This is a genomic window from Duganella sp. P38 (assembly GCF_050859475.1).
Classification (GTDB): domain Bacteria; phylum Pseudomonadota; class Gammaproteobacteria; order Burkholderiales; family Burkholderiaceae_D; genus Rugamonas.
Map to the genome: position 1 here is coordinate 230687 of NZ_CP193936.1, position 55586 is coordinate 286272.

Genomic DNA, 55586 nt, shown 5'->3' on the forward strand with positions numbered 1-55586 from the left:
GACGAGGGCAAGGTCATCGACCTGCGCACGCTGCTGGAGATGATGGAAAAGAGCCACGGCCGCTTCGTCGAACTGGGCGAAAACCGCTACATGGCGCTGACCGAGGAACTGTATCGCCGCCTGCAGGAAGTGACTGCGTATGGCGAAATCACCGCCGACGGCGTGCGCCTGCATCCGCTGGCGTCGTTCGCGCTGGAGGAACTGGCCGACGATGTCGGCGGCCTCAAATCCGACAAGCTGTGGAAAGAGCATCTGGCGCGCATGCAGGAGCAGACCGTGTTCGAGCCGCAGCTGCCAAGCACGCTGCAGGCGGAGCTGCGCGACTACCAGCTGGAAGGCTATAACTGGCTGGCGCGCCTCGCGCACTGGGGCGTGGGCGCCTGCCTGGCCGACGACATGGGCCTGGGCAAGACCCTGCAGGCACTGGCGCTGATGCTGTCGCGCGCACCCAAAGGCCCGACGCTGGTGATCGCGCCAACCTCGGTGTGCATGAACTGGATGAGCGAAGCGGCGCGTTTCGCGCCGACGCTGAACATGCAGCTGTTCGGCCCCGGCGACCGCGCGCAGCAACTGAGCAATCTGCACGGCTATGACGTGGTGGTGACCAGCTACGGCCTGCTGCAACTGGAGGCCGCGCTGTTCGCCAAAGTCCACTGGAACACCATCGTGCTGGACGAGGCGCAGGCGATCAAGAACGCCGCCACCAAGCGCTCGGCGGCGGTGATGGCGCTGAAGGGCGACTTCCGCATGGCGGTCACCGGCACGCCGCTGGAGAATCACCTCGGCGAGCTGTGGAACCTGTTCCGCTTCATCAATCCGGGCCTGCTGGGCAGCATCGAGCAGTTCAACCTGCGCTTCGCCGCGCCGATCGAGAAACCGCAGGACCACCGCGCGGAACTGGGCGCGCGCAAGCGATTGCGCCGCCTGATCCAGCCCTTCATCCTGCGCCGCACCAAGTCGCAGGTGCTGACCGAACTGCCGTCGCGCACCGAGATCACGCTGGAAGTCGACCTGTCGGCCGACGAAACGGCGCTGTACGAGTCGCTGCGCCGCGCCGCGCTGGAAAACCTGGAGAAGGTCGAAGGGCCGGCCGAGAAGAAGTCGATCCAGATCCTGGCCGAGATCATGAAGCTGCGCCGCGCCTGCTGCAATCCGAACCTGATCGCGCCGGAGTTGCAACTGGCCAGCAGCAAGCTGGCGGCCTTCGCGCACCTGCTGGAAGGCCTGCTGGAGAACAAGCACAAGGTGCTGGTGTTCAGCCAGTTCGTCGACCACCTGGCGCTGATCCGCGCGCACCTCGACGAGCAGGGCGTCAGCTACCAGTACCTCGACGGCTCGACCGCGATGGCCGACCGCAAGAAGCGCGTCGACGCCTTCCAGGCCGGCGACGGCGATGTGTTCCTGATCTCGCTGAAGGCGGGCGGCGTCGGCATCAACCTGACCGCGGCCGATTACGTGATCCACATGGACCCGTGGTGGAACCCGGCGGTGGAGGACCAGGCCTCGGACCGCGCGCACCGCATGGGCCAGTTGCGCCCGGTGACCATCTACCGCCTGGTGGCGCGCCACACCATCGAGGAAGGCATCGTCGACCTGCACCAGCACAAGCGCGACCTGGCCGACAGCCTGCTCGAAGGCAGCGACGTCAGCGGCCGCATGTCGGCCGCGGAGATGTTGTCCATGCTGCAGGAGGGCCTGAAGAAGTAGGCGGAACTTCGGCTGGTGTGTACGGTCTTAACCAGAGGCGCCAGCCGGCGCCGTTCAACCGGGAGGACCCATATGAAGACCATTGCCGATGTAATGAGCCGCGACGTCACCAGCGTATCGCCTGACGATCCGATCCGCCGCGCCGCCGAATTGATGGATGACCTCGACGTCGGCGCGCTGCCGGTCACCGAGGGCCAGCGCCTGGTCGGCATGATCACCGACCGCGACATCACGATCCGCGCCACCGCCGCCGGCCTCGGCCCGGAAGACACGCAGGTGGCCGATGTGATGACCGAGGACATCTGCCACTGCTACGAGGACCAGAGCACCGACGACGTCATGCAGGACATGCGCGACATCCAGATCCGCCGCGTGCCGGTGGTCAGCCGCGACCAGCACACGCTGATCGGCATCGTCGCCCTGGCCGATATTGCCGAGACTGAAATGGACGACAGCAAGACCGCGCAGACGCTGCTGGAAATCTCCTCGCAGGTGCCGGTGGGACAGGCGCCGACCACGTTGTAAAGGCATTATCAGGAAACTAAGTTTCTTTTTACTCCATGTTTTGTCTTGTATCGGGCGCTCTCAAGCGGCCGGATTAGTGATAATCTTGCCCGCTTCAGACACAAGGCTGCACATGATGATCAAGACGAAATTCGCATTGGCTGCGCTGATGGCGGCGCTGGCCGCCGCGCCGGCAGATGCCGCCACTACCCACAACAAGGCCGCGCCGACCAAGAAGAGCAGCGGCAAGGCCGGCGCCAGCAAGGCCAAGAACACCAAGTCGGGCAAATCCGCCAAATCGACCAGGAACAAAGGCAAGGCGCCGGCCAAGGCCGCCGGCAAGGGCCGCGCCGCCGCCGCCGCGACAGTGCCGGCGCTGAAGGTGGCATCGGAACGCTGGCAGGACCGCCAGTTCGACAACCTCAGCAATCAATTCCTCAACGCGCTGTGGCGCATCGATTCGGAAAGCGCGATCTACGCCGGCAAGTACGATACCGCCGCCACGCTGACCGTGCCCAACCGCGAGGAGCAGGTCAAGGAGCTGGCTTTCATCAACGAGTGGCTGGAGCGCTTTGGCGCCATCAAGGCCGGCGGCTCGGCGTCGCGGCAGCGCACCGACCTCGGCCTGCTGATCAACAAGCTGGAGGCCGACCGCTTCCGCCTGACCACGCTGCGCGAATGGGAGTGGAATCCGGCCAGCTACAACGTGGCCGGCCCGATCGACCTGATCCTGCATACCGAATACGCGGCGCAGCCGCAGCGCCTGCGCACGCTGCTCAAGCGCATCAGCAGCATTCCGGCCTACTACGCGGCGGCGCGCGCCAACATCGTCAACCCGACGCGCGAACATACGCGCCTGGCGATCAGGCAGGCGCCGGGCGTGCAGAACCTGCTGATCGAGGTCGACAAGGCGGCCCAGGCGTCGATCCTGACGCCGGTGGAGAAGCAGCTGTACACCAGGCGCATCAACGAGGCGCTGACGGCGGTGGACAGCTATGTTGCCTTCCTGACCGAGATGGACAAGCAGATGGACACGCGCGGTCGCCGCAGCTTCCGCCTGGGCAAAGAGCTGTACGAGCAAAAGTTTGCGTATGACATCCAGTCGGCCAGCACCGCCGAGCAGACCTATCAGAAGGCGCTGGCGGCACGCGAGGAACTGCTGGCGAATATGGACAAGCTGTCCGATGAGCTGTGGGACAAGACCATGGGCGCCACCGCCAGGCCGGCCGACCGTTTCGCCAAGATCGGCATGGTGATCGACAAGCTGTCCGAGCGCCATGTGGCGCGCGAGGATTTCGTCAACGAGATCAAGCGCCAGATTCCGGTGCTGCAAGATTGGGTGATCAGCAAGAACCTGCTGACCCTGGACCCGAACAAGCCGCTGGAAGTGCGTGCGACACCGGCCTATGCGGCCGGTGTGGCGGGTGCGAGCATCGATGCGCCGGGACCGTACCGTCCGCAGGACCGCACCTACTACAACGTGACGCCGCTCGATGGCGCCACGCCTGAAGCGGCCGAGAGCAGCTTGCGCGAATACAACCACTGGATCTTGCAGATCCTGAATATCCACGAGGCGATTCCGGGCCACTACGCGCAGCTGGTATATGCCAACCGCTCGCCGTCGATCGTCAAGTCGATCTTCGGCAATGGCGCGATGGTGGAGGGCTGGGCCGTGTATGGCGAGCGCATGATGCTGGAGTCGGGCTATGGCGATAACGCGCCGGAGATGTGGCTGATGTATTCCAAGTGGAATCTGCGCAGCGTGACCAACACGATACTGGATTACAGCGTGCATGTGCTGGGCATGACCGAGGAGCAGGCGATCGATTTGCTGACGCGCCAGGCATTCCAGACGCGCAGCGAGGCGGTGGAGAAGTGGCATCGGGTGCAGGTGTCGTCGGTGCAGCTGACCAGCTACTTCAGCGGCTACAGCGAGATCATGGAATTGCGCGAGCAGCGCAAGCAGCAGTTGGGTGCGCGCTTCAACCTGAAGGAATTCCACGAGCAATTCCTCAGCTATGGCAGCGCGCCGGTGCGCGTGATCAAGGGCTTGATGGCGCAGTAGTCCTGCGCTCGCTCAAACCGATGGGCAGGTGATTCGATACGATGGAGAACGGCTGTGGCTTGGCCGTTTTCTGCTACGATCAAATCGGGGAGGTATCATGAATATGCCCATCAAATTCGACACCCTTGAGTACACCAGAAGCCTGATTGAAGCCGGCATCCCGGCGCAACAGGCTGAGGCACAGGCGCTGGCGCTGACGCAAGCGTTGGCCGAGGCCACCGTCGCGCCCAGCGAGGTGGTACTACTGCGCACCGACATGACCGCGCGCATCGAAATGCTGCGCGCCGACATCTACGCCAGACTTGAAGCGCTTGAGAAGGATTTCAATGCCAAGCTGGAAGCCCTCGAAGAACGCGTCAATGCCAAGCTGGAAGCACTCGAAGAGCGCCTCAATGCCAAGCTGGAAGCACTCGAAGAGCGCCTCAATGCCAAGCTGGAGGCACTCGAAGAGCGCTTCCATGGCAAGCTGACTACCGTATATTGGATGGTGGGAATCTCATTGACGCTGCATGCGGTGACGATCGGCATGCTGCTGAAGATACTGGAACGCCTGCCCTAGCTTAAGCTTTTTCTTCGGGGGCGGTTGAGATGCGGACGAACAGCGGCGCCACCAGCAGGCCCAGCTCAAACAGCAGGCACATCGGAATCGCCAGCGAGAACATCGACACCGCATCCGGCGGCGTCACGATCGCCGCGATCACAAACGCGCCAACGATGGCGTAAGGACGAATCTCCTTCAGCTTGGCCACACTCACCAGGCCCATGCGCACCAGGATCACCACCACCACCGGCACCTCGAACGCCGCGCCAAACGCCAGGCACATCGACATCACGAAGTCCAGGTAGTTCTCGATATCCGGCGTCACCGCGATCGACTGCGGCGAAAACTCGGCGATGAAATGAAACACCCGGCCGAACACCAGGAAATAACAGAACGCCACGCCGGCAATAAACAGACCCGACGAGGAAATCACCAGCGGCGCGATCAAGCGCTTCTCGTGCGCGTACAGGCCCGGCGCCACGAACGCCCACAGCTGGTACAGCACCCACGGCAAGGCCAGGATGATGGCGATCACCAGCGTCACCTTCATCGGCACCAGGAACGGCGACACCACGCCGGTGGCGATCATCTTCGAGCCGGCCGGCAGCGAGGCGATCATCGGCTCGGCGATGATGTCGTAGATGCGCGAAGGCCCCGGCCACAACATCAGGCCGATGCACATCACCGCAATCCCGATCGTTGCCTTGACCAGGCGGTCACGCAATTCGATCAGGTGAGAGATAAAGGTCTCTTCGCCCTGGTTAGGTGTACTCATTTAGTAGAAAGAACTGTTGGTCGGGCCGCGCGGGCGGAAACGCGCCACGCGCGCCGCGCCGGACGTCACGTGCAACTTGCCGCCGTTGCGCTGCTTGTACCAATTGGGAATGGCGGAGTTGCGCACCAGCTTCTTGCGGCGGAACTCGCGCGCCTTGCGCGCCAGGTCGTCGGTGGTGACGTGGCTGTACGACGCATACCCGGCCGAGGCCGCGCTATCGGTCGTGGACGCGCTGTCGCTCCAGCTGTTCTCCACGTCCGCCACGTTCTGCGAGATCGAGTTTTCCACCTCGGACTTGACGTTCTCGGCGGCTTCCCGCACTTCCTTCTGCAGGTTGCGCAATTCTTCCATCTCGATTTCGCGTGTGACCTCGGACTTCACGTCGTTGAGGTAACGCTGGGCGCGGCCGTACAGCGTCCCGGCCATGCGCGCCACTTTGGGCAGCTTTTCAGGACCGATGACGATCAGCGCAACCACGCCGATGACAGCCAGTTTGGTGAGACCGAGATCGATCATAAGCGCCGGAGATTACTTCTTCTCTTTGGTGTCGACGTCGATCGTGCCCGGAGCGGCCGGCGCGGCTGGCTTGTCTTCCTCGCCACCTTTCACGCCATCCTTGAAGCCTTTCACGGCCTTGCCGATGTCCGAACCCATATTGCCCAGTTTTTTGGTGCCGAAGATCAAGATCACGACGACCAGCAAAATTGCCCAGTGTACCCAGCTAGTAGAGCCCATCATATTCCCCTTACGAGACGCATTGCGCCTGGATTAAATTCGTTGATTCCTAGAACCGCAGCAATAGTATACGCGAAGCGCAGTTACTCGGCGCAGTTACTCAGCTAAATAAGGCCGTTCGGCGTCCGTTCAACGCTTGCCGCGCCATGGTTGCGGGCCGCCGACCACGTGCAGGTGTAGATGGTACACCTCCTGCCCGCCGTCCGGCCCACTGTTAATCAGCGCCTTGTAGCCGCGCGTCGGATTGCCGTCCGCATCATAGCTGACCGAGCAGCCAAATTCTTCTGCCAGACGGGGTGCCAGCGCCAGCATCTTGCCCAGCAATTCAGGCGCGACCGCCGCATCCTGCAGCGTAGAATAGTGTTTTTTGGAATCACCAGCAGGTGCACCGGCGCGTGCGGGTTGATATCCTTGAACGCCAGCAGCTCGTCGTCCTCGTACACAGTGGTCGAAGGGATTTTCTTTTCGGCTATTTTGCAAAAGATGCAGTTTTCCACTGGGGACTCCGTTTATTCTTTGCGGGACGCTTTTTCCTCGATGCCCGACACGCCCTCGCGGCGCGCCAGTTCATCGAGCACCTGCTGCGGCTTCAGGTCGAACTGGGCCAGCAGCACCAGCGTATGGAACCACAAGTCGGCCACTTCGTACAGCACCTTGCCGCTGTCGCCACCGGCGCGCGCATCCTTGGCGGCCATCACGGTCTCGGTGGCCTCCTCGCCGATTTTCTTGAGGATGGCGTCGTCGCCCTTGGTGAACAGCTTGGCGGTGTAGGAGGTGGCGGCATCGCCGCCGTTGGCCGGCTTGCGCGATTCGATCACGTCCGCCAGCCGGTCGAGTATGGTGCTCATTTTCCAGCCTTGTAAATATCGCTTGGGTCTTTCAGGACCGGTTCGGTGTTCTGCCAGTCGCCTTCCTGCGCGTCGCCCTCGAACTTCTGGAAGAAGCACGAATGGCGGCCGGTATGGCAGGCGATGCCGCCGGCCTGCTCGATCTTCAGCAGCACCACATCCTCGTCGCAATCGAGGCGCACTTCCAGCACCTTCTGCACGTGGCCGGACTCCTCGCCCTTGTGCCACAGCTTCTTGCGCGAGCGGCTCCAGTAGACGGCCTCGCCCAGCTCGACCGTTTTGGCCAGCGCCTCGCGGTTCATCCAGGCGAACATCAGCACGTCGTTGGTGCCGGCTTCCTGGGCGATCACCGGCACCAGGCCGTGCTCGTCCCACTTCACTTTTTTCAGCCAGGCGGCTTTCGGTTGGACCGGTGCGTTCATGCCGCCACTCCATCCAGGCGCATCGGAATGCCCTGCTGCGCCATGAAGCGCTTGGCTTCCTGCACCGAATACTGGCCGAAGTGGAAGATGCTGGCGGCCAGCACCGCGTCGGCCTTGCCCAGCTTGACGCCGTCGGCCAGGTCCTGCAGGCCGCCGACGCCGCCGGAGGCGATCACCGGAATGCTGACGGCGTCGGACACGCCGCGCGTCAGGCCGAGGTCGAAGCCGGACCGGGTGCCGTCCTTGTCCATGCTGGTCAGCAGGATTTCGCCGGCGCCCAGCTGTTCCATTTTCTTCGCCCACTCGATGGCGTCGATGCCGGTGGCCTTGCGGCCGCCGTGGGTAAACTACTTCCCACTTGCCGGGCGCGGTCTGCTTGGCGTCGATCGCCACCACGATGCACTGCGAACCGTGCTTCTGCGACGCTTCGTACACCAGCTGCGGATTCGACACCGCCGACGAGTTCATGCTGACCTTGTCGGCGCCGGCGTTCAGCAGGCGGCGCACATCGGCCACCTCGCGCACGCCGCCGCCGACGGTCAGCGGAATGAAGACCTGCGACGCCACCGCCTCGATGATGTCGAGGATCAGGCCGCGGTTGTCGCTGGTGGCGGTGATGTCGAGGAAGGTCAGCTCATCGGCGCCCTGCTCGTCGTAGCGGCGGGCGATTTCCACCGGGTCGCCGGCGTCGCGCAGCTCGGTGAAGTTGACGCCTTTGACGACGCGGCCATCGGTCACGTCGAGGCAGGGGATGATGCGTTTGGCCAGCATATTATTCGTCTTCTTCCTCAATGAGGTCGCCGCTGAGCTCATCGGCGCGTTCCTGCGCCGAGGCCAGGTCGATGGTGCCCTCGTAGATCGAACGGCCGCAGATCACGCCCTCGATGCCTTCGTCCTGCACCGCGCACAGCGCTTCCACGTCCGCCAGGTTATGCAGGCCGCCCGAGGCGATCACCGGAATCTTCACCGCCTGCGCCAGCTTGACGGTGGCCTCGATGTTGACGCCGCCCATCATGCCGTCGCGGCCGATGTCGGTGTAGATGATCGATTCCACGCCATAGGCTTCGAATTTCTTGGCCAGGTCGATGACTTCGTGGCCGGACATCTTGCTCCAGCCGTCGGTGGCGACCTTGCCGTCCTTGGCGTCCAGGCCGACGATGATGTGGCCGGGGAAGGCGCCGCAGGCGTCGTGCAGGAAGCCCGGCTCTTTCACGGCGGCGGTGCCGATGATGACGTAGGTGATGCCGGCGTCCAGGTAGCGCTCGATGGTGTCGAGGTCGCGGATGCCGCCGCCCAGCTGCACCGGAATTTCATCCAGGTCGTTTTCTTCCGCATACTCCTGCACCACTTTCAGGATGGCCTTGACCGCGCCTTCGTTCTTCGGCTTGCCGGCGAAAGCGCCGTTCAGGTCGACCAGGTGCAGGCGGCGCGCGCCTTGCTTGAGCCAATGCAGGGCCATCTCGGCCGGATCTTCGGAGAATACGGTGGCGAGTTCCATATCGCCTTGTTTCAAGCGAACGCAGTGACCGTCTTTGAGGTCGATGGCAGGAATGAGCAGCATGATGGTGTCAGTATGTTAGGAGATAAGAAATCAAGGGTTCCAGTGAACAAAATTCTTGTACAGCTGCAGTCCGGCCGCGGCGCTTTTCTCCGGGTGGAACTGGGTCGCAAAAATATTATCACGCGCGACGGCGCAACTGAACGGCGCACCGTAGACAGTTTGGCCGACGGTGTGCGCGGCCTGCTCCGGCTGGGCAAAATAGCTGTGCACGAAGTAGAAGTACGCGTTGTCGGAAATATCCTGCCACATCGGATGAGACGCCGTTTGCCGCACTTGGTTCCAGCCCATTTGCGGCACCTTGAAGCGCGAGCCGTCGTCCTGCAGCTGGCCGTCGAGCTGGAAGCGCACCACCTTGCCGGGCAACAGGCCCAGGCCGGCGGCGTTGCCTTCCTCGCTGACATCAAACAGCATTTGCTCGCCGATGCACACTCCCATAAGAGGTTTGTTGCGGGAGGCCGCCAGCAGGGCCTCCTGCACGCCGGACTCGCGCAGGCTGCGCATGCAGTCCGGCATGGCGCCCTGGCCGGGCAGCACGATGCGGTCGGCCGATTCGATATCGGCCACTGCACCCGAGATCAGCACATTGGCGTCCGGCGCCACAGCACGCAGCGCCTGCGCGACCGAGCGCAGATTACCCATGCCGTAATCAACTACTACGATTTTTTCATGGTGTTTTTACAGGGTGCCTTTGGTCGACGGGATGGTGCCGGCGGCGCGCGGATCGAGCTCCGACGCCATGCGCAGCGCGCGGCCGAAGGCCTTGAACACGGTTTCGCACTGGTGGTGGGCGTTGGTGCCGCGCAGGTTATCGATGTGCAGCGTCACCAGCGCGTGGTTGACGAAGCCGCGGAAAAATTCCAGCGTCAGGTCGACGTCGAAGGTGCCGATCAGCGCGCGGGTGAACGGGATGTGGTACTCGATGCCGGGACGGCCCGAGAAGTCCAGCACCACGCGCGACAGCGCCTCGTCCAGCGGCACATAGGAATGGCCGTAGCGGACGATGCCCTTGCGGTCGCCGATGGCCTTGGCCACCGCCATGCCCAGCGTGATGCCGACGTCTTCCACCGTGTGGTGGTTGTCGATGTGGATGTCGCCGGTGGCTTCGACTTCGAGGTCGAACAGGCCGTGGCGGGCGATCTGGTCCAGCATATGGTCGAGGAAGGGGACGCCGGTGTTCAGCTTCTGCTTGCCGGTGCCGTCCAGGTTGATGGAAACGCGGACTTGCGTCTCGTTGGTGTTACGGATGATTTCTGCGGTGCGGTTCATGAAAAGCTCGCGATGGTCTCAGGCTGCCAGCGATGCGGTGAACGCATCGAGGAAGGCGGAATTTTCTTCCGGAGTACTGACAGTAATGCGCAGGCAATTGGCCAGCACACTGTGCATTTTACTCACATTTTTAATTAAAACCTTGTGGGCTAGCAGTTTCGCGTGGGCATCGTCGGAATTCGGCACGCGAATCAAGATAAAATTCGCCGCTGACGGAAAAACTTCCACGCCCGGGATACGGGCCAATGCAGCCGTCAGATCGGCGCGTGCGGCGCGCAAAGCGGCCGCCTGTTGGTTCAGCACCTCCAAGTGGTCGAGCGCGAATTCGGCCGCCACCTGCGTCAGTACGTTGATGTTGTAAGGAGGCCGCACTTTGTCGAATTCCGCCAGCAATTGCGGCGCCGCCGACATATAGCCGAGGCGGATGCCGGCCAGGCCGAGCTTGGACACGGTGCGCATCACCACCAGATTGGTAAATTCCGGCAGGCGGTGCATAAAGGTCTGCTGCGCGAACGGCTCGTAGGCCTCGTCAACCACGGCCAGGCCGAAACCGTCCAGCGCGCGGATGATGGCGACGATGTCGTCTGCGGCGAACAGGTTGCCGGTCGGGTTGTTCGGGTAGGACAGGAACACCAGCGCCGGCTTGTGTTGCTTAATTGCCGCCAGCATCGCCGGCAGGTCCAGCGTCATATCGGCCTTCAGCGGCACGCCAACGTAATCCATGCCGGCGAATTGCGCCGAGCGCTGGTACATGACGAAGGACGGCGTCGGCGCCACCACCACGGCGCGGCGGTCCTGCATGGCGCAGGCCATGCACAGGATGGAAATCAGTTCATCCGAGCCGTTGCCGAGAATGACGTCGTAGCCAGCCGGCACGCCCAGCCTGTCGTTGATGCGCTGCTTGATGCTGGCGTAGGAAGCCACCGGGTAGCGGTTCAGCGCGACGTCGGCCAGCCGCTGGGCGAGATCCTCGCGCAGATGATGCGGCAGGTGGTAAGGGTTCTCCATCGCATCCAGTTTAATGAAACCACTCGCGTCGGCGACGTGGTAGCTGGCTACAGCTCTGACGTCGGGACGGATGGTGCTGTTGACCAGCGTGTCGATGGGGGACATCTTACTTGGGCTCCTATGAGTTGACTGAACTTCGGGGTTTCTTGGGTTTCTTCGGCGGCGGCGCCGGCACTTCAGGCATCGCCAGTCGTTCGTTGATGATCGCGCAGTATTCCGGATTCAGCTCGAAGCCGACGTAGTTGCGGCCATTGCGCCTGGCCGCGATGGCGGTGGTGCCGCTGCCCATGAACAGGTCCAGCACCACGCCGTCCGGCGGGCAGGAGGCCTTGACCATGCGCTCGATGATCTCCAGCGGCTTCTGCGTCGGATGGTCGGCGCGTTCGGGATGCTCCCGGTGCAGGCGCGACACGCTCCACAAATCTTTCGGGTTGTAGCCCACTTCCAGCCATTTCGCGCCGATGAAGATGGAGCGCGAGCGGGCCTTCTTGGTTTCGGCGTCGTACGGAATGCGCACCGCGTCGAGGTCGAAATAGTAGTCCTTGCGGCGCACGAAAAAGCCGATCGTGTCGTGCACCGACGAGAAGCTGCGCACGCTGCCGCCCATCGACGGCACGCGGCGGTCCCAGATAATCTCGTTCATCATCGTCATGCGCTTTTTCAGCATGACGAAAATCTCCGGCGAAAACCGCCAGGTCAGGAAAATGTACAAGCTGCCGTTGGGCTTGAGCTTCGGCAGGGCCGCGTCTATCCATTGCTCGGTCCACAGCAGGTAGTCGTCTACCGTTTGCTGGTCCGAGGCGTTGCCGTAGTCCTTGCCGAGGTTATACGGCGGGTCGGTCAGAATCAGATCGATGGAACCGTCGGGGATGCGCGCCAGGCCGGCCAGCGCATCCTCGCAGAAGACCTGATTGAGCCACTTTTTGGTCATTTCAGGCGCAGCTCCGCGCTGCGGGCGTGCGCCTGCAGACCTTCGCCGTAGGCCAGTTCGGCCGCGACCTTGCCCAGCGTTTGCGCGCCGGCTTCGCTGACGTGTATGACCGACGAGCGTTTCTGGAAATCGTAGACGCCCAGCGGCGACGAGAAGCGCGCGGTGCGCGACGTCGGCAACACGTGGTTCGGGCCGCAGCAGTAGTCGCCCAGCGATTCGGACGAGAAGCGGCCGAGGAACATGGCGCCGGCGTGGCGGATCTTGTCGGCCCATTGCTGCGGCTCGACGGCGGAAATTTCCAGGTGCTCGGCGGCGATGCTGTTGGCGATGGCGCAGGCTTCGTCCATGTCGCGCACTTTCACCAGCGCGCCGCGGTCGCCCAGCGAGGTCTTGATGACTTCCGCGCGCGGCATCGTCGGCAGCAGCCTGGCGATGCTGGCTTCGACCTTGGCGATGTAATCGGCGTCAGGGCACAGCAGGATCGCTTGCGCCAGCTCGTCGTGTTCCGCCTGCGAGAACAGGTCCATGGCGATCCAGTCCGGATCTGTGGTGCCGTCGGCAACGATCAGGATTTCCGACGGGCCGGCGATCATGTCGATGCCGACCGTGCCGAACACGCGGCGCTTGGCCGACGCCACGTAGGCGTTGCCCGGGCCGACGATCTTGTCGACTGCCTGTATCGTTTCGGTGCCGTAGGCCAGCGCGCCCACCGCCTGCGCGCCGCCGATGGTGATGACGCGGGTGACGCCGGCAATCGCGGCGGCGGCCAGCACCATCTGGTTCTTCACGCCGTCCGGCGTTGGCACCACCATGATGATTTCTTCCACGCCGGCGACGTGCGCCGGAATCGCGTTCATCAGCACCGACGACGGATAGGCGGCTTTGCCGCCAGGGACGTAGATGCCGACGCGGTCCAGCGGCGTGACGCGCTGACCCAGCACCGTGCCATCCGGCTCGGTGTAGGTGAAGCCGTTCAGTTCCTGCTTCTGGCGCTCGTGGAACACGCGCACGCGGTGCGCAGCCACTTCCAGCGCCTTGCGCTGCGCTTCAGGAATCGCCGCCAGCGCGGCTTGCAGCTCTTCCTGCGAGACGTCCAGCGCCGCCATACTGGTGGCGCCGCCGTTCGGCAGGCGGTCGAACTTGTTGGTGTATTCGAGGACGGCTGCATCGCCGCGCGCCTTGACGTCGGCGAGGATCTTGCCGACGGCGGATTCGATGGCGTCATCGGTACTGGCTTCAAAGGCCAGCAGGGTGTCCAGGCGCTGCTTGAAATCGGCCTGGCTGGAATCGAGCTTGGTAATCATTTTTTGGATGCGCGTTCAAATGCTTCGATAATCGGTTGCAGGCGCTCGCGTTTCATCTTCAGCGCGGCCTGATTGACGATCAGGCGCGAGGAAATATCCATGATGGCCTCCACCTCTTTCAGGTCGTTGGCGCGCAGCGTGTTGCCGGTGCTGACCACGTCGACGATGGCGTCCGACAGGCCGACCAGCGGCGCCAGCTCCATCGAGCCATACAGCTTGATCAGGTCGACGTGCACGCCCTTCTTGGCAAAGTGGGTGCGCGCTGTCTCGACGAACTTGGTGGCCACGCGCAGGCGCGCGCCCTGGCGCACGGCGGTCTCGTAATCGAAACCGTTGCGCACCGCGACCGACATGCGGCACTCGGCGATATGCAGGTCGATCGGCTGGTACAGTCCTTCGCCGCCGTGCTCCAGCAGCACATCCTTGCCGGCCACGCCGAAGTCCGCCGCGCCATGCTGCACATAGGTCGGCACGTCGGTGGCGCGCACGATCAGCACGCGCACGTTGGGGTCGTTGGTCGGCAGGATCAGCTTGCGCGAAGTCTCCGGATTCTCGGTGACGGTGATGCCTGCCGCTTCCAGCAGCGGCAGCGTGTCCTCGAAAATGCGGCCCTTCGACAGCGCGAGAATCAGCTGCTGGTCGGCTTGGAATGCACTCATAAATATTTCCTAAGTTAGCTTCGTCATTCCCGCGCAGGCGGGAATCCATGGAAAGCGTGCTTTGTGTCGACGCCTACGTTCCATGGGTTCCCGCCTGCGCGGGAACGACGTTACTTGATACGCTTGATGTTGGCGCCTACGGCGGAAAGTTTGACTTCCATCTGATCGTAGCCGCGGTCCAGGTGATAGATGCGGTCGATCAGCGTTTCACCGCGCGCAGCCAGGCCGGCGATCACCAGCGAAGCGGATGCACGCAGGTCGGTCGCCATCACAGGCGCGCCGACCAGCTGTTCCACGCCTTTGATAAAGGCGGTGTTGCCATCGGTTTCAATTTGCGCGCCCAGGCGGTTCATCTCCTGCACGTGCATGAAGCGGTTTTCAAAAATAGTTTCCGTCACGCGGCTGGCGCCGTCGGCGATGGTGTTCACCGCCATGAACTGCGCCTGCATGTCGGTCGGGAAGCCCGGATATTCGGTAGTGCGGAAGGTCACGGCGCGCGGGCGCTTGTCCATCTGCGCGCGAATCCAGTTGTCGCCGATGGTCAGTTGCAGGCCGATCTCGCGCAGCTTGTCGAGCGCCGCATCCATGATGTCGACGCGGGTGTTGCGGATGGTGATGTCGCCACCGGTGGCCGCCACCGCGCACAGGAAAGTCGCGGCCTCGATGCGGTCCGAAATCACCGCGTGCCTGGCGCCATGCAGTTCGCTCACGCCCTGAATCACCAGGCGGTTGGTGCCGATGCCGTCGATCTTCGCGCCCATGGCCACCAGCAGGTGCGCCAGGTCGGTCACTTCCGGTTCGCAGGCGGCGTTTTCCAGGATGGTTTCACCTTCGGCCAGCGTGGCGGCCATCAGCAGGTTCTCGGTGCCGGTCACGGTGATCATGTCGGTGACGATGCGCGCGCCTTTCAGCTTGGCGCACTTGGCGTAGATATAGCCGCCTTCGACGGTGATGTCGGCGCCCAGCGCCTGCAGGCCCTTGATGTGCTGGTCGACCGGGCGCGAGCCGATGGCGCAGCCGCCCGGCAGCGATACCTTGGCTTCGCCGAAGCGCGCCAGCAGCGGGCCCAGTACCAGGATCGAGGCGCGCATGGTTTTCACCAGCTCGTACGGCGCTTCCAGCTTGGTGATGGCGCTGCCGTTCAAGGTGACCTTGTCGTTGTCCTGCGTGACTTTCAGGCCGGTTTCGCCCAGCAGCTTGAGGATGGTCGAAACGTCGTGCAGGTGCGGCACATTGGACAGCTCGACGTCGCCGGCGGTCAGCAGGCCGGCGCACAGGATAGGCAGGGCCGCGTTCTTGGCGCCGGAGATGGTGATGTCGCCTTGCAGGCGGTTACCGCCTTGAATCAGAAGCTTGTCCATGCTTATCCTTGATATTCTTCAGGGGTGAGGGTTTTCATCGACAGCGCGTGGATTTCCTCGCGCATGCGGTCGCCCAGTGCAGCGTACACCAGCTGGTGGCGTTGAATCAAACGCTTGCCGGCGAACGCCGGCGAGACGATGATGGCTTCGAAGTGCTGGCCATCGCCCTGCACTTCGAGGTGGGTGCATTCGAGACCGGCCTTGATGTAGCCGTGGATGAGTTCTGGAGTGGTGGCCATGATAAATCCTTAAATTAGTGACGCAGGCGGTAGCCCGAGCGCAGCAAACGAATCGCCAGGAACGACAGCACCGCCAGGAAGGCCGCCACAATGGCCAGGCTCACCAGCGGGTTGACGTCGGACTGGCCGAAGAAGCCGTAACGGAAGCCGTCGATCATGTAGAAGAACGGATTCAGATGCGATACCGCCTGCCATACCGGCGGCAGCGAGTGGATCGAGTAGAACACGCCGGCCAGGAAGGTCAGCGGCACGATCAGGAAATTCTGGAACGCGGCCAGCTGGTCGAACTTCTCGGCCCAGACGCCGGCGATCAGGCCCATGGTGCCGAGGATGGCTGCACCCAGCAGCGCGAACACGATGATCCACAGCGGCGCGGCAAACGACAAGTGGGCGAACCAGGTCGTCACCAGGAATACGCCCAGGCCGACCACGATGCCGCGCACCATGGCGGCGATCACGTAGGCCGAGAAAATCTCCCAGTGCGACAAGGGCGTCAGCAGCACGAACACCAGGTTGCCGGTGATCTTGGACTGGATCAGCGACGACGACGAGTTGGCAAAGGAATTCTGCAACACGCTCATCATCACCAGGCCCGGAATCAGGAACGACGTGTAGTTGACGTCCTGGTACACCGTGACCCGGCCTTCGAGCACGTGGCCGAAGATCAGCAGGTACAGCATGGCGGTGAGAATCGGCGCGGCGATGGTCTGCGTGGCGACTTTCCAGAAGCGCAGCGTTTCCTTGTAGACCAGCGTGCGGAATCCGGCGGAGGTGAACATCATACGGTACCCTTATCCATGATCTGCAAGAAGATATCTTCCAGATCCGCTTGTTGCAATTGCATTTCGTCGATGATGACGCCCGATTCGCGCAGGCGCTTCAGAATCTGTTCGACCTCGGCGTATTCGTTGATGCGCAGGCTGTACTTCCTGCCATGGTCCGAGCTTTCCGGATGCGTAATCAGGTGGCGCAGGTCGTCCGGCAGGTCGCCGTGGGTCATGTTGACGATCAGCTGCGAGCCGGAGATGCGGCGGATCAGCGACGCCATCGTGTCCAGCGTCACCACCTGGCCCAGCTTGAGCATGGCCACGCGCTTGCACATGGCCTGCGCCTCTTCGAGGTAGTGGGTGGTCAGCACCACGGTGTGGCCTTCGCGGTTGAGGCGCGTGATGAACTGCCACAGCGTCTGGCGCAGCTCGACGTCGACGCCGGCGGTCGGCTCGTCGAGCACGATCACCGGCGGCTTGTGCACCAGCGCCTGCGCCACCAGCACGCGGCGCTTCATGCCGCCCGACAGCGCGCGCATATTGGTGTCGGCCTTGTTGGTCAGGTTGAGGTTGTGCATCACCTCGTCGATCCAGGCGTCGTTGTTTTTCAGGCCAAAATAACCCGATTGCAAGCGCAGCGTTTCGCGCACGGTGAAGAACGGGTCGAACACCAGTTCCTGCGGCACCACGCCCAGCTTCTTGCGCGCCGCGCGGAAATCGCTGACCACGTCATGGCCGTGGATCTTGACCGACCCGGCGTCCGGGCGGATCAGGCCGGCGATGATGGAGATCAGCGTGGTCTTGCCGGCGCCATTCGGGCCGAGCAGGCCGAAAAACTCGCCTTCCTCGATGTTCAGGGACACGCCGCCCAGCGCCTGCAACGACTTGTAGCGCTTTTCGACATTGCTAATTTGGATTGCTGTCATGCTTGACTTATCTATAAGTTGCGGCGGCCGGGACGGCGCACGCGAAGGTCCTGCGGAGGCCGCGACACTGCGGTGGCGGCAACGTTCAATTATATTGGAATTTCGAGCGGTCCGAGCCGGACCGGGGGAATTACAGGCGGCGGGGTGGGGCGGGGGTCAATGGTGATGGTGGCTGGCGGCGTCGCCGGCCACCGCGGTCTTCTCGCTGAAGACCGATTCCGGTGCGCTCACCGGGGCAAATTCTTCGTGCGCCGGATTGCTGGCGGCGGCGCCGCAATCCTGGTCGAGCTTGACGTCGGTCGGGAACAGCAGCGAGCACACGCCATACAGCTTGGTCAGGCTTTGCAGCGCCGGCGGCAGGTTTTTCAGTTCCAGCTGGATGCCGGCGTCCTGCGCGGCGCGCTGCCACGCCAGCATGACCGACACCGCCACCGAATCCACCGTCAACACATGGCGCAGGTCGAACACGGTCTGGCCGGCCTTGAGGGCGGCATAGCCGCGCTCCAGCGCCGCCGAGGCGTTGAGCACGGTCAGGGACGTGAGCGACTGCAGGTTGTCGGCAGCTTCGGTAACAACGATGGACATGATGTCGGATTACTTCTTAGGTGCGTTGGTGTTCAGCGGTTTGCTGGCCAGCTTCTGGTTCTTGTCGGCCAGCGCCTTGATCAGGCCGTCGATGCCGCCCTTGTTGATCTCGGAAGCGAAGGTGCCCTTGTAGGTTTCCACCAGCCACGCGCCCAGCACGTTGATGTCGTAGATCTTCCAGCCTTGCGGGCCCTTGGCGACGCGGTAGTTCAGCGGAATCGGCTCGCCGCGGGCCTGGTTGACCTGCGAGCGCACTTCCACTTCGGTGTCGGCCGGATCGGCGCGCAGCGGCTTGAACTCGATGGTCTGGTCCTTCACCTGCGACAGCGCGCCGGAGTAGGTGAACACCAGCAGCTTGCGGAACTCGGCGGTCAGCTGTTGCTGCTGCTCCGGCGTGGCCTGGCGCCAGAAGCGACCGGCCGCCAGCGAGGTCATGCGCTGGAAGTCGACGTGCGGCAGGATCTTGCTTTCCACCAGGTCGATCACCTTCTTGGTGTCGCCGGCCTGGATCGCCTTGTCGTTCTTGGCGGTGTTGATCACGTCTTCGCTGATGCGCTTGACCAGCGCGTCAGGCGCCTCCTGGGCGGAAGCGATGCCGGTGAACGCCACCGAAACAGTTGCCAGAGCGATAAATTTTTGAATGAAGTTCATCTTGTCTATGCCTTATGAGTGGTTCTTCGGGTCACTGGCTGGCGTCGTTGGCAGCCGGTGGTGTGCCGGAGTTTAACTCTTTTGCGGCCGGTTCGGATGACACGGGCGCAGAAGTTTCGTCAGTATCATCGTTTTGCGGCTTGCGTGGCGCACCGTCGCCATCCGGGTGCACCTGGCTCTCGCGGCGTTGCAGGTAGCCGTCGCGCAGGAACTCGTAGCGGTCCAGCGCGGCGTCTTCCAGCAAGGTCGAGGCGTCCAGCAGGCCGGCGCGGGTGTCGACGATGTTCAGCGCGGTGCCGATGTTACGCACATTGGTCGGGTCCTTGTAGCGCCAGATGTTGCCGGCGATGTCGGCCGGCAGCGCCACGGTGTCGCGCACCGTGGACGGACCCAGCAGCGGCAGCACCAGGTAAGGGCCGGACTGCACGCCCCACACGCCCAGCGTCTGGCCGAAGTCTTCCTTGTGCTTCGGCAGGCCGGCTTCGGAAGCGATGTCGAACAGGCCCAGCACGCCCAGCGTCGAGTTCAGCGCGAAGCGGCTGACGTCCGACATGCCGGCTTCGCCGTTACCCTGCAACAACTGGTTGATCGCGGTCCAGGCGTCGCCCAGGTTGCCGAAGAAGTTGCTGACGCCGGTCTGCACAAAGCTCGGCGTGACATTCTTATAGCCGGTGGCCACCGGCTTCAGCGCATAGGTGTCGACCGTGTCGTTGAAGTTGAACATGGCGCGGTTGTAGCTCTCGTACGGGTCGCGCGGGTTCGGGCCGGCACAGCCGGCCAGCATCACGGTAACGCCCAGCGCCAGCGCGGCGCGGCGGAATGCTTGAGTGCTGCGGATCATTTATCGTCCTTTCCTTCTGCGGCCTTGCTGTAGATGAACTGATTGATCAGGTCCTCCAGCACGGCTGCCGATTGGGTGCGGGCGATTTTGTCGCCTGCCGCCAGGTTGTTGGTGTCGCCGCCGGCTTCGATGCCGACGTATTGTTCGCCCAGCAGGCCGGCGGTCAGAATCTTGGCCGAGCTGTCTTTCGGGAATACATAGCTGGTTTCCATGTTCAAGGTTACCAGCGCCTGATAAGTCTTGTCATCAAACTTGATCTCTCCCACACGGCCGACCACCACGCCGGCCGCCTTGACCGCCGCTTGCGGGCGCAGGCTGCCGATGTTGTCGAACTTGGCGGTGATCGCATAGGTCTTGCCGAACGAAATCGAGTTCATGCTACCGACTTTCAGCGCCAGGAACATGAGCGCGCACACACCGATAACGATAAACAGTCCGACCCAGACATCCAGAGATTTGCGTTGCATTTGTTTTCTTCCTTGTTTTCTTATTACTTGCTGAACATCAGCGCCGTCATCATGAAGTCCAGCCACCAGATCGTCAGCGATGAAATCACAACGGTGCGGGTGGTGGCGCGCGCCACGTCTTCCGGCGTCGGCTGCGCCTCGTAGCCCTGGTACAGGGCGATGAAGGTGATGGCGATGCCAAACACCACGCTCTTGATGAAGCCGTTATAAATATCGTTCCAGATGTCGACGCTGGCCTGCATCTGCGACCAGAACGCGCCGTCGTCGACGCCGATCAGCTGCACGCCGACCAGCCAGCCGCCGAGCACGCCGACGGCGCTGAACACCGACGCCAGCAGCGGCACCGCCAGCGCGCCGGCCCAGAAGCGCGGCGCCAGCACGCGCTGGATCGGGTTGACGGCCATCATTTCCATGGCGGACAGCTGCTCGCCAGCCTTCATCAGGCCGATTTCGGCGGTCAGCGAGGTGCCGGCGCGGCCGGCGAACAGCAGGGCGGTGATCACCGGCCCCAGTTCGCGCGTCAGGCCCAGCGCCACCAGCACGCCCAGCGACTGCTCGGCGCCGTATTTATTCAGCGTGGTGTAACCCTGCAGGCCCAGCACCATGCCGACGAACAGGCCGGACAGGGTGATGATCAGCATCGAATAATTGCCGATGAAATGCAGCTGCTCGACCACCAGGCGCGGCCGTTTCAGCAGGCCGGGCGACACGCTCAGCAGGTTGGCGAAGGCGCGCGCGCCATAGCCGATGCTCTCGATATAGTCGCGCAGCGGTGCGCCCAGGTTGGACAACCAGTTCTTTACACTCATACTTGCACTCCCAGGCCCAGATCGTCGGCCAGGGACTTGCCTGGATAATGGAACGGCACCGGGCCGTCCGCTTCCGCGTGGACAAACTGCTTCACATACGGGTCGGTCGAGACCATCATGTCAGCCGGCGTGCCGTGCGCAACAATCTTGCCCTGCGACAGGAAATAAACATAGTCGGCGATGGCGAAACTTTCCTTGACGTCGTGCGACACCAGGATCGTGGTCGAGCCCAGCGCCGTGTTCAGGTTGCGGATCAGGTTGGCGGTGACGCCCATCGAGATCGGATCGAGGCCGGCAAACGGCTCGTCATACATAATCAGTTCCGGGTCCAGCGCGATCGAGCGCGCCAGCGCCACGCGGCGCGCCATGCCGCCGGAGATTTCGCCCGGCTTCAGCTTGGCGGCGTTGCGCAGGCCCACGGCCTGCAACTTCATCAGCACCAGGTTGCGGATCAGCTCTTCCGGCAGGTCGGTGTGCTCGCGCAGCGGGAAGGCGACGTTCTCGAACACCGACAGGTCGGTAAACAGCGCGCCGTGCTGGAACAGCATGCCCATCTTGCGGCGCAGCAGGTACAGGCCGGACGTATTGAGCTTGTGCACCACCTGGCCCTGCACCTTGACGTGGCCTTTCTGCGGACGCAGCTGGCCGCCGATCAGGCGCAGCACGGTGGTCTTGCCGCTGCCGGAACCGCCCATGACCGCGATCACCTTCCCGCGCGGGAAGTCCATGTTCAAGCCGGACAGGATCGCGCGCTTGCCATAGGAAAAGTGTAGATCACGGATTTCGACTAGATTTGGCACGACTGAACTCATTTTTTGGAATGCCGTATTGTAGTGCAGAAAGGTCAATCTCTGCTGAGAGGCCCATGAAGAGCCAACATTGGGTAGCAGATAATACAACACTACTGAATCCAAAGTCAGCAATTTACACCGGGCACTAAATGTTACATCACGCCGTCGTTCCCGCGCAGGCGGGAACCCATGGGGCGCTGGTCGGGAGGCTCAGCATGGATTCCCGCCTGCGCGTGAATGACATATGGACCTGCGCGGGAATGACGAAAAAAACCGGATGCAGTCGGGGATCGCCCATCCACATCCGGCAGGGAGTCAGGCCGAGCCTGATGCCGTGCTTGAGCTTAGCGCGGCAACTCGGAACTGCCCATCAGGAACTCGTCGACCGCGCGCGCGCACTGGCGGCCTTCGCGGATCGCCCACACCACCAGCGACTGGCCGCGGCGCATATCGCCGGCGGCAAATACCTTCGGTACGGAAGTCTTGTAGCAGCCGTCGCCATCGGTAGTGGCCTTGGCGTTGCCACGTGCATCTTTGTCAACAGCAAACGCATCCAGAATGTTGGCGACCGGCGACACAAAGCCCATGGCCAGGAACACCAGATCGGCCTTCATCTCGAATTCCGAGTTCGGCACTTCGGTCATCTTGCCGTCTTTCCATTCGACGCGGCAAGCGACCAGTTTCTCGACCTTGCCGCCCTTGCCCTCCAGGCGCTTGGTGGCCACCGCCCAGTCGCGCTCGCAGCCTTCCTCGTGCGACGACGAGGTGCGCAGCTTGGTCGGCCAGTATGGCCACACCAGCGGCTTGTTCTCCTGCTCCGGCGGCATCGGCATCAGCTCGAACTGGGTCACCGAGGCGGCGCCCTGGCGGTTCGAGGTGCCAACGCAGTCGGAACCGGTATCGCCGCCGCCGATCACCACCACGTGCTTGCCGGTGGCCTTGATCTGGTCTTTCAGCTTGTCGCCGGCGTTGATTTTGTTTTGCTGCGGCAGGAAGTCCATGGCGAAGTGCACGCCCTTGAGCTCGCGGCCCGGCACCGGCAGGTCGCGCGGCGCCTCGGCGCCGCCGGCCAGCACCACGGCGTCGAAGTCTTTTTGCAGGTCTTCAGGGAAGATGGTTTCCTTGGCCCAGTTGTTGACGTTGGCCGGGAAGTCCTTGCCGATCAGGACCGAGGTGCGGAAAGTCACGCCTTCGGCTTCCATCTGCTTGACGCGGCGGTCGATGTGCGACTTTTCCATCTTGAAGTCTGGAATGCCGTAGCGCAGCAGGCCGCCGACGCGGTCGGATTTTTCAAACACGGTGACGGCGTGGCCGGCGCGCGCCAGCTGCTGGGCGGCGGCCAGGCCGGCGGGGCCGGAACCGACCACGGCGACTTTCTTGCCGGTCTGCTTGCTTGGCGGCTGGGGCACGACCCAGCCGTGTGCCCAGCCTTCGTCGATGATCTTGTGTTCGATCGACTTGATGCCGACCGGGTCTTCACTGATGCCCAGGGTACAGGCGGCCTCGCACGGCGCCGGGCAGATGCGGCCGGTGAATTCCGGGAAGTTGTTGGTCGAGTGCAGCGTGTCCAGCGCCTCGCGGTAGTTGCCGCGATAGACCAGGTCGTTCCAGTCCGGGATGATGTTGTTGACCGGGCAGCCGTTGTTGCAGAACGGGATGCCGCAGTCCATGCAGCGCGCGCCCTGGATCTTGGCTTGCTCGTTGGTCAGCGGAATGACGAATTCCGCGTAGTTTTTCAGGCGCGTCGCTGGCGGCAAGTAGCCCTCTTCCTGACGCTGGAATTCCATGAAGCCGGTGATTTTACCCACGATATTTTTCCTTTAGTGATCTTTCCCGTCGCTCCCGCGCAGGCGGGACCCATGCTGACTCGGATCAGCCGTTCTATGGGTCCCCGCCTGCGCGGGGACGACGTGCGTTTTATTTAGGCAGCAACTGGTTGCACAACAGCGGCTTCGTTCGCCACGTCTTCGGCCATCTCGGCCAGCGCGCGCTTGTATTCGCTTGGGAATACCTTGACGAACTTGCCGCGGCTGTCAGCCCAGTTATCCAGCAACAGGCGCGCGCGCGTGCTGCCGGTGTGCTTGAAGTGACGCTCAATCAAACGCTTCAGGATCACTTCGTCGGCCTCGCGGCCGTGGTCTTTGTGCTGCACGTGGAAGGTGGCGCTGTCCTTCTGCTGCTCCTTGGCCGACAGCACACGCTCCAGCGTCACCATCGAGGTGTTGCAGCGCGATTCGAAGTCGCCGTCCGGATCGTAGACATACGCGATACCACCCGACATGCCCGCCGCGAAGTTGCGGCCGGTGTTACCCAGCACCACAACGGTGCCGCCGGTCATGTATTCGCAACCGTGGTCGCCGGTGCCTTCGACGATGGCGGTGGCGCCCGAGTTACGCACGGCGAAACGCTCGCCGGCCACGCCGTTGAAGAAGGCTTCACCGGAAATCGCGCCGTACAGCACGGTGTTGCCGATGATGATGTTGTTGACCGCCCAGCCGCGGAACTCGGTGTTCGGACGCACGATGATGCGGCCGCCCGACAGGCCCTTGCCGACGTAGTCGTTGCCTTCGCCCACCAGATCAATGGTGATGCCGTGCGCCAGGAAGGCGCAAGCCGACTGGCCGGCCGTGCCTTGCAGCTGGATGTGGATGGTGTCGTCCGGCAGGCCGGCGTGACCGTAGCGCTTGGCCACTTCGCCCGACAGCATGGTGCCGACGGTGCGGTTCAAGTTCTTCACCGGCGAGATGAAGGACACGCGCTCGCCTTTTTCCAGCGCCGCTTTGGCTTGCGCGATCAGCTTGTGGTCGAGCGCCTTATCGAGGCCGTGATCCTGTTCCAGCGTGTGGTAGATCGCGTCGCCATTCGGCACTTCCGGCGAGTAGAAGATGTTGCTGAAGTCCAGGCCCTGCGCTTTCCAGTGCGAGATGGCTTTCGACTTGTCCAGCAGGTCGACGCGGCCGATCAGTTCGTCATAGGTACGGATGCCCAGCTGGGCCATCAGCTGGCGCGCTTCTTCGGCAACGAAGAAGAAGTAGTTCACCACGTATTCAGGCTTGCCCGAGAACTTGGCGCGCAGCACCGGGTCCTGGGTCGCAACACCGACCGGGCAGGTGTTCAGGTGGCATTTGCGCATCATGATGCAGCCTTCCACCACCAGCGGCGCGGTGGCGAAGCCGATTTCGTCGGCGCCCAGCATGGCGGCGATGACGACGTCGCGGCCGGTGCGCATCTGACCGTCGGCCTGGACGCGGATACGGCTGCGCAGGCCGTTCAGCACCAGCGTCTGCTGGGTTTCAGCCAGGCCCAGCTCCCATGGCGTGCCGGCGTGCTTGACCGAAGACAGCGGCGATGCGCCGGTGCCGCCGTCATGGCCGGCCACCACCACGTGGTCGGCTTTCGCCTTGGTGACGCCAGCGGCCACGGTGCCGATACCCACTTCCGACACCAGCTTGACCGAGATCGAAGCGCGCGGGTTGGCGTTCTTCAGATCGTGGATCAGCTGCGCCAGATCTTCAATCGAGTAGATGTCGTGGTGCGGCGGCGGCGAAATCAGGCCCACGCCCGGCACCGAGAAGCGCAGCGTGGCGATGTATTCCGATACCTTGTGGCCCGGCAGCTGGCCGCCTTCGCCCGGCTTGGCGCCCTGCGCCATCTTGATCTGGATCTGGTCGGCCGAGTTCAGGTAAGCAGCGGTCACGCCGAAACGGCCCGACGCCACCTGCTTGATGCGCGAACGCAGCGAGTCGCCCTCTTGCAGAGGAATGTCGACCACCATCTGTTCCTTGCCCATGACCGAAGCCATGGTTTCGCCCTGCTTGATCTTGATGCCTTTCAGCTCCATCGTGTAGCGCGATGGATCTTCGCCGCCCTCACCGGTGTTGGACTTGCCGCCGATGCGGTTCATGGCCACGGCCAGCGTGGCGTGGGCCTCGGTCGAAATCGAACCCATCGACATCGCGCCGGTAGCGAAGCGCTTGACGATTTCCTTGGCCGGCTCGACTTCATCCAGCGGAATCGCCTTGCTCGGATCGATCTTGAACTCGAACAGGCCGCGCAGCGTCAGGTGGCGCTTGCTCTGGTCGTTGATGATCTGCGCATACTCTTTATAGCTGGCGTAGTTGTTGGCGCGGGTCGAGTGCTGCAGCTTGGCGATGGCGTCCGGCGTCCACAGGTGGTCTTCGCCGCGCACGCGGAAGGCGTATTCGCCGCCGGCGTCCAGGTGGTTGGCCAGCACCGGATCGTCGCCGAAGGCCAGGTTGTGCAGGCGCAGCGCTTCTTCCGCCACTTCAAACACGCCGATGCCTTCCACGTTGGACGCGGTGCCACGGAAGTATTTGTTGACCAGCGACTTGTTCAGGCCGACTGCCTCGAAAATCTGCGCGCCGCAGTACGACATATAGGTCGAGATGCCCATCTTCGACATCACCTTCATCAGGCCCTTACCGACCGCCTTGGTGAAGTTGTAAATGGCTTTCTCGGCCGACATATCGCCCGGCATGCCTTGCGCCATGTCGGCCAGGGTTTCCATCGCCAGGTAAGGGTGGATGGCTTCGGCGCCGTAGCCGGCCAGCAGGGCGAAGTGGTGGGTTTCGCGGGCCGAGCCGGTTTCAACGACCAGGCCGGTCGAGGCGCGCAGGCCTTTGCTGACCAGGTGCTGGTGGATGGTCGAGGTGGCCAGCAGCGCCGGAATCGCCACACGGTCCGGGCCGATGGTGCGGTCCGAAACGACCAGGATGTTGTGGCCGGACTTGACCGCATCGACCGCTTCCGCGCACAGCGAGGCCAGGCAGGCTTCCACGCCTTCCTTGCCCCAGGCCAGCGGGTAGCAGATGCTCAGTTCATACGACTTGAACTTGCCGCCGGTGTGCTGGCCGATGTTGCGCAGGCGCTCCATGTCGTCGAAGCCGAGGATAGGCTGCGACACTTCGAGCCGCATCGGCGGGTTGACGTTGTTGGTGTCCAGCAGGTTCGGTTTCGGGCCGATGAACGACACCAGCGACATCACCATCGCTTCGCGGATCGGGTCGATCGGCGGGTTGGTCACCTGGGCGAACAGCTGCTTGAAGTACGAATACAGCGGCTTGAGCTTGTTGGACATGACGGCCAGCGGCGAGTCGTTGCCCATCGAGCCGGTGGCTTCCTCGCCGGCGGCGGCCATCGGCGCCATCAGGAACTTCAGGTCTTCCTGGGTGTAGCCGAAGGCTTGCTGGCGATCCAGCAGCGACGGCACGGCTTTTTCGCCGGCGGCCGGCTTGTCCTTGGCGCGGTTGTGCGCCAGCTGGCTTTCGCTCAGCTTGATTTCGTTGAGCTTGATGCGCACCGCGTTGATCCATGCCTTGTACGGCTTGGCGTTGGCATAGGTGTCTTTCAGCTCTTTGTCGTCGATGATGCGGCCGGCTTCGAGGTCGATCAGGAACATCTTGCCTGGTTGCAGACGCCATTTCTGGATGATTTTCGACTCGGGAATCGGCAGCACGCCGGATTCGGAGGCCATCACCACCAGGTCGTCGTCGGTGACGATGTAGCGGGCAGGGCGCAGGCCGTTACGGTCCAGCGTGCCGCCGATGTAGCGGCCGTCGGTGAAGGCCATGGCGGCCGGACCGTCCCATGGTTCCATCATGGCGGCGTGATATTCGTAGAACGCGCGGCGATTGTCGTCCATCGTGCCGTGATTTTCCCAGGCTTCCGGAATCATCATCATCATCGCCTGGGCCAGCGGGTAGCCCGCCATCAGCAGCAGTTCCAGCGCGTTGTCGAAGCAGGCGGTGTCCGACTGGCCTTCGTAGATCAGCGGGAACAGCTTGCGCAGGTCGTCGCCCAGCACAGCCGACTTCATCACGCCTTCGCGGGCGCGCATCCAGTTGAAGTTGCCTTTGACGGTGTTGATCTCGCCGTTGTGGGCGATCAGGCGGTACGGGTGGGCCAGCGGCCATTCCGGGAAGGTGTTGGTCGAGAAACGCTGGTGGACCAGCGCCAGCGCCGAGATGCAGCGCGCGTCTTGCAAGTCTTTGTAGTAGACGCCCACCTGATCGGCCAGCAGCAGGCCTTTGTAGACGATGGTGCGGGCCGACATCGAGGCCACGAAAAATTCTTTGCCGTGGATCAGGTTCAGCGCCTGGATGGCGTGGCCCGACGATTTGCGGATCACGTACAGCTTGCGCTCCAGCGCGTCGGTCACCATGATGTCGGCGCCGCGGCCGATGAAGATCTGGCGGATCACCGGCTCCTTGGCGCGCACGGTCGGCGACATCGGCATGTCGGCGTCGATCGGCACATTGCGCCAGCCCAGCACGACCTGGCCTTCGGCGCGCACCGCGCGTTCGATTTCCTGTTCGCACGCGATACGCGAGGCGTTTTCCTTCGGCAGGAACACCATGCCGACGCCGTACTCGCCTGGCGGCGGCAGTTCGACGCCTTGCTTGGCCATTTCATCACGGTAGTACTGGTCCGGAATCTGGATCAGGATGCCGGCGCCGTCTCCCATCAGCGGGTCGGCGCCCACCGCACCCCGGTGGTCCAGATTCTTCAAGATCAGCAGACCCTGTTCCACAATCGAGTGACTCTTATTGCCCTTGATGTGGGCGACGAAACCAACGCCGCAGGCGTCGTGTTCATTGGACGGATCGTACAGACCTTGTGCTTCCATGGCTAAACTCCAAAACTGATTGGCTTGAGAAACAAGGTTAGTGCAACGCAGCGTAAACCTCAAGCATAACAATTAGGGTCGGAGTCGAATTAAATTTTCCGCAGAAGCTTATATTTTTAATTGGGGACAGAGTCCCCGTCATTCCCGCGCAGGCGGGAATCCATGCTGACTGTGCATGGAAACGGCCTATGGATTCCCGCCTGCGCGGGAATGACGGGGGTGTTCAAGCGTCGGGAACCGGTTTGACCTTGAACGGCCTTCCGCGCTTGGCCGGCAATACCTGGCGCTTTACGCGCTTCTCCAGCGCGGTCTGAAACTGCTGCGAACCCAGCGGCCATCCCTTCAGCAGCGCCTTGCTGATCACGGTCAGCTCATCCGGCGTCAAAGCCGGTTCAGACAGCGCGCTATAGGCCGCCTCGCGCTGGAACGGCGTATTGCCCAGCTCCCAGACCTTGGCGTGGTCGGTCACCAGTCCGTCCGGACGAATGCCGGCATGGTGGCAATAGCTGGACCAGGGATAATCCTCGGCACGGCTGACCAAACCGTTGCGAACAGGGTTAAATTCGATATAACGACTGCACAACATAAAATATTCGTCCGCATCGATCAGCGAAGTTTTGTAGCGTCCGTTCCACAAAGTTCCACTACGGACATACTTTTGGTTGAAATAAGGCACGTAATAGCGCCCGACCCACTGCATCATCTGGCCCAGGCCCGTGTCATCGGACGGCGTGACCAGCAAATGCAGGTGGTTCGGCATCAAACAGTAGGCGTGGATGGCAACTTTGTAGGTCTTGGCGGCGCTGCGCAGCCAACCGAGGAAGGTTTGGTAGTCGTCGCTGTCCAGGAACACATCCTGGTTGTTGGCGCCGGTCTGGATGACGTGGTGCGGCTGGTGGGGAACGATTAAACGGGGCAGGCGGGCCATGCTGGAAACGAAAAAGGGTAGATCGGAAAGCCGATTCTACCCTTCATGCTCTACTCTGTCCCTATTTATCGTTCCCGCGCGGCGGGAACGACGGGGCTAGGAGATATTGAAGCTGGCCGACAGGCTGTAGCCCTCGCCGTAGGCGCTGCGCAGCGGCAGATCCTGGCCCAGGCCGGTACGCGCCTTCTTGCGCAGGCGATACACCAGCATGTCCACGCGCCGGCCCGCATCAGGGTCGTCGCCGCCGATACCGGCCACGATCACCTGGCGCGGCACAGGGCGGGTATTGATGGTCAGCAGATGCAGGAAGTTGCATTCCTTTTCCGTCAGCGTAATGGCCATGCCTTGCAGTTCCAGTTGGCGAGCGCTCACTTTCAGCGTCCACTTGCTCGGCAGCGGCACCACTTCCTGCGGCCCGACGCGGCGGTCGAGCGCCTCAACGTGCGCCGCCAGTTCCGGGAATTTGATAGGCTTGGTCAGGTAGTGATCGGCGCCGAGGCGCAGGCCCAGAATGCGGTTGTCGAAAGCCACACGGCCGGTCAGCACCAGCAGGCCGATTTGCGGATAGAGCTGACGCATGCGCGGAATGACGTTGAAGCCATCCTCATCCGGCAGGCCGAGGTCGAGCACGACCACACCGACATTGCCGTGGCTCAGGGCGGACCACATATCGCTGGCGTTATTGGTGATGTGTACTTCGTGATCAAGCTCAGTCAGAAACTCCGCCATTTCTTCGGCATAGTCCAGATTGTCTTCCACGATGAGTATTTGCGTCATTGATGCGCCATTCGTTCAATTGTTGAGCAAAGCTGCGCCCAGACCTGGGAACACTCCTAGCTTGCGTCCAGGGAATTATCACTGCTGGCATCGGCCCGCGCAAGGTTTTTCCCGGCATTGGCCGCCACCGGCAACCAAATCCGAAATTCCGTGCCGCTTTCAGAAACATTTTGAGCCGTCACAGTACCGCCGTGCACATCGACTATGGAACGCGCCATATACAGGCCCAGGCCCGATCCCGCCACGCCAGCGGTATTGCTGCCACGGAAGGCTTTATCGAATACACGCGGCAATTCCTCCGCCGCGATCCCGGCGCCATGATCGCGCACCAGGAACTCGACGCCGCCTTCTGTTGCAATTCTCCCTACCAATTCTATCGGAATATTATCGCTTGTGTACTTTATTGCATTGTCGAGCAACATTTCCAGGCACAAGCGCATGCCGGCCGGGTCGCAGCGCATCCACTGCGGCAGGCCCTGGGTTTGCACGCTGATCTGCTGGCGGCGCGGCCGCGCCTGCTCGGCGGCGCCCTCCAGCAGCGTGGCCGGATTGATTTCGTTGGGCTGGCGCTCGCGGCCGATGCTGGCCATGCGCTCGGGCGACAGGTATTCGTCCAGCATGGCCAGCATGCGGTCGACCGCCGTCTGGATCTTGCGGTAGCGCTTGCGGGTGCCCTCGTCATGATGGGCGCCGGTCATTTCCAGCCGCTGCACGGCGCCGTCGATGGTCGACAGCGGCGTGCGGAATTCGTGCGATAGCATCGAGGCGAACTTTTTGCTGCACGGCCAGCTCGCGCCGGGCCGTGAGGTCGCGCACCACGCCCACCACGGTGGCCGGCACGCCGGCGGCGTCGAGGATCAGCGTGGATTCGATTTCCACCGGCACCTGGCGGCCGTCGGCATGGGCCAGCTCGGTTTCACGCAGCAGGCGACGACGGCTCAGATCGCCATCGGCGTAGCGCGTCAGGCGCGCCTGCAAGTCCTTCAGCAGGCCATGCGCCAGGTTTTGCGCGGTTTCCAGCGTATAGCCGAACTGGCGCTCGGCCGCCGGGCTGAGCCAGGTCAGGCGCAGCGTCGCGCAGTCGGCCATCCAGCTGATTTCGCTGCTGTGGTCCAACAGCAGCCGATAGCGGGCTTCGTTGGCTTGGGATTGCTGTAACGCTGCCTGGAGTTCCGCTATCGTCTGGCTCATTCATTACTCCACCAAGGGTGCGAAGATTTGCTGCAGGTCTTCCTGGGTCAGCGCCATTTTCTGCGATTCGCCTTCGGCCAGGATGGACTGCGCAAGATCGGACTTTTTCTGCTGCAAGATTTGAATCTTTTCTTCCAGCGTGCCCTTGGCGATCAGTTTATACACAAACACCGGCTTGTCCTGCCCGATACGCCAGGCGCGGTCGGTGGCCTGGTTTTCCGCCGCCGGATTCCACCACGGATCATAGTGGATCACGGTGTCGGCGGCGGTCAGGTTGAGGCCGACGCCACCGGCTTTCAGCGATATCAGGAAGATAGGCACGGCGCCCTGCTGGAACGCCGCCACCTGCGCGCTGCGGTCCTTGGTGTCGCCGGTCAGCAGCGCATACGGGATGTCGCGCGCTTCCAGTTCCTCCTCGATCAGCTCCAGCATGCTGGTGAACTGCGAGAACACCAGGATCTTGCGCTTCTCTTCCAGCAGGTCTTCGACCATCTGCATCAGGTCAAGCAGCTTGGCCGAGCCGGCCTGCTGCTGTTTCTTGGTGGTCGACTTGACCAGGCGCGGATCGCAGCACACCTGGCGCAGCTTGAGCAGCGCTTCCAGAATCACGATCTGGCTGCGCGCCACGCCCTTGCGGTCGATTTCCTCGCGCACTTTCTGGTCCATGGCCAGGCGCACGGTTTCGTACAGGTCGCGCTGGGCGCCGGTCAGCTCGACCTTGCGCACCATCTCGGTTTTCGGCGGCAGTTCCTTGGCCACGCTGTCCTTGGTGCGGCGCAGCAGGAACGGCTTGATGCGGCGGTTCAGCAGCGCCCGCCGCAGCGGGTCGTCCTGGCGCTCGATCGGGTGGCGGAACACGGTGTTGAAGCCCTTCTCGTCGCCCAGCAGGCCGGGCAGCAGGAAGTGGAATTGCGACCACAGCTCGCCGAGGTGGTTTTCCAGCGGCGTGCCGGACAGGCACAGGCGGTGGCGCGCGCGCAACAGGCCGGCGCTTTGCGCCGCCTTCGAGCGGGTGTTCTTGATGTAGTGCGATTCATCCAGGATGACCAGGTGGAAATCGTGCTCGCGCAGTTTTTCCTCGTCGCGCGGCAGCAGCGCGTAAGTGGTCAGCACCAGGTCGGCCTCGTCGATCTGGTCGAACTGGGCCATGCGGTCCTTGCCCTGCAACAGCAGCACCTTGAGGCCGGGCGCGAAACGGGCCGCTTCCTCCTGCCAGTTGCCCATCAGGCTGGTGGGGGCGATGACCAGCGCCGGCGCGGTCAGGCGGCCGGCCTCCTTCTCGATCAGGATGTGGGCCAGCGTCTGCACGGTCTTGCCCAGGCCCATGTCATCGGCCAGGATGCCGGCGAAGCCGTATTCGCGCAGGAACTGCATCCACGACAGGCCATCGGTTTGATAGTCGCGCAGCGTGGCTTGCAGGCCGGCCGGCGTGGCGACGCGCTTGACGGCGCCAAACTGGTTCAGGCGGGCGCCCATTTCGCGCAGCTCCTCGCCGCCGGTCCACGCCATGTCGACATTGCGGGCCAGCTCGTCGAGACGGGCCGCGTCCAGCGAGGCCATGCGCAGCGAGGTTTTGATCTTGTCGCTGAAATACAACTCGCCGAGCGTGCTGAGGATGGGCCGCACGCGGCCCCACGGCAGGGCGACACGGGTGCCGTCGGCCAGCGTGGCCAGCATCTGGTCTTCCTCGCCGTGGTTGGCGATGACTTTCGGATTGAAATCGAGTGGCGCGTTGCGGATCAGCTGCACCAGCACCGGCAGCAGCGGCACGCGCTCCTGGTTGACCATGATGCCGAGTTCCAGGTCGAACCAGGCGCGGCCGCCATCGGCCTCGTCTTCCACCACGTCGGCATACCAGTCGCCGACTTCCACCGTGTCGTAGCGGTATTTGACGGTTTTTTCGATTTTCCAGCCCGCCAGCTTCAGCGCGGCGATGCCGTCGCGGGCGAAGCGCAGCCATTCGGCCTGGCTCGGCAGCAACAGGCCGCCCTTGACGCTGCTCAGCGGCAGCGTGGTCGGCGGCACGAAGTGGCGCTCGGTCAGCAACGCCAGCGCGGCCGCTTCGGCGTCCTCGTCGCGCTGGATGATCTCGGTCACTTCCCCTTCTGGCGGACCACGCGCTGCGACGGATCGAACGACACCCGCTCGCCGTCGTAATCGTAGGACAGCACGGCGAAGTCGTGCCAGCGCTGCACCGAGCCGTCGGCCAGCATGGCGGCGTCCAGCGTCAGCACCGGACGCGGCTTGACGTCGTCGCGCATCCGCTGCGGCAGGGCCTGCGGCAGCGGCATCAGCCCCTGCAGGCCGTGCGCCAGCAGCAATTGCGACACGCGCATCTTGTCGTTATTGGTCAGCAGCGGCGCCTGCGCGACCAGCGCCTGCAGGTCGGCCAGCGGGATCTGCGTGCCGCCCTGGTTCAGTTGCAGCACGCCGCACGACAGGTTGTCGATGTACCACGGCGGGTCGGTCGGCAGCATGTAGTCGACCTGGTCGGCGCCGACGTGCTTGGCGCCTGGCGGCGGCGCCACCTGCCAGCCCAGGCGCAGGCCCTTGCCCTCTTCGCGCCACGCCAGGTTGGCCTCGCGCAGCACGCCGCCCTTGAGCGGATAGACCAGGCCGTTGCCGACGTCGGACCAGGAATTGGCCCACAGCAGCTTGTCCTGCTCGGCCAGCATGTCCAGCAGCGCCGCGCCGATCTTGCCGCGCGGTTCGGTCGCCGAGCCGGTCTGGGAATTCTGGCCGCTGCGCATGGCGACGAAGAAGCGGATCAGGTCTTCGTCGGCTGGCGTCATGAAAGTCGGTGGCGCCGACAGCAGCGAAAACACCTCGCTGACCGGCGTCGCCGCCGCCACGTCGCCGTTCGGGCGCAGGCGCGCCTTGTACAGGCACAGCGCCACATGGCGGCCGCCGCTGGTGGGCGCCAGCACATAGATCAGCTTGTACTGGGTCTGTTTGGGATCGTTCTCGACCGGCGGCGGGGTCAGCTTGGCCTTGGGATGCGCTGCCGCATCCACCCGCTGCAGCCAGGTGGCCACGGCGTAGGACAGTTGGTTCGCGGGCGGCGCAGGGCGTGGGGCAGCCGGTGCTGGAGCAGCTGGAGCATCAGTGGCGTCGTCGCGGGTAAAATCCATAGGTCGCATTGTTAGTCAAAGATGGTTCAAAAACGGCAACAGGCAATATTATCCGCCATTGAAGCGTTCGTGTTTTACGTATTATTTAAAAACCTGTCCATAAAAGTGGGCTTGCACACGTTCGCCATCCGTTTGTGGCACGACTGGCAAAAGAATTGCAACTTCGCCGCGATGCCGTATTATTCCGGGCTTGTCTGTCTAGGAATCACCACCATGTTGCCTTCCATCGAACAACGCCTCGCCCTGGAACTGTCGGCCAAGCCGGTCCAGGTTGCCGCCGCCATCGCCCTGCTGGACGAAGGCGCCACCGTTCCCTTCATCGCCCGTTACCGCAAGGAAGCGACCGGCGGCCTGGATGACACCCAGCTGCGCCTGCTCGAAGAGCGCCTGCGCTACCTGCGCGAGCTGGAAGACCGCCGGGCCAGCATCATCGCCTCGATCACCGAGCAAAACAAAATGACGCCCGAATTGTTAGATGCTGTCACGCACGCCGAAGACAAGACCCGCCTGGAAGACTTATACCTGCCGTACAAGCAAAAACGCCGCACCAAAGCCCAGATCGCCATCGAAGCCGGGCTGGCGCCGCTGGCCGACGGCCTGCTGGCCAACCCCGACCTCAATCCGGAAACCGAGGCCGCCAAGTACCTGCGCGAGGCGTTCACCAGCGCCGACGGCAACAACCCGGGCGTGGCCGACACCAAGGCCGCGCTCGACGGCGCGCGCCAGATCCTGATGGAGCGCTTTGCCGAGGACGCCACGCTGCTGCAATCGCTGCGCGAATATGTGCAAGAGCATGGCATCGTTGAATCTAAAGTTATTGAAGGCAAGCAAGAAGAAGGCGAAAAATTCGCCGATTACTTCGATTATTCGGAAAACCTGGCCAAAGTGCCGTCGCACCGCGCGCTGGCGTTGATGCGCGGCCGCCGCGAAGGCGTGCTGGACGTCACGCTGCGCCTCGACTCCGAGCCGGAAAAGCCAAAATGGGACGCGCCGCACAATCCGTGCGAAAGCCGCATCGCCGCCCGTTTCGGCATCAGGCACAGCGGCCGCGCGGCCGACAAATGGCTAGCCGACACGGCCCGCTGGACCTGGCGCGTGAAGAGTTTCATGCATCTTGAAACCGAACTGATGGGCGCGCTGCGCGAGAAATCCGAAGCCGACGCCATCACCGTCTTCGCTACCAATCTGAAAGCCCTGCTGCTGGCGGCCCCGGCCGGCCAGCGCGCCACCATGGGCCTCGACCCCGGCCTGCGCACCGGCGTCAAGGTGGCGGTGGTGGACGCCACCGGCAAGGTGGTCGATACCGCCGTGATCTACCCGCACCAGCCGAAAAACGACTGGGAAGGCGCGCTGCACACGCTGGGCAAGCTGGCCGCCAAGCACAATGTGTCCCTGATTTCGATCGGCAACGGCACCGCCTCGCGCGAGACCGACAAGCTGGCGCAGGACCTGCTCAAGCGCTTCCCCGAGCAAAAAATGCACAAGATCGTTGTCTCCGAGGCCGGCGCGTCGGTATATTCGGCCTCCGAATACGCATCGAAAGAGCTGCCGGACATGGACGTCTCGCTGCGCGGCGCGGTGTCGATCGCGCGCCGCCTGCAAGACCCGCTGGCCGAGCTGGTGAAGATCGACCCGAAATCGATCGGCGTCGGCCAGTACCAGCACGATGTCTCGCAAACCCAGCTGGCGCGCACGCTGGACGCCGTGGTCGAGGATTGCGTCAACGCGGTCGGCGTCGACGTCAACACCGCCTCGGCGCCGCTGCTGGCGCGCGTGTCCGGCCTGTCGTCGTCGGTGGCGCAGGCGATCGTGTCCTACCGCGACGTCAAGGGCGCGTTCACCTCGCGCGCCGCGCTGAAGGCGGTGCCGCGCCTCGGCGACAAGACCTTCGAGCAGGCGGCCGGCTTCCTGCGCGTGATCGGCGGCGACAATCCGCTGGACGCCTCGGCGGTGCACCCGGAGTCCTATCCGGTGGTGGAAAAAATCCTGGCCGACATCCAGAAGGACATCAAGGGCGTCATCGGCGACAGCGCGCTGATCAAGCGTTTGCAGCCGGCCAAATACGCCGACGACAAGTTCGGCGTACCGACCGTGACCGACATCCTGAAGGAACTGGAAAAGCCGGGCCGCGATCCGCGTCCGGAATTCACCACCGCCACCTTCAAGGAAGGCGTGGAGGAAATCAGGGACTTGCGTCCGGACATGATACTGGAAGGCGTGGTGACCAACGTGGCCGCCTTCGGCGCGTTTGTCGACATCGGCGTGCACCAGGACGGCCTGGTGCACATCTCGGCGCTGTCGAACACCTTCGTCAAGGACCCGCACACGGTGGTCAAGGCCGGCCAGGTGGTCAAGGTGAAGGTGCTGGAAGTGGACGAGAAGCGCAAGCGCATCGCCCTGACCATGCGCCTCGCCGACAGCGCGCCGCAAGCCGGTTCGCAGCCGCAGCAGCGCGGCGACCGCAACGACCGCCGCGCCATGGGCCAGCAGCAGAAGCAGACCGCGCGCGAGCCGGCAATGGGCGGCAGCATGGCCGCCGCCTTCGCCAAGCTGCGCGGCTGACCGGGAAGCCGGGGCCGTTCAGACGCCCTGGACTTCCCTGATGCGCCTGGACAGCTTGGCCAGCGCCAGCAGGCCGACCGCAGCGGTGCCGGTGAACATGCCCCAGGCCAGGCCTTCCATGTATTCCAGCCGAGCGGGAGTCAGCCAGTAGAACGCCGCTTCGGCCGCCAGGATCAGCGCGAACAGGCGGATCACGCGCAGGTATTTGGCGGCGTTGTCGGCGCGCTGCGTGAAGATCTCGGTGCTGGCGCCGGCCGCGCGCGGCTTGCGCCAGCATTGCCAGCCGACCGTGGACGTCACCAGCTCCCAGCCGGCGTCGCGGAACAGCTGCTTGTATTCTGCATTCGGTCGCAGATAGCGCACATCCCAGCGGTATGCCACATCGGCCGGCGCGCCGCGCTCGAAGGTGTGGATGCAGAAAGTGTTGGTGCTGCGCAGATGCAGGCCTTGCGCCGCCATGTCCTGCAACCACTGCTGGTGTTGCTCGTCCTGCCACACGAACCACAGCTTGAATTTCCGTACCAGCTTGCTCATAACCGCTCCTTAATCAAGATGCGTGCTTCAGCGCCCGCGCATTGCCCAACATGATTTCCAGCCGGCGCACCTGCTCCGCCAGCACCTTGCTGCCCAGCTCCGTCAGCGCGTAGACCTTGCGCCGCTCCTCCTCGGCCACCTTGACGATCAACGCCTGCTTTTCCAGCGCGCCGAACACCCCGTACAGCGTGCCCGGCCCCAGCGTGACCTGGCCTTCGCTCATCGCCTCCACCTTTTGCATGATGGCGTAGCCATGCATGGGCTGGGTCAGCGACAGCATCACGTAGAACGTTGCCTCCGACAGTGGCAGGTATTTGGTGTAAGTGATTTCAGTCATTGTATCGCCCTTCGCTATATCGGGTCCCGATATACATAATACACGCATTTTTTCCGGCGTCAAATACATCGTCGACGCATTTCTTATAAAATGTCGGCATCTAATATTCATTCAACCGAGGCAGCTATGAGCGACGTACAAACCTGGATCAAAGAAACCGTGACCAACACCCCGGTGGTGCTGTTCATGAAGGGCACTGCCCAGTTCCCACAATGCGGCTTCTCCGGCCGGGCCATCCAGATCCTGAAAGCGTGCGGCGTGGAAAACATCGCTACCGTGAACGTGCTGGAAGATCCGGAAGTGCGCCAGGGCATCAAGGACTACTCGCAATGGCCGACCATTCCGCAGCTGTACGTGCGTGGTGAATTCGTCGGCGGCTCGGACATCATGACCGAGATGTACGAGTCGGGCGAACTGAAGGCGCTGCTGGACAACAATGGCTGATCGCCCGCGGCGGATCATCATCGCCATCACCGGCGCCACCGGCGCGGTGTATGGCGTGCGTCTGCTGCAACATCTGCAACACCTGGCGGGCGTCGAAACCCATCTGCTGGTTTCCGACGCCGCCATCCTCACCCTGCACCAGGAAACCGGCTTGCAGCGGCGCGAAGTGGAAGCGCTGGCCCATGTGGTGCACAAGGTGCGCGACATCGGCGCCTCGATCGCCAGCGGCTCGTTCCAGAGCGACGGCATGGTCATCGCGCCCTGCTCGATGAAAACCCTGGCCTCGGTGGCCCATGGCCTGTCCGATAATCTGATCGCGCGCGCGGCGGACGTGGTGCTCAAGGAGCGCCGCCGGCTGGTCTTGATGGTGAGGGAAACGCCGTTCAATCTCGCGCACCTGCGCAATATGACGGCGGTGACGGAAATGGGCGGGATTATCTTCCCGCCGCTGCCGAGCTTTTATCACAATCCGCAAAGCATCGACGAAATGATCGACCACACGGTGGCACGCGTGATCGACCTGTTCGGCATCGAGCATGCGCTGGCGCCGCGCTGGAACGGCATGAACAGCGACGCCGGCTAAGCCGGGCGCTTAGCGCTTGTCGTAGTACGAACTGCTGGCGCGCTTGAGTTCCCGGGCTTCTTCCACCATGCGGCGCTGGGCGATGCGCTTGCGCATCACTTCAGCGTGCTGGGCGGCGCTCATGGGAGGGGCGGTCATCAGGTCTTTCAGCTGCGCGGCATTGCTGTAGTTGCTTTTAATCAGACGGCTCAAAGCGTGACTCCCCGAAAAATAGGCTCTTCCTATTGTGCCTGAAATCCGTTTCGAAACTATGACAATTCGCAAAGGTGCGATTAAAAAGCCCTCGCCGTCATTCTCGCGCAGGCGGGAATCCATACACGGCATAAATTGCCCGATGCGCGTCCTAATGGCAAACTCGGCATGGATTCCCGCCTGCGCGGGAATGACGGCGCCGGGCAAAACGGCCACGCCGCACCCGAACAAAAACCGGCAAAAGCTGAAACTTGTTTCACTACCATGGGCGGGCTGCCGTCATGGCGGCAGTCAACCTCTCTCGGTAGTACTACTTAAAAATGACTACTTTTGGTAGTTGACGCGTACCAGCATGCGGATAAATTCACGCGCAATCTGGCGGTGATGCTCGTCCAGGCGCTGCAAATCCGCGATCAGCTTGACGTCGGCCGATTCGAAGCGCGACAGCGAGCCGTTGTTGTCGCCCGCAGGCGCGCCTTCCTCCGGACCGCCAAAGCGCAGCCATTCCGCCGGCACGCCCAGCCATTGCGCAATCATGCGCAGCTTCTCCTGGGTCGGAATCGCCTCGCCGACCAGCCATTTTCGGGCCGCATGCACGGTAATCGGCCGGCCATCGAAACGGATGTTGAACTCGCGCGCCAGCCGGGTCGGGCTGTCGGGCGAATAGTGGGCGTTCTTGAGAGCCTGTTGGAGTCGCTGGCTAAAGCTTTCGCGTTCATTAGAAGAATTCATAGTTGCACTATTTCACGTTGCGTCATGAAAGTCAGTCTCTGCGCTGGGCGCGGCAATTGTGACATTATTCGTTATTATAATTAACATTTCATCTTCTACAGTGGCGAACGCCACGGAAATCTTACGGCGAATTTTATTCGGCCCGGGGCCGGAGGTTGGCTATCATGCGGCGGCCCGGCCTTTCACGTCGCACGATACCATTGCGCATCTCGCAGGTCACGCGGCGCCACCAAGTCTCCGTTTCAACGGTGTATTTCGCGCTACAATGGCTTGACGTTGACGTAAACGGAAATTCACTGAGAACCATGTCCACCTACACCATTACCGAACTGGCGCGCGAATTCGACATCACCGCCCGCGCCATCCGCTTTTATGAAGACCAGGGCCTGCTGAGCCCATCGCGCGAGGGCGCCGGCGGCCGCAACCGTGTCTACACGCCGCGCGACCGCACCCGCCTCAAGCTGACCCTGCGCGGCAAGCGCCTCGGCCTGTCGCTGGCCGAAATCAAGAGCCTGGTCGACATGTACGAGACGCCCAAGGATTCGGTGGCGCAGATGCACCGTTTCCTCAACGTGCTGGCGCAGCACCGCGAAACGCTGGAGCAGCAGCGCGAAGACATCGAAATGTCGCTGGCCGAAATCCAGGCCCACGAGGACGAGTGCAAACAGCTGCTGGCGCAGCAAGCCGCGACTTGACGTTTCACGTTAACGTCACACCGGCGTATGATGGCCGCTCCGGACTTCAAACAGAATAGAGGAAGACATGCTCCATCTCCCAGGCCTGACCTTTGACCATGGCGAGGATATCGCCGCGCTGCGCGAGGCCGTGCAGCAATTCGCCGCCGCCGAAATCGCCCCGCGCGCGGCCGAGATCGACCGTAGCGACCAGTTCCCGATGGACCTGTGGCGCAAGCTCGGCGAGCTGGGCGTGCTCGGCATCACCGCGCCCGAGGAATACGGCGGCGCCAACATGGGCTATCTGGCCCACATCGTGGCGATGGAGGAAATCTCGCGCGCCTCGGCCTCGGTCGGCCTGTCGTACGGCGCGCACTCGAATCTGTGCGTCAACCAGATCAAGCGCAACGGCAGCGAGGAACAGAAACGCCGATACCTGCCGAAGCTGATCTCGGGCGAGCACATCGGTGCGCTGGCGATGTCCGAGCCGAACGCCGGCTCCGACGTGGTCAGCATGAAGTTGCGCGCCGACCTCAAGGGCGACCGCTATGTTCTCAACGGTACGAAGATGTGGATCACCAACGGCCCCGACGCCGACACGCTGGTGGTCTACGCCAAGACCGACCTCGACGCCGGTCCGCGCGGCATGACCGCCTTCCTGATCGAAAAGGGCTACCAGGGCTTCTCGATCGCGCAAAAGCTGGACAAGCTGGGCATGCGCGGCTCGCACACCGGCGAGCTGGTGTTTGAGGATTGCGAGGTGCCGGTGGAAAACGTGCTGGGTGGCGTCGGCAAGGGCGTCAACGTGCTGATGTCCGGCCTCGACTTCGAGCGCACCGTGCTGTCCGGCGGGCCGCTGGGCATCATGCAGGCATGCATGGATGTGGTCGTGCCTTACATCCACGACCGCAAGCAGTTCGGCCAGGCCATCGGCGAGTTCCAGCTGATGCAGGGCAAGATCGCCGACATGTACTCGACCATGATGGCCTCCAAGGCCTACGTCTACGCGGTCGGCCAGGCCTGCGACCGCGCCGCCACGCCGGAGCAGGTGCGCAACCTGCGCAAGGACGCCGCCGGCGCCATCCTCTACAGCGCCGAAAAGGCGACCTGGATGGCCGGCGAGGCGATACAGACACTGGGCGGCAACGGCTACATCAACGAATATCCGGTCGGCCGCCTGTGGCGCGACGCCAAGCTGTATGAAATCGGCGCCGGCACCAGCGAAATCCGCCGCATGCTGATCGGCCGCGAACTGTTCGCGGAAACGCTTTAATCTGGAGAATTGAACATGAACGATCCTATCGTCATCGTCGGTGCCGCGCGCACCCCCATGGGCGCCTTCCAGGGCGACTTTTCCGGCAAGGCCGCGCACGACCTGGGGGCCGTCGCCATCGAAGCCGCGGTGAAGCGTGCCGGCATCGATGGCAAGCTGGTCGAACACGTCTACTTCGGCAACTGCCTGATGGCGGGCCAGGGCCAGGCGCCGGCGCGCCAGGCCCTGTTGAAGGCCGGTTTGCCGACATCCACCGGCGCCGTCACGCTGTCCAAGATGTGCGGCTCGGCGATGCAGGCCGCCATCTTCGCCCACGATCAGTTGGTGGCGGGCAGCGCCGACGTGGTAATCGCCGGCGGCATGGAGTCGATGACCAACGCGCCCTACCTGATTCCGAAGGCGCGCGGCGGCTACCGCATCGGCCACGGCGTGATGTTCGACCACATGATGTACGACGGCCTGGAAGACGCTTACTCGCGCAACGAGAAAACCGGCGAGGGCCGCTCGATGGGCACCTTCGCCGAAGAGTGCTCGGCCAAGTACGAATTCAGCCGCGAGGCGCAGGACAACTTCGCCATCGAATCGGTGAAGCGCGCACAAGCCGCCACCAATGAAGGCTGGTTCAAGTGGGAGACCGCGCCGGTCACCGTGAGCTCGCGCGCCGGCGACACCGTCATCGACAAGGATGAAGGTCCGCTGAAAGCCAAGGTCGAAAAAATCCCGACGCTGCGCGCCGCCTTCAAGAAAGACGGCACCATCACCGCCGCCTCGTCGTCGTCGATCAACGACGGCGCAGCCGCGCTGGTGATGATGCGCGCATCGAAAGCGAAAGAACTGGGCCTGACGCCGATTGCCCGCATCCACGGCCACGCCACCTTCGCGCAGGAGCCGGACTGGTTCACCACCGCGCCTATCGGCGCCATCGAAAAGCTGTACAAGAAGATCGGCTGGAGCACCACGGACGTCGACCTGTTCGAGATTAACGAGGCCTTCGCCGCCGTGCCGATGGCCGCCATGCGCGACCTCGACATCCCGCACGACAAGGTCAACATCCACGGCGGCGCCTGCGCGCTGGGCCACCCGATCGGCGCCTCCGGCGCGCGCATCATCGTCACCCTGCTGGGCGCATTGAAACGCACCGGCGGCAAGAAGGGCGTGGCGGCGCTGTGCATCGGCGGCGGCGAAGCGACCGCGATGGCAGTGGAGCTGGTGTAATGGCGACTGCACTGGTAATCGGCGCATCGCGCGGCATCGGCCTTGAACTGGTCAAGCAATATCGCAAGGACGGCTGGCGCGTCATCGCCACCGCGCGCAAGCAGGAAGACTGCGACGCGCTGGCGGCGCTGGGCGCCGAGCCGCACAAGCTGGATGTGAACAATGTCGAAGCGGTGGCCGGCATCGGCTGGAAGCTCGATGGCGAAGAGCTGGATGTCGCCATCCTCAACGCCGGCGTGTACGGCCCGCGCCACGACGGCTTTCCGACCGAGGTTGACTTCGACACGGTGATGCACACCAACGTGCTGGCGGCAATGCGCCTGCTGCCGGTGCTCGCGCCGCTGGTCGGCGCGGCGCAAGGCAAGCTGGCGGTGCTGTCGTCGCGCATGGGATCACTGAGCGAGCGCAATTCGCCGGTCGGTTCGCTGTACCGCGCCAGCAAGGCGGCGCTGAATTCGGTGCTGATCGATACGGCGCTGGTGCACGGCAAGCAGGGCGTCACCTGCGTCGCCTTCCATCCGGGCTGGGTGCAGACCGACATGGGCGGCGCCGGCGCCGACATCACGGTCGAGCAAAGCGCCAGCGGCATCCGCGCCACGCTGGCGGCGTTGCCGGCGTCCGAGCAGGCGGTGTACCGCGCCTACGACGGCAGCGCCATCGGCTGGTGACATCATGATACTGAACCAGGAACATGAAATGATACGCGACGCCCTGCGCGCCTTTGCGCAGGAACGTCTCGCTCCCAATGCCGCGCGCTGGGACAAGGAGCATCACTTCCCGAAAGAGGAATTGAAAGAGCTGGCGGCGCTGGGCGCCTTCGGCGTGGCCGTGCCGGAGGAGTTGGGTGGCGCCGGCCTGGATTACGTGTCGCTGGCGCTGGTGCTGGAGGAGATCGCGGCGGGCGACGGCGGCACCTCCACCATCATCTCCGTCAACAACTGCCCGGTGTGCAGCATCGGCATGATGTATGCGAACGCGCGGCAGCAGCAGCAATGGCTGCGGCCACTGGCGCAAGGCGAAATGCTGGGCGCCTTCTGCCTCACCGAGCCGCACACCGGCAGCGACGCCGCCGCGCTGCGCACCAGCGCCACGCGCGATGGCGACCATTATGTGCTGAACGGCGTCAAGCAGTTCATCACCAGCGGCAAGCACGCCGACGTGGCGATCGTCATGGCGGTGACTGACAAGGCGGCCGGCAAGAAGGGCATCAGCGCCTTCTGGGTGCCGACATCGACGCCCGGCTACATCGTCGCCGGCATCGAGCAGAAGATGGGGCAGCACTCGTCCGACACCGCGCAGATCGTGTTTGAAAACTGCCGCGTTCCGGCCGAGAACCTGATCGGCGAGGAAGGCCAGGGCTACAAGATCGCCTTGTCCGGACTGGAGGGAGGCCGCATCGGCATCGCCTCGCAATCGGTGGGCATGGCGCGCTCCGCGTATGAAGCGGCGCTGAGTTATGCACGCGAAAGGGAGAGCTTCGGCAAGCCGATTTTCGAACATCAATCGGTGCAATTCAAGCTGGCGGAAATGGCAATGCAGATCGAAGCCGCGCGCCAGTTGATCCTGCACGCCGCGGCGATGAAGGACGCCGGCGTGCCGTGCCTGAAAGAAGCCGCGATGGCCAAGCTGTTCGCCTCCGAGATGGCGGAGAAGGTGTGTTCGGACGCCATCCAGATCCACGGCGGCTATGGCTATGTCAGCGACTTCCCGGTAGAACGCATCTACCGCGACGCCCGCGTATGTCAAATCTACGAGGGCACCAGCGACATCCAGAAAATCCTCATCGCCCGCGCCCTCTAACCGTCGTTCCCGCGAAGGCGGGAACCCATGGAGCGCATCAAGCACAGATATCAGAAAACAAATCCCGCCACAAAGGATTTGTCTTCTGAATCAACCTGATCTTCCACTCGCGTTCCCACTTCTTGATCTGCTTCTCGCGGGTGATGGCGGAGTATATATCCGCATGCTGTTCAAACCACACCAGCTGCTTCACGTTGTATTCTCTGGTGAACCCTTCGACCAGACCCTCGCGATGTTGCCACACCCGCCGGATCAGGTCTGAGGTAACGCCGGTGTACAAAGTGCCGTATCTGCGGCTGGCCATGATGTAGACGTAGCTGACTTTGCCCATTTTTTTCTCCCGAGGTTGAGAGAAAAATGGTGGCGCGGTTGGGTGTTCCTCGCCTTGACGCGGCGCATGCGTTGTTTGGGTTCCCGCCTTCGCGGGAACGACGGGTCAGGTGGTTGCGGTGACCGCTTCGCCGATGGCGTAGAAATTGCCGCCGGCGATGTAGTGCAGGCTGCGCCACTGTGGGTCGGCCTTCTCAAAGGCCCAATGGCCGTTCTGGAATACGCGGTCGTCCGCATATGCCGCCACTACTTCGCCGATGAACAGGTCATAAACCTGCTCGTTGCGCGGCTCCGGCAGCACTTTGCAGATCAGCCACGCCGACGATCCCGCCACCAGCGGCACATCGTAACCATCGACGCGGAACAGTTCAACGCCGGCCTTGGCCAGCTTGTCCGGCGTGTCGTTGGCGCTGGTGTGGCCAACGTCATAGGTCAGCTGAAGCTGCGCCATGTTCGGCACCTGCAGCACAAAGTAGCCGCTCTTCTCCACCAGCGGCCGCGTGGCGGTGGCCTTGTCCAGCACCACCGTCACCTTCGGCGGCGCGAAATCCAGCGCGCACGACCACGCCGCCGACATCACATTCTCCACGCCTCCATGACTGGCCGATACCAGCACCGTCGGCCCATGATTCAACAAGCGATATGCCTTCTGCAATTCCACCGGAACGATATGATGATCCACTTTTAATCCTTACATGCTCAAACGCGCGGCCAGCGCCGCCAGGGTCACCAATAATACCGGCAAAGTCAGGCACACGCCGACGCGGAAGTAATAGCCCCACGAGATGCGCGTGCCCTTGTTGGCCAGAACGTGCAGCCATAGCAGCGTGGCGAGGCTGCCGATCGGCGTGATCTTCGGACCGAGATCGCTGCCGATCACGTTCGCATACACCATGGCCTCGCGCACCGCGCCATGGGCCGACGACGCGTCCACCGACAGCGCACCAATCAGCACCGTCGGCAGGTTGTTCATGATTGACGACAGGATGGCGGTCAGCAAGCCGGTCCCCATGGCCGCGCCCCACACGCCATATTGTGCGCACCAGTTCAGCGCCTCGGTCAGATACGCCGTCAAGCCGGCATTGCGCAGGCCGTACACCACCAGGTACATCCCCAGCGAGAAGATCACGATCTGCCACGGCGCATGCAGCAGCACTTCGCGCGTCGAGATGCGGTGTCCGCGCGACGCCACCACCAGCAGAACCAGCGAGCCGACCGCCGCCACCACGCTGATCGGCACGCCCATCGGCTCGATGACGAAGAAGCCCACCAGCAGCAACCCCAGTACCCACCAGCCGGCGATGAAGGTGGCGCGGTCGTGAATCGCCGACGCCGGGTCCTTGATTTGCGCGACGTCGTAGTCGGCCGGGATGTCGCGGCGGAAGAACCACAGCAGTACCGCCAGCGTCGCCGCGACGGCGACAAAGTTCACCGGCACCATCACCGACGCATAGCGCGCAAAGCTGATGCCGAAGTAGTCCGCCGAGACGATGTTGACCAGGTTCGACACCACCAGCGGCAAGCTGGCCGTGTCGGCGATAAAGCCGGCCGCCATCACGAACGCCAGCGTGGCGCGCGCCGTGAAGCGCAGCTCGTGCAGGATGGCGATGACGATCGGCGTCAGGATCAGCGCCGCGCCGTCATTGGCGAACAGGCCGGAGACGGCCGCCCCCAGCAGCACCAGCAGCACGAACAGCCGCTTGCCGCTGCCGCCGCCCCAGCGCGCCACATGCAGCGCCGCCCACTCGAAGAAGCCGGCTTTGTCCAGCAGCAGGCTGGTGACGATGATCGCCACAAAGGTCGCCGTCGCGTTCCAGATGATGTGCCACACCACCGGAATATCGCCGACGTGAATCACGCCCGCCAGCAGCGCCACCGCCGCGCCCAGCGACGCACTCCAGCCTATGCCCAGCCCGCGCGGCTGCCAGATCACCAGCACCAGCGTGGCGATAAAAATCAGCAGCGCGTTCAGCATCCGATGCGGTCCAGCGCTGGCTTGGTAATCTCCGGCAGCGCCAGGAAGGCCTCGATGCGCGCGCGGATGATGCGATAAGCCTCCTCGAACGCAGCCTCGATTTCTTCCTCCGTGCCCACCACATGGCTCGGATCATCCACGCCCCAGTGCGCGCGCAGCACCGGCGCCAGGTAGGCCGGACAGGTTTCGCCGGCCGCGCTGCCGCAGACGGTGATGACGATATCCGGCGTCGCCGGCAACGCGTCCCACGACTTGCTGTAGTAGCCCTCTGTGGAAATGCCCTTGCGCGCCAGCAGCGCCAGCGCGCGCGGATGCAGCCGGCCGGCCGGCTGGCTGCCGGCACTGAGCGCGCGCCACTGCGGCGGCGCCAGATGGTTGAACGTGGCCTCGCTCAGAATCGAGCGGCAGGAGTTGCCGGTACACAGAAACAGAATATTCATCATTTGCACGAGACGCCGCCGCAGCAGTTTTCAGTTAAAAAATCGATCAATCCGTTCATCGCCCGCGTGTCCGCCGAATAGATGACGAAACGGCCCGCCTGACGCGACACCACCAGGCCCGCATGCGCCAGTTCCTTCAGGTGAAATGACAGGGAAGACGGCGCGATGTCGAGCCGTTCGCCGATTTTACTGGCGGCGAGTCCTTCCGGCCCCGTCTGCACCAGCAGGCGGAACACGGCCAGGCGGCTCTCCTGCGCCAGCGCGGCCAGCGCGCTCAGGCTTTGTTTGGTATCCATGCCGCCATGCTAACGCAGTTAATTCTATATTTCAAATAATATTGAAACATAGGGCAAATCAGCCCGGCATGGAGCGGATATCGATCAGTTCGGCGGAAGGCAGGGCGCGCTGCACGTCGGCGATGGCGCCCGACAGCGCGGCGCCGGCATTGTCGGCCGGCCGCACAAACTCCAGCACCAGGTAGCCGGCCCGGTTGACGCTCACGAGCGCGTCGTCGCAGCCGCTGGCGGCCAGCTGGCCGGCCAGGGCGTCGTAGTCGCGGCTGGCGGCGGCCAGCCGGTATCTGAGCGTAAAAGCAAATTCCATCATGCACCTCCATCAGCACCTCAGAATAGGCTGACGCTGTTCGCGCCATTTGGCCGAACGCAAGCTGCGGACGAAAAAAGCCCGCATCGCTGCAGGCTTCGTTCCAATGTATTACCTATGCTTCAATCGTACCGGACTCCAAGGCTATCTGCCAGGTGAGGCGGCGTCTCAGGCGCCCATGCTATCTGCGTGGTGCCCCTGACGTGTAAATCGACTAACGTTTTCGGGATTACAACCCCGGCGTCTGCGTCACCTGCGCCATCGAACTTACACAACTCTGGGCGCGGCGCATCGGCCGGACGTGGGACTGTTTGCATGCAAACCTCAACCACGAACGCAGTGTATCACACTTTTTGTGCGGCGCACAAATTTATTTTGCCGCCGCTTCCGTGGTCAGCGGCCGGGGCGCGCGTTGCCGCCGTTCGCGGCCGGCGCGCTCGAATTCGGAAATCACCTGCGCGCCGAACAGCAGCAGCGTGGCGGCGATCTCCAGGCTGAACATGACGATGATGGCGGTCGTCATCGAACCGTACACCACATTCACCTGCGACAGCGTCGAGAAATACCAGACCAGGATGTGCCGCGCGATTTCCCACAGCACCGCCGCCGTCACGCCGCCGATCAGCGCGTGCGACGGCGACAGCCGCCCGACCGGCATCACCAGGTAAATCGACGACAGCACCAGCACCTCGCCGGCAAAGCCCAGCAGGTACAGCAGCACGCCCGATACGCCGTTGAGCGACCAGTCGTAGCCGAACAGGCGCACGCTTTCCTCGCCCATCACCTGCAGGCTGCCCGCCACCAGCGTCACCAGCAGCATGCCGGCGCCCAGCGACAGGATGTAGCAGTAGGGCATGACCGCCGAGATCATGAAGTGCCGCCGCCGTATCGCCACCCGGTGCTTGAAGATCACGCACATGGCATTCTCCAGCACCGTGAAGGCTAGCGAACTGAAGAACAGCATGGTGACCACCAGCACGCCGCCGACCAGGTCGCGGTGCTCCAGGAAATGCGCCACCTCCGCCACGATGGGCTTGGACTGGCCGGGCGGCACCAGATAGTTCAGGTAGCGGCCGACGGCCGACAGCAGCTCGGCCTGGTCGATCACGTGCGACAAGGCCACCACCACCAGCATCAGCAGCGGCACGATCGACAGCAGCGAGTAATACGCCACCGCGCCCGCCAGCAGCAGGCCTTGATTGGCGCGAAAGCCCTTCAGGCATTGCACCGCGAAATCCATGGGATGACCGGCCACATAGGCCAGCGCCCTGCGGTTGAGTAGGTTCATGGCGTCCATTCTAGGCACAGCCCAGCACGCGGTATGTGCGCCTACGTCCAGATAGCGCTTATACTTTGCGGATCCCTTACTGCACTGAAGAAATATGTCGCTCAATTACATCTGGTCCGGATTCTTCCTGGTGGGCTTTCTGGCCGCATTGGCACAGTTCATCTTTCTGGGCGACACGGAAATCTTCAAGCGCATCATCGACGGCACCTTCGACTCGGCGCGCACCGGCGTGATGGACATCGCCCTGCCGCTGGCCGGCGTCATGACCTTATGGCTCGGCATCATGAACATCGGCGAGAAGGCCGGCGCCATCGACCTGCTGGCCAGGCTGATCGCGCCGTTCTTCTCGCGCATCTTCCCCGGCGTGCCGTCCAACCACCCGGCCACCGGCCACATGGTGATGAATTTCTCGGCCAACCTGCTGGGCCTGGACAACGCCGCCACGCCGTTCGGCCTGAAGGCCATGGAGAGCCTGCAAACGCTCAACCCCAACAAGGACGAGCCGACCGACGCGCAGATCATGTTTCTGGTGCTGCACACCTCGGGCCTGACGCTGATTCCGCTGGCCATCATGGCGCAGCGCTCCATCCTCGGCGCGGCCGACCCGTCCGACATTTTCATTCCGTGCATGGTGGCGACCTATGTGGCGACCATGACCGGCATCATCGCCGTCGCCATCCGCCAGCGCATCAACCTGTTCAACCGCGTGGTGGTGGGCTGGCTGGGCGGCATCACCGCCTTCATCGTCGGCGTGGTCTGGTATTTCACCAACTTCCTCACCAAGCCGGAGATCGAGGTGGTGTCCAAGGTGTTCAGCAACTTTGTGCTGATCGCGGTGATCGGCGGCTTCATCATCGGCGCGCTGCGCAAGAAGGTCAATGTCTACGAGGCCTTTATAGAAGGCGCCAAGGGCGGCATCCAGACCTCGATTACGGTGATCCCCTACCTGGTCGGCATGCTGGTGGCGATCAGCGTGATCCGCAACGCCGGCCTGCTGGGCTTTATCGTGCAGGGCTTCAGCTGGCTGTTCAGCTCGCTCGGCTTCAATACCGATTTCGTGCCGGCGCTGCCGACCGCGCTGATGAAGCCGCTGAGCGGCAGCGCCGCCAAGGCCATGATGATCGACACCATGCAAACCTATGGCGTCGATTCCTTCGTCGGCCGCCTCGCCTGCGTGTTCCAGGGTTCGGCCGATACCACTTTCTACATTGTCGCGCTGTACTTCGGCTCGGTCGGCATCCGCAAGACGCGCTATGCGATTTCGTGCGGGCTGATCGCCGATCTGGCCGGCGTGATTGCTGCGATTGCGATTTCCTATGTCTTCTTCTACTAAGCTGTTGCGCGGCGCGCTGGCCGCCGCCTTTCTTGCCGCCAGCGCGGCCCGCGCCGCCCTGCCGGAGCCGGTGGCGCAACTGCTGCAGTCTTCGCATATTCCGCAGCAGGCGGCCGGCGTGCTGGTGCTGCGCGGCGAGCAGGTGCTGGTGTCGCACAACGCGGCGCAGAGCATGTCGCCGGCGTCCACCATGAAGCTGTTCACCACGATGGTGGCGCTGGAGCAGCTGGGGCCGGTGTTTCGCGGCCGCACCGAGTTCCGCAGCAGCGCCGAGGTGGTCAACGGCGTGCTCCAAGGCGACCTGATCCTGCGCGGCGGCGCCGATGCGGATTTCAACGAGGATGCGCTGGCGCATATGTTGCAGGCGCTGCGCAATCAGGGCATACGCCGCATCAAGGGCGATATCGTGGTCGACCGGCTGCTGTTCACGCCGTCGCGGCCCGAGCTGGGGCAGCCGCCGTTCGACGAATATCCGTGGGCGTACTACAACGTCATCCCGAACGCCGCGCTGATCAACACCAATCTGCTGAAGGTGGAAATGCGCTCCAGCGCCGACAAGGTCGAGCTGCTGATGCTGCCGGAGATGGACAAGGTCAGCATCCGCTCGGAAATGCAGCTGACCAATTCCGCTTGCGCCGCCTGGGAAAGCGGCTGGCGCACGCCCAGCTACGAGCGCAAGGGCGACCGGGTGGAAGTCGTGCTGCACGGCGCCTTCCCGAAAGACTGCACCAGGGCCGCCAGCATCAACGTGCTGGACAGCCAGGACTACCTGGCGCGCCTGCTGCTGGCCGAATGGCGCAAGCTCGGCGGCAGCCTCAGCGGCGAAGTGCGCGAGGCGCAAGCGCCGGCCGCGTTGCCGGCCCCGGCGGCCGAAGAAACGCTTGCCGCAGCGCTGCCCGCCAGGCCAGACCGGCTGCTGGCCGAACACGTCTCGCGCTCGCTGCCGGAAATCCTGCGCGACACCAACAAGCAATCCGACAACACGCTGGCGCGCACCATCTTCCTCAGCCTGGGCAGCCTCGAAGCCGATCCCATGCTGGGCAGCAAACCGCTGCCGCCCGACGCCAGCGGCGCCAGCACGCCGATGCGCGCCGAAACCGCCATCCGCAGCTGGCTCCAGCAGCACAATATCGACGGCAACGGCCTGGTGCTGGACAACGGCTCCGGCCTGTCGCGCACCGAACGCGCCACGCCGGCGCAACTGGCCGGCGTGCTGCAGGCCGGCCTGAAAAGCCTGTGGATGCCGGAGTTCCTGGCCAGCCTGCCGATCGCGGCCACCGACGGCACCATGCGCCGGCGCCTGAAGGAAAGTCCCGCCGCCCAGCGCGCGCGGCTGAAAACTGGTAGCCTGAAAGGCGTGATCGCCATCGCCGGGTATGTGCCCGACGCCAACAACCAGCCCTGCATCGTGGTCGCCATCCTCAACGACGAACACGTCGCCAACGGCGCCGGCCGCGCCGTGCTGGACACGCTGGTCGACTGGGTGGCGCGCAACTGAACAGGAGCCAAGATGAAACAACGCGCATTAGGGATGCAAGGCCTGGCCGTCTCCGCCCAAGGCCTGGGGTGCATGGGCATGAGCAATGTCTACGGTGAGGCGGACGAGAGCGAGTCGATCGCCACGCTGCACCGGGCCATCGAACTGGGCATCAACTTTTTCGACACCGCCGAGGTGTACGGGCCATATCACAATGAAGCGCTGCTGGGCCGCGCCTTCAAGGGGCGCCGCAGCGAGGTGGTGCTGGCGACCAAGTTCGGCTTCGACATCCGCGACGGCGTGCGCAATGCCGTCACCAGCGACCCGGCCCACATCCGGGTCGCCGTCGAAGGCTCGCTGCGCCGCCTCGGCACCGACTATATCGACCTGCTGTACCAGCACCGCATCGACCCGAAAGTGCCGATCGAGGACGTGGTTGGCGTCATGGGCGAGCTGGTAAAAGAAGGCAAGGTGCGCTACCTCGGCCTGTCCGAAGCGGGCGTGGCCAATATCCGCCGCGCCCATGCCGTGCATCCAATCAGCGCGCTGCAAAGCGAATACTCGCTGTGGGAGCGCAACCTGGAAGACGACATCATTCCGGTGCTGCGCGAGCTGGGCATCGGCCTGGTGCCTTTCAGCCCGCTTGGTCGGGGCTTCCTGGCCGGCACCGCCAGGCGGGCGGAAGAATATCCGCCGAGCGATTTCCGTCACCAGGACCCGCGCATGCAGGGAGCCAACTTCGACGTCAACATGGCCGCCGCGCAGACGGTGCGCGACCTGGCCGCCGCACGCGGCCTGGCCGCCGGACAGGTGGCGCTGGCGTGGGTGATGCAGCAGGGCGAGGATATTGTGCCGATTCCGGGCACGCGCCGCCGCGGCAACCTCGAACAGAACGCCGCCGCCGCTGACATCGTGCTCACGCCGGAGGAGCTGGCCACGCTGGGCAGCGCGCTGAAAACCATCGCCGGCCCGCGCTACAACGAGGAGCGCATGGCCACCGTCGACCGTTAGTTTCCCTCTCCCCGTCATTGCCGCGCAGGCGGGAATCCATGCTGAGCTGGCTTCGCCGGCGCTCCATGGGTTCCCGCCTGCGCGGGAACGACGGGTGTTGACTGTATTGCGACATTTGTCGCATAATGATGGCAACAGTCGCACACGGAGTATTCCATGGCCCTATCCAAGCTCTTCACCGGCATCGACTTGCTGGCGTTCCAGTTCCTGCTGGCCAGCGCCGGCTGCGTGGCCGCCGGCCTCGGCGTATGGGCCGTGATGACGCTGTGCCGCCGCTGGCTGCCCGGCATCGCCGCGCAGCGCTCGGTGTGGTTGCTGGGCCAATGCACCATCATCGCCGCCTTCCTGCTGATCCTGGCGCCGCAGAGCGAACGCCTGCGCCTGCTGCCGCCGATCGATATCGAAGAATTCGCCGCGCCGCGGCCGCCGGTCACCGCCAGCAACGACAACGCCGTCGCCACCGCAGCCGCGCCGGCCGCCGTAACCAGCGCCACTCCGCGCACCTACCTGGGCTACGCCGCGCAAGCCTGGCTGCTGCTGTACCTCGCCGGCCTGGCCTGGACGCTGCTCCGGCTGCTGCACACCCGCCGCGCGCTGAACGCGCTGGCCACCGCCGGCGACAAAACCAGCGCCCAGCCGATGGACACCTTCGAAGTCGACGCTCCCATTTCGCCGATGCTATTCGGCCTGTTCCGCCCCCGGCTGCTGCTGCCGCGCCACCTGCGCGGCTTCGACGCCGACCAGCGCCAGCTGATCCTCGAACATGAACTGACCCACTGGCGCCGCCGCGACCTGCATTGGGCCAGCGCCGGCATGCTGCTGCAAACGCTGCTCTGGTTTAATCCCTTTATGCGCCTGCTGCGCCGCCAGCTGTCGTGGGCGCAGGAACTGGGCTGCGACCGCGACGTGCTGCAAGGCCGTCCGCCAGCGCAGCGCAAGGCCTACGCCACGGCGCTGGTCGCGCAGCTCAAGCTGCAGCAGACCACCATCGGCGCCGCGCTCGCCTTCGGCAACGCCACGCCCGATACGGTCGCCAGCCGCATCGCCCTGATACGCGACCCGCGCGGCGCCATGCAAAGCCGCTGGGCGCGCATCGCCGCCGTCGCCGCGCTGGCCGGCGTGCTGGCGGTGAGCCTGACGCTGCAACCGTCGCTGGCATCGCAACGCTTCATGCCGCTGTCGTGCACCACGCTGATGGACGCCGCCACCGGCCAGCGCCTACGCCACGACGGCCAGTGCGACACGCGTGTCACGCCCGCCTCCACGTTCAACATCGTGGTCAGTCTGATGGGCTATGACAGCGGCTTCCTGGTCGACCAACATACACCGCTGCTGAAGTACCAGCCCGGCTACGCCGACTGGGTCGACAACTGGCGCACCGATACCGATCCGACCAGCTGGATCATCAACTCGAACGTCTGGTACGCGCAGAAGGTCACCACGCACCTCGGCGCGGCGCGCTTCCAGCGCTATATCAACGACTTCGGTTACGGCAACCGCGATGTCGCCGGCGACGCCGGCAAAAACAACGGCCTGACGATGTCGTGGCTCGCCTCATCGCTGCAGATTTCGCCGGATGAGCAGCTCGACTTCCTGCGCAAGATCGTCAACCGCCAGCTGCCGGTATCGGCCAAGGCCTACGACATGACGGCCCGCGTGCTGCAACCGCAAACGCTGGCCAACGGCTGGACCATCCGCGGCAAGACCGGCACCGCGTCGCCGGTGCTGCCCGATGGCAGCGACGACAACCGGCACCAGTACGGCTGGTACGTCGGCTGGGCCACCAAGGGCCAACGCACCATCGTGTTCGCCCGCATGATGCTCGACGAGCGGCAGGAAACCTATGCCGGTGCGCGCACCAAGCGCGCCTTCCTCAGCGAAGTGGCCACGCAACTCGATACGCTTTAATCCCCAACCAAAGGAGCTTCCCTTGTCTACACTGAGCCGCATGGCATTTGCCATCGCAGCGTGCTGCTGCACGCCCATCGCCGGCGCCGCCGACCTGCAAACCGTGGTCGATCAGGCCATCAAGCCGATCATGAAAGAGCACGACGTGCCGGGCATCGCGGTCGCCGTCATCAACGATGGCAAGCCCGCCTACTTCAGCTACGGCGTGGCCTCGAAGCAGGACGGCACGCCGGTCAGCGAGAACACGCTGTTCGAACTGGGATCGGTCAGCAAGACCTTTACCGCCACCGTGGCCGCGTATGCGCTGGTGCAGGGCAAGCTGTCGCTGGACGACCATCCGAGCCGCTATGTGCCCAAGCTGAAAGGCAGCGCGCTCGATCAGGCCACGGTGCTCCATTTCGGCACCTACACCACCGGCGGCCTGCCGCAGCAGTTTCCG

Annotated in this window: 56 protein-coding genes and 3 pseudogenes (2 of these 59 running past the window's edge); 17 read left to right on the forward strand and 42 right to left on the reverse strand. The window is 63.5% G+C overall.

Features of this window, described 5'->3' with window-relative positions; all coding sequences use genetic code 11:
• The 4 genes from ACRQ5J_RS00955 to ACRQ5J_RS00970 form a co-directional block, all read left to right on the forward strand.
• Positions 1 to 1707: the 3' portion of a DEAD/DEAH box helicase gene (locus ACRQ5J_RS00955; RefSeq protein ID WP_432380735.1), read on the forward strand. The gene continues 2451 nt to the left of window position 1, outside the view; the window shows 1707 of its 4158 coding nt (coding positions 2452-4158); the start codon falls outside the window, past its left edge; its stop codon occupies positions 1705 to 1707.
• Positions 1708 to 1779: 72 nt separating this feature from the next.
• Positions 1780 to 2232, forward strand: a complete 453-nt coding sequence (locus ACRQ5J_RS00960) for a CBS domain-containing protein (protein WP_432380736.1) — start codon at positions 1780 to 1782, stop codon at positions 2230 to 2232.
• 115 nt (positions 2233 to 2347) lie between these two features.
• On the forward strand, positions 2348 to 4276 hold the full coding sequence (locus ACRQ5J_RS00965; RefSeq protein WP_432380737.1) for a DUF885 domain-containing protein: 1929 nt from the start codon (positions 2348 to 2350) through the stop codon (positions 4274 to 4276).
• 97 nt (positions 4277 to 4373) lie between these two features.
• Positions 4374 to 4835, forward strand: a complete 462-nt coding sequence (locus tag ACRQ5J_RS00970; protein ID WP_432380738.1) for a hypothetical protein — start codon at positions 4374 to 4376, stop codon at positions 4833 to 4835.
• Between the two features lies 1 nt (position 4836).
• Here the strand turns inward: ACRQ5J_RS00970 and tatC are convergent, their stop codons facing one another.
• The 31 genes and pseudogenes from tatC to ACRQ5J_RS01125 form a co-directional block, all read right to left on the reverse strand.
• Positions 4837 to 5592 (reverse strand): twin-arginine translocase subunit TatC, encoded by a 756-nt coding sequence (gene tatC / locus ACRQ5J_RS00975; protein ID WP_432380739.1) that lies wholly within the window; start codon positions 5590 to 5592, stop codon positions 4837 to 4839.
• Positions 5593 to 6108 (reverse strand): Sec-independent protein translocase protein TatB, encoded by a 516-nt coding sequence (gene tatB / locus ACRQ5J_RS00980; RefSeq protein WP_432380740.1) that lies wholly within the window; start codon positions 6106 to 6108, stop codon positions 5593 to 5595.
• 12 nt (positions 6109 to 6120) lie between these two features.
• Positions 6121 to 6327 carry a Sec-independent protein translocase subunit TatA gene (gene tatA / locus ACRQ5J_RS00985; RefSeq protein ID WP_218305934.1) on the reverse strand — a complete coding sequence of 69 codons (207 nt, stop codon included), beginning with the start codon at positions 6325 to 6327 and terminating at the stop codon, positions 6121 to 6123.
• A gap of 129 nt (positions 6328 to 6456) precedes the next feature.
• Positions 6457 to 6824, reverse strand: a pseudogene (locus ACRQ5J_RS00990) (histidine triad nucleotide-binding protein).
• A 12-nt stretch (positions 6825 to 6836) separates the two neighbouring features.
• Positions 6837 to 7175, reverse strand: a complete 339-nt coding sequence (locus ACRQ5J_RS00995; RefSeq protein ID WP_432380741.1) for a phosphoribosyl-ATP diphosphatase — start codon at positions 7173 to 7175, stop codon at positions 6837 to 6839.
• A complete protein-coding gene (gene hisI, locus ACRQ5J_RS01000) occupies positions 7172 to 7597 on the reverse strand; it encodes a phosphoribosyl-AMP cyclohydrolase (RefSeq protein ID WP_432380742.1) in 426 nt (141 codons plus the stop codon). Before hisI ends, ACRQ5J_RS00995 begins: the two co-directional genes overlap by 4 nt.
• Positions 7594 to 8368, reverse strand: a pseudogene (gene hisF, locus ACRQ5J_RS01005) (imidazole glycerol phosphate synthase subunit HisF). The gene hisI and the pseudogene hisF overlap by 4 nt, the downstream one beginning before the upstream one ends.
• 1 nt (position 8369) lies before the next feature.
• Complete coding sequence (gene hisA / locus ACRQ5J_RS01010; protein ID WP_432380743.1) at positions 8370 to 9158, reverse strand: 1-(5-phosphoribosyl)-5-[(5-phosphoribosylamino)methylideneamino]imidazole-4-carboxamide isomerase; 789 nt, start codon at positions 9156 to 9158, stop codon at positions 8370 to 8372.
• Positions 9159 to 9188: 30 nt separating this feature from the next.
• Positions 9189 to 9818 carry an imidazole glycerol phosphate synthase subunit HisH gene (gene hisH, locus ACRQ5J_RS01015; protein WP_432383562.1) on the reverse strand — a complete coding sequence of 210 codons (630 nt, stop codon included), beginning with the start codon at positions 9816 to 9818 and terminating at the stop codon, positions 9189 to 9191.
• 15 nt (positions 9819 to 9833) lie between these two features.
• A complete protein-coding gene (gene hisB, locus ACRQ5J_RS01020; protein ID WP_432380744.1) occupies positions 9834 to 10424 on the reverse strand; it encodes an imidazoleglycerol-phosphate dehydratase HisB in 591 nt (196 codons plus the stop codon).
• A gap of 18 nt (positions 10425 to 10442) precedes the next feature.
• A complete protein-coding gene (hisC, locus tag ACRQ5J_RS01025) occupies positions 10443 to 11537 on the reverse strand; it encodes a histidinol-phosphate transaminase (protein WP_432380745.1) in 1095 nt (364 codons plus the stop codon).
• A gap of 13 nt (positions 11538 to 11550) precedes the next feature.
• Positions 11551 to 12363, reverse strand: coding sequence for a DNA-methyltransferase (locus ACRQ5J_RS01030; RefSeq protein ID WP_432380746.1), 813 nt, complete (start codon positions 12361 to 12363; stop codon positions 11551 to 11553).
• Positions 12360 to 13667 (reverse strand): histidinol dehydrogenase, encoded by a 1308-nt coding sequence (gene hisD, locus ACRQ5J_RS01035; protein WP_432380747.1) that lies wholly within the window; start codon positions 13665 to 13667, stop codon positions 12360 to 12362. Before hisD ends, ACRQ5J_RS01030 begins: the two co-directional genes overlap by 4 nt.
• On the reverse strand, positions 13664 to 14326 hold the full coding sequence (gene hisG, locus ACRQ5J_RS01040; protein WP_432380748.1) for an ATP phosphoribosyltransferase: 663 nt from the start codon (positions 14324 to 14326) through the stop codon (positions 13664 to 13666). Before hisG ends, hisD begins: the two co-directional genes overlap by 4 nt.
• Before the next feature lie 110 nt (positions 14327 to 14436).
• Positions 14437 to 15687 carry a UDP-N-acetylglucosamine 1-carboxyvinyltransferase gene (gene murA / locus ACRQ5J_RS01045; protein WP_432380749.1) on the reverse strand — a complete coding sequence of 417 codons (1251 nt, stop codon included), beginning with the start codon at positions 15685 to 15687 and terminating at the stop codon, positions 14437 to 14439.
• A 2-nt stretch (positions 15688 to 15689) separates the two neighbouring features.
• Positions 15690 to 15926 (reverse strand): BolA family protein, encoded by a 237-nt coding sequence (locus ACRQ5J_RS01050; protein ID WP_432380750.1) that lies wholly within the window; start codon positions 15924 to 15926, stop codon positions 15690 to 15692.
• Between the two features lie 14 nt (positions 15927 to 15940).
• Positions 15941 to 16708 carry an ABC transporter permease gene (locus tag ACRQ5J_RS01055; protein WP_432380751.1) on the reverse strand — a complete coding sequence of 256 codons (768 nt, stop codon included), beginning with the start codon at positions 16706 to 16708 and terminating at the stop codon, positions 15941 to 15943.
• Complete coding sequence (locus ACRQ5J_RS01060; protein WP_432380752.1) at positions 16705 to 17619, reverse strand: ABC transporter ATP-binding protein; 915 nt, start codon at positions 17617 to 17619, stop codon at positions 16705 to 16707. The genes ACRQ5J_RS01055 and ACRQ5J_RS01060 overlap by 4 nt, the downstream gene beginning before the upstream one ends.
• Positions 17620 to 17775: 156 nt before the next feature.
• Positions 17776 to 18204, reverse strand: coding sequence for an STAS domain-containing protein (locus ACRQ5J_RS01065; RefSeq protein WP_432380753.1), 429 nt, complete (start codon positions 18202 to 18204; stop codon positions 17776 to 17778).
• A 9-nt stretch (positions 18205 to 18213) separates the two neighbouring features.
• Complete coding sequence (locus ACRQ5J_RS01070) at positions 18214 to 18855, reverse strand: MlaC/ttg2D family ABC transporter substrate-binding protein (RefSeq protein ID WP_432380754.1); 642 nt, start codon at positions 18853 to 18855, stop codon at positions 18214 to 18216.
• Positions 18856 to 18886: 31 nt separating this feature from the next.
• Complete coding sequence (locus ACRQ5J_RS01075) at positions 18887 to 19696, reverse strand: MlaA family lipoprotein (RefSeq protein WP_432380755.1); 810 nt, start codon at positions 19694 to 19696, stop codon at positions 18887 to 18889.
• Positions 19693 to 20163, reverse strand: coding sequence for an outer membrane lipid asymmetry maintenance protein MlaD (mlaD, locus tag ACRQ5J_RS01080; RefSeq protein ID WP_432380756.1), 471 nt, complete (start codon positions 20161 to 20163; stop codon positions 19693 to 19695). The genes ACRQ5J_RS01075 and mlaD overlap by 4 nt, the downstream gene beginning before the upstream one ends.
• Before the next feature lie 23 nt (positions 20164 to 20186).
• Entirely contained in the window at positions 20187 to 20972 is a 786-nt protein-coding gene (mlaE, locus tag ACRQ5J_RS01085) for a lipid asymmetry maintenance ABC transporter permease subunit MlaE (protein ID WP_432380757.1), read from the reverse strand.
• Positions 20969 to 21772, reverse strand: a complete 804-nt coding sequence (locus ACRQ5J_RS01090) for an ABC transporter ATP-binding protein (RefSeq protein WP_432380758.1) — start codon at positions 21770 to 21772, stop codon at positions 20969 to 20971. Before ACRQ5J_RS01090 ends, mlaE begins: the two co-directional genes overlap by 4 nt.
• 335 nt (positions 21773 to 22107) lie before the next feature.
• Positions 22108 to 23571, reverse strand: coding sequence for a glutamate synthase subunit beta (locus ACRQ5J_RS01095; protein WP_432380759.1), 1464 nt, complete (start codon positions 23569 to 23571; stop codon positions 22108 to 22110).
• 113 nt (positions 23572 to 23684) lie between these two features.
• Positions 23685 to 28409 carry a glutamate synthase-related protein gene (locus ACRQ5J_RS01100; protein ID WP_432380760.1) on the reverse strand — a complete coding sequence of 1575 codons (4725 nt, stop codon included), beginning with the start codon at positions 28407 to 28409 and terminating at the stop codon, positions 23685 to 23687.
• A 223-nt stretch (positions 28410 to 28632) separates the two neighbouring features.
• Positions 28633 to 29337 carry an REP-associated tyrosine transposase gene (locus tag ACRQ5J_RS01105; RefSeq protein ID WP_432380761.1) on the reverse strand — a complete coding sequence of 235 codons (705 nt, stop codon included), beginning with the start codon at positions 29335 to 29337 and terminating at the stop codon, positions 28633 to 28635.
• Between the two features lie 96 nt (positions 29338 to 29433).
• Positions 29434 to 30114, reverse strand: a complete 681-nt coding sequence (locus tag ACRQ5J_RS01110) for a response regulator transcription factor (RefSeq protein WP_432380762.1) — start codon at positions 30112 to 30114, stop codon at positions 29434 to 29436.
• 56 nt (positions 30115 to 30170) lie between these two features.
• Positions 30171 to 30827, reverse strand: coding sequence for a sensor histidine kinase (locus tag ACRQ5J_RS01115; protein ID WP_432380763.1), 657 nt, complete (start codon positions 30825 to 30827; stop codon positions 30171 to 30173).
• Entirely contained in the window at positions 30793 to 31305 is a 513-nt protein-coding gene (locus tag ACRQ5J_RS01120; RefSeq protein ID WP_432380764.1) for a PAS domain S-box protein, read from the reverse strand. The genes ACRQ5J_RS01115 and ACRQ5J_RS01120 overlap by 35 nt, the downstream gene beginning before the upstream one ends.
• Before the next feature lie 3 nt (positions 31306 to 31308).
• Positions 31309 to 34436: pseudogene (locus ACRQ5J_RS01125) on the reverse strand (DEAD/DEAH box helicase).
• 213 nt (positions 34437 to 34649) lie between these two features.
• Here ACRQ5J_RS01125 and ACRQ5J_RS01130 point away from each other — a divergent pair.
• On the forward strand, positions 34650 to 36998 hold the full coding sequence (locus tag ACRQ5J_RS01130) for a Tex family protein (protein ID WP_432380765.1): 2349 nt from the start codon (positions 34650 to 34652) through the stop codon (positions 36996 to 36998).
• 18 nt (positions 36999 to 37016) lie between these two features.
• Here the strand turns inward: ACRQ5J_RS01130 and ACRQ5J_RS01135 are convergent, their stop codons facing one another.
• Together ACRQ5J_RS01135 and ACRQ5J_RS01140 are read right to left on the reverse strand one after the other, a co-directional pair.
• Positions 37017 to 37532, reverse strand: coding sequence for a DUF2812 domain-containing protein (locus ACRQ5J_RS01135; protein ID WP_432380766.1), 516 nt, complete (start codon positions 37530 to 37532; stop codon positions 37017 to 37019).
• 13 nt (positions 37533 to 37545) lie between these two features.
• Complete coding sequence (locus ACRQ5J_RS01140) at positions 37546 to 37869, reverse strand: PadR family transcriptional regulator (protein ID WP_432380767.1); 324 nt, start codon at positions 37867 to 37869, stop codon at positions 37546 to 37548.
• Positions 37870 to 37995: 126 nt separating this feature from the next.
• Here ACRQ5J_RS01140 and grxD point away from each other — a divergent pair, with 126 nt between their 5' ends.
• Together grxD and ACRQ5J_RS01150 are read left to right on the forward strand one after the other, a co-directional pair.
• A complete protein-coding gene (gene grxD / locus ACRQ5J_RS01145; protein ID WP_432380768.1) occupies positions 37996 to 38313 on the forward strand; it encodes a Grx4 family monothiol glutaredoxin in 318 nt (105 codons plus the stop codon).
• Positions 38306 to 38896 (forward strand): UbiX family flavin prenyltransferase, encoded by a 591-nt coding sequence (locus ACRQ5J_RS01150; protein ID WP_432380769.1) that lies wholly within the window; start codon positions 38306 to 38308, stop codon positions 38894 to 38896. The genes grxD and ACRQ5J_RS01150 overlap by 8 nt, the downstream gene beginning before the upstream one ends.
• Positions 38897 to 38905: 9 nt before the next feature.
• Here ACRQ5J_RS01150 and ACRQ5J_RS01155 read toward each other — a convergent pair whose 3' ends face one another.
• Together ACRQ5J_RS01155 and ACRQ5J_RS01160 are read right to left on the reverse strand one after the other, a co-directional pair.
• Positions 38906 to 39088, reverse strand: coding sequence for a hypothetical protein (locus ACRQ5J_RS01155; protein WP_432383728.1), 183 nt, complete (start codon positions 39086 to 39088; stop codon positions 38906 to 38908).
• Between the two features lie 324 nt (positions 39089 to 39412).
• Positions 39413 to 39820, reverse strand: coding sequence for a hypothetical protein (locus ACRQ5J_RS01160; protein WP_432380770.1), 408 nt, complete (start codon positions 39818 to 39820; stop codon positions 39413 to 39415).
• A 305-nt stretch (positions 39821 to 40125) separates the two neighbouring features.
• Between ACRQ5J_RS01160 and ACRQ5J_RS01165 the strand changes: the two genes are divergently transcribed.
• From ACRQ5J_RS01165 to ACRQ5J_RS01185, 5 genes are all read left to right on the forward strand, one after another.
• Positions 40126 to 40515, forward strand: a complete 390-nt coding sequence (locus tag ACRQ5J_RS01165; protein ID WP_432380771.1) for a MerR family transcriptional regulator — start codon at positions 40126 to 40128, stop codon at positions 40513 to 40515.
• A gap of 67 nt (positions 40516 to 40582) precedes the next feature.
• Entirely contained in the window at positions 40583 to 41767 is a 1185-nt protein-coding gene (locus ACRQ5J_RS01170; protein ID WP_432380772.1) for an isovaleryl-CoA dehydrogenase, read from the forward strand.
• A gap of 15 nt (positions 41768 to 41782) precedes the next feature.
• Entirely contained in the window at positions 41783 to 42982 is a 1200-nt protein-coding gene (locus ACRQ5J_RS01175) for an acetyl-CoA C-acyltransferase (protein WP_432380773.1), read from the forward strand.
• A complete protein-coding gene (locus ACRQ5J_RS01180) occupies positions 42982 to 43650 on the forward strand; it encodes an SDR family oxidoreductase (protein ID WP_432380774.1) in 669 nt (222 codons plus the stop codon). Before ACRQ5J_RS01175 ends, ACRQ5J_RS01180 begins: the two co-directional genes overlap by 1 nt.
• A 4-nt stretch (positions 43651 to 43654) precedes the next feature.
• Positions 43655 to 44782, forward strand: a complete 1128-nt coding sequence (locus ACRQ5J_RS01185; RefSeq protein WP_432380775.1) for an acyl-CoA dehydrogenase family protein — start codon at positions 43655 to 43657, stop codon at positions 44780 to 44782.
• 37 nt (positions 44783 to 44819) lie between these two features.
• On the opposite strand, the gene ACRQ5J_RS01190 is transcribed toward ACRQ5J_RS01185, so the two are convergent.
• The 7 genes from ACRQ5J_RS01190 to ACRQ5J_RS01220 all read right to left on the reverse strand — a co-directional run bounded on the left by ACRQ5J_RS01190 (position 44820) and on the right by ACRQ5J_RS01220 (position 49418).
• On the reverse strand, positions 44820 to 45113 hold the full coding sequence (locus tag ACRQ5J_RS01190) for a GIY-YIG nuclease family protein (protein WP_432380776.1): 294 nt from the start codon (positions 45111 to 45113) through the stop codon (positions 44820 to 44822).
• Between the two features lie 105 nt (positions 45114 to 45218).
• A complete protein-coding gene (locus tag ACRQ5J_RS01195; protein WP_432380777.1) occupies positions 45219 to 45794 on the reverse strand; it encodes a flavin reductase family protein in 576 nt (191 codons plus the stop codon).
• A 9-nt stretch (positions 45795 to 45803) separates the two neighbouring features.
• On the reverse strand, positions 45804 to 47087 hold the full coding sequence (locus ACRQ5J_RS01200; protein ID WP_432380778.1) for an arsenic transporter: 1284 nt from the start codon (positions 47085 to 47087) through the stop codon (positions 45804 to 45806).
• Positions 47081 to 47527, reverse strand: a complete 447-nt coding sequence (locus ACRQ5J_RS01205) for an arsenate reductase ArsC (RefSeq protein ID WP_432380779.1) — start codon at positions 47525 to 47527, stop codon at positions 47081 to 47083. The genes ACRQ5J_RS01200 and ACRQ5J_RS01205 overlap by 7 nt, the downstream gene beginning before the upstream one ends.
• Positions 47527 to 47823 (reverse strand): ArsR/SmtB family transcription factor, encoded by a 297-nt coding sequence (locus tag ACRQ5J_RS01210; RefSeq protein WP_432380780.1) that lies wholly within the window; start codon positions 47821 to 47823, stop codon positions 47527 to 47529. Before ACRQ5J_RS01210 ends, ACRQ5J_RS01205 begins: the two co-directional genes overlap by 1 nt.
• Positions 47824 to 47881: 58 nt before the next feature.
• A complete protein-coding gene (locus tag ACRQ5J_RS01215; protein WP_432380781.1) occupies positions 47882 to 48130 on the reverse strand; it encodes a hypothetical protein in 249 nt (82 codons plus the stop codon).
• A gap of 370 nt (positions 48131 to 48500) precedes the next feature.
• Positions 48501 to 49418, reverse strand: a complete 918-nt coding sequence (locus tag ACRQ5J_RS01220; RefSeq protein WP_432380782.1) for a YihY/virulence factor BrkB family protein — start codon at positions 49416 to 49418, stop codon at positions 48501 to 48503.
• A 94-nt stretch (positions 49419 to 49512) separates the two neighbouring features.
• On the opposite strand from ACRQ5J_RS01220, the gene ACRQ5J_RS01225 reads away from it, so the two are divergent.
• The 5 genes from ACRQ5J_RS01225 to ampC all read left to right on the forward strand — a co-directional run.
• Entirely contained in the window at positions 49513 to 50751 is a 1239-nt protein-coding gene (locus ACRQ5J_RS01225; RefSeq protein WP_432380783.1) for a nucleoside recognition domain-containing protein, read from the forward strand.
• A complete protein-coding gene (gene dacB / locus ACRQ5J_RS01230; protein WP_432380784.1) occupies positions 50735 to 52249 on the forward strand; it encodes a D-alanyl-D-alanine carboxypeptidase/D-alanyl-D-alanine endopeptidase in 1515 nt (504 codons plus the stop codon). The genes ACRQ5J_RS01225 and dacB overlap by 17 nt, the downstream gene beginning before the upstream one ends.
• A gap of 12 nt (positions 52250 to 52261) precedes the next feature.
• Positions 52262 to 53239: an aldo/keto reductase gene (locus ACRQ5J_RS01235; RefSeq protein ID WP_432380785.1), complete on the forward strand. Its 978-nt coding sequence runs from the start codon at positions 52262 to 52264 to the stop codon at positions 53237 to 53239.
• Positions 53240 to 53395: 156 nt separating this feature from the next.
• Positions 53396 to 55147 carry a class D beta-lactamase gene (gene blaOXA, locus ACRQ5J_RS01240; protein WP_432380786.1) on the forward strand — a complete coding sequence of 584 codons (1752 nt, stop codon included), beginning with the start codon at positions 53396 to 53398 and terminating at the stop codon, positions 55145 to 55147.
• A 40-nt stretch (positions 55148 to 55187) separates the two neighbouring features.
• Positions 55188 to 55586, forward strand: the start of a protein-coding gene (ampC, locus tag ACRQ5J_RS01245; protein ID WP_432383563.1) for a class C beta-lactamase. Its footprint extends 726 nt past the window's final position; 399 of the gene's 1125 nt are visible here — the first part of the coding sequence; its start codon is at positions 55188 to 55190; the stop codon falls past the right edge of the window.

Bases quoted from the DNA above. Each gene is read 5' to 3' on its own strand.
- ACRQ5J_RS01060 (WP_432380752.1), bottom strand. From the start codon at position 17,619: ATGACAGCAATCCAAATTAGCAATGTCGAAAAGCGCTACAAGTCGTTG.
- grxD (WP_432380768.1), top strand. From the start codon at position 37,996: ATGAGCGACGTACAAACCTGGATCAAAGAAACCGTGACCAACACCCCG.
- ACRQ5J_RS00970 (WP_432380738.1), top strand. From the start codon at position 4,374: ATGAATATGCCCATCAAATTCGACACCCTTGAGTACACCAGAAGCCTG.
- ACRQ5J_RS01210 (WP_432380780.1), bottom strand. From the start codon at position 47,823: ATGGATACCAAACAAAGCCTGAGCGCGCTGGCCGCGCTGGCGCAGGAG.
- mlaD (WP_432380756.1), bottom strand. From the start codon at position 20,163: ATGCAACGCAAATCTCTGGATGTCTGGGTCGGACTGTTTATCGTTATC.
- ACRQ5J_RS01055 (WP_432380751.1), bottom strand. From the start codon at position 16,708: ATGATGTTCACCTCCGCCGGATTCCGCACGCTGGTCTACAAGGAAACG.
- tatA (WP_218305934.1), bottom strand. From the start codon at position 6,327: ATGGGCTCTACTAGCTGGGTACACTGGGCAATTTTGCTGGTCGTCGTG.
- ACRQ5J_RS01030 (WP_432380746.1), bottom strand. From the start codon at position 12,363: ATGACCAAAAAGTGGCTCAATCAGGTCTTCTGCGAGGATGCGCTGGCC.
- ACRQ5J_RS01165 (WP_432380771.1), top strand. From the start codon at position 40,126: ATGTCCACCTACACCATTACCGAACTGGCGCGCGAATTCGACATCACC.
- ACRQ5J_RS01075 (WP_432380755.1), bottom strand. From the start codon at position 19,696: ATGATCCGCAGCACTCAAGCATTCCGCCGCGCCGCGCTGGCGCTGGGC.
- ACRQ5J_RS01130 (WP_432380765.1), top strand. From the start codon at position 34,650: ATGTTGCCTTCCATCGAACAACGCCTCGCCCTGGAACTGTCGGCCAAG.
- ACRQ5J_RS01160 (WP_432380770.1), bottom strand. From the start codon at position 39,820: ATGAATTCTTCTAATGAACGCGAAAGCTTTAGCCAGCGACTCCAACAG.
- ACRQ5J_RS01175 (WP_432380773.1), top strand. From the start codon at position 41,783: ATGAACGATCCTATCGTCATCGTCGGTGCCGCGCGCACCCCCATGGGC.
- dacB (WP_432380784.1), top strand. From the start codon at position 50,735: ATGTCTTCTTCTACTAAGCTGTTGCGCGGCGCGCTGGCCGCCGCCTTT.
- ACRQ5J_RS01140 (WP_432380767.1), bottom strand. From the start codon at position 37,869: ATGACTGAAATCACTTACACCAAATACCTGCCACTGTCGGAGGCAACG.
- ACRQ5J_RS01120 (WP_432380764.1), bottom strand. From the start codon at position 31,305: ATGAGCCAGACGATAGCGGAACTCCAGGCAGCGTTACAGCAATCCCAA.
- tatC (WP_432380739.1), bottom strand. From the start codon at position 5,592: ATGAGTACACCTAACCAGGGCGAAGAGACCTTTATCTCTCACCTGATC.
- ACRQ5J_RS00960 (WP_432380736.1), top strand. From the start codon at position 1,780: ATGAAGACCATTGCCGATGTAATGAGCCGCGACGTCACCAGCGTATCG.
- ACRQ5J_RS01180 (WP_432380774.1), top strand. From the start codon at position 42,982: ATGGCGACTGCACTGGTAATCGGCGCATCGCGCGGCATCGGCCTTGAA.
- ACRQ5J_RS01200 (WP_432380778.1), bottom strand. From the start codon at position 47,087: ATGCTGAACGCGCTGCTGATTTTTATCGCCACGCTGGTGCTGGTGATC.
- ACRQ5J_RS01065 (WP_432380753.1), bottom strand. From the start codon at position 18,204: ATGTCCATCGTTGTTACCGAAGCTGCCGACAACCTGCAGTCGCTCACG.
- ACRQ5J_RS00965 (WP_432380737.1), top strand. From the start codon at position 2,348: ATGATCAAGACGAAATTCGCATTGGCTGCGCTGATGGCGGCGCTGGCC.
- ACRQ5J_RS01170 (WP_432380772.1), top strand. From the start codon at position 40,583: ATGCTCCATCTCCCAGGCCTGACCTTTGACCATGGCGAGGATATCGCC.
- hisC (WP_432380745.1), bottom strand. From the start codon at position 11,537: ATGTCCCCCATCGACACGCTGGTCAACAGCACCATCCGTCCCGACGTC.
- hisI (WP_432380742.1), bottom strand. From the start codon at position 7,597: ATGAACGCACCGGTCCAACCGAAAGCCGCCTGGCTGAAAAAAGTGAAG.
- hisA (WP_432380743.1), bottom strand. From the start codon at position 9,158: ATGCTGCTCATTCCTGCCATCGACCTCAAAGACGGTCACTGCGTTCGC.
- blaOXA (WP_432380786.1), top strand. From the start codon at position 53,396: ATGGCCCTATCCAAGCTCTTCACCGGCATCGACTTGCTGGCGTTCCAG.
- hisG (WP_432380748.1), bottom strand. From the start codon at position 14,326: ATGAGTGCATTCCAAGCCGACCAGCAGCTGATTCTCGCGCTGTCGAAG.
- ACRQ5J_RS01190 (WP_432380776.1), bottom strand. From the start codon at position 45,113: ATGGGCAAAGTCAGCTACGTCTACATCATGGCCAGCCGCAGATACGGC.
- hisB (WP_432380744.1), bottom strand. From the start codon at position 10,424: ATGAACCGCACCGCAGAAATCATCCGTAACACCAACGAGACGCAAGTC.
- ACRQ5J_RS01105 (WP_432380761.1), bottom strand. From the start codon at position 29,337: ATGGCCCGCCTGCCCCGTTTAATCGTTCCCCACCAGCCGCACCACGTC.
- mlaE (WP_432380757.1), bottom strand. From the start codon at position 20,972: ATGAGTGTAAAGAACTGGTTGTCCAACCTGGGCGCACCGCTGCGCGAC.
- ACRQ5J_RS01220 (WP_432380782.1), bottom strand. From the start codon at position 49,418: ATGAACCTACTCAACCGCAGGGCGCTGGCCTATGTGGCCGGTCATCCC.
- hisD (WP_432380747.1), bottom strand. From the start codon at position 13,667: ATGATTACCAAGCTCGATTCCAGCCAGGCCGATTTCAAGCAGCGCCTG.
- ACRQ5J_RS01215 (WP_432380781.1), bottom strand. From the start codon at position 48,130: ATGGAATTTGCTTTTACGCTCAGATACCGGCTGGCCGCCGCCAGCCGC.
- ACRQ5J_RS01150 (WP_432380769.1), top strand. From the start codon at position 38,306: ATGGCTGATCGCCCGCGGCGGATCATCATCGCCATCACCGGCGCCACC.
- ACRQ5J_RS01100 (WP_432380760.1), bottom strand. From the start codon at position 28,409: ATGGAAGCACAAGGTCTGTACGATCCGTCCAATGAACACGACGCCTGC.
- ACRQ5J_RS01110 (WP_432380762.1), bottom strand. From the start codon at position 30,114: ATGACGCAAATACTCATCGTGGAAGACAATCTGGACTATGCCGAAGAA.
- ACRQ5J_RS01070 (WP_432380754.1), bottom strand. From the start codon at position 18,855: ATGAACTTCATTCAAAAATTTATCGCTCTGGCAACTGTTTCGGTGGCG.
- ACRQ5J_RS01235 (WP_432380785.1), top strand. From the start codon at position 52,262: ATGAAACAACGCGCATTAGGGATGCAAGGCCTGGCCGTCTCCGCCCAA.
- ACRQ5J_RS01135 (WP_432380766.1), bottom strand. From the start codon at position 37,532: ATGAGCAAGCTGGTACGGAAATTCAAGCTGTGGTTCGTGTGGCAGGAC.
- tatB (WP_432380740.1), bottom strand. From the start codon at position 6,108: ATGATCGATCTCGGTCTCACCAAACTGGCTGTCATCGGCGTGGTTGCG.
- ACRQ5J_RS01205 (WP_432380779.1), bottom strand. From the start codon at position 47,527: ATGAATATTCTGTTTCTGTGTACCGGCAACTCCTGCCGCTCGATTCTG.
- ACRQ5J_RS00995 (WP_432380741.1), bottom strand. From the start codon at position 7,175: ATGAGCACCATACTCGACCGGCTGGCGGACGTGATCGAATCGCGCAAG.
- ACRQ5J_RS01185 (WP_432380775.1), top strand. From the start codon at position 43,655: ATGATACTGAACCAGGAACATGAAATGATACGCGACGCCCTGCGCGCC.
- murA (WP_432380749.1), bottom strand. From the start codon at position 15,687: ATGGACAAGCTTCTGATTCAAGGCGGTAACCGCCTGCAAGGCGACATC.
- ACRQ5J_RS01050 (WP_432380750.1), bottom strand. From the start codon at position 15,926: ATGGCCACCACTCCAGAACTCATCCACGGCTACATCAAGGCCGGTCTC.
- ACRQ5J_RS01225 (WP_432380783.1), top strand. From the start codon at position 49,513: ATGTCGCTCAATTACATCTGGTCCGGATTCTTCCTGGTGGGCTTTCTG.